Raw genomic sequence first — 56,921 nt, 5'->3', positions numbered from 1 at the left:
GGGATGAGGGAGAGCAGGGTGGTCTTGCCGCTGCCGGTGCCGCCGACCAGCGCCAGGGTCTCGCCCGGCCGGACGCGCAGGTCTATCCCGTCCAGCACGGGCGGGGCACCGGGCGGGCCGTCGGGATAGCGGAAGACGACGCGCTCGAACCGGATCCCGTCCCGGCCCGCCGCGGCGGGGACGGCAGCGGCGGCGGGCAGCGGGCGCGCGCCGTGCTCGGGTGGGACCTCGGTGTCCAGCACCTCGAAGAACCGGTCGGTCGCGGTGCTCGCCTCGTTGCACAGGGCCAGCAGGAAGCTGATCGACTCCACCGGCCAGCGCAGCGCCATCGCGGTGGTCATGAAGGCGACCAGCGTCCCGGTGGTGAGGTCGCCGTCGGCGACCTGGACGACGCCGAGCACCAGGGCGAAGCCGAGGAAGACTTCCGGGAGCGCCAGGATCACCAGCCAGATCCCGCCCATCAGACGGGCCTTGCGCAGCTCGGTGTCCCTCAGGTCCCCGGACAGGACCTGGAACGCGCGTGCCTGGCTGCGGTGGCGGCCGAAGCCCTTGATGACGCGGATGCCGAGAATGGACTCCTCGACCACGGTGGTCAGGTCGCCCATCTGGTCCTGCGCCCGCCGGGCCGCCACGGAGAACTTGGCCTCGAACACCACGCACAGCCAGATCAGCGGCGCCACGGGGACGGCCAGGATCAGGCCGAGCAGCCAGTCCTGGGAGACGAGGATGCCGAAGCCGATGACGATGGTCGCGGTGTTGACCACCAGGAAGGTCAGCCCGAAGGCGAGGAACATCCGCAGCAATTGAAGGTCGCCGGTGCCCCGGGAGAGAAGCTGGCCGGTGGCCCAGCGCTCGTGGAAGGCGACGGGGAGACGCTGCACGTGCCGGTAGAGCGCGGACCGCATGGCGGCCTCGACACCCGCCAGTGGCCGGGCCACCAGCCAGCGTCTGAGCCCGAACAGCAGGGCCTCGGCCGTGCCCACGACCAGCAGCAGGCCGCCGCCGAGCCAGACGCCCGCCGAGTCGCCGTCCGCTACGGGGCCGTCGACGATCCACTTGAGGACGAGCGGCATGAGCAGGCCCATCAGGGCCGCGACGATCGCCACCGCGGCGGCGCTGAGCATGCGGCCCCGCACCGGACGCACATAGGGCCACAGACGGAGAAGGGACCGGACGACGGAACGTTTGCGGGAGGGGGGAGCGGAGGCAGGCATCACCTTCGAGCGTACGGACGACCTCTGACAACGCCCACGGGTTTTCGTCCTAGGTCCACGGACCGAGCCGGGGGGTGTGTCGGTGGCGGGGCCTAGGCTGGCCGGCATGATTCAGCAGTCACAGCTGCGGGAGTTGCAGGCGGCCCTGCGGACCGCGTCGGACATCGCCTTCGACCACGAGACGCCGACCGGCGAGCAGGCCGAGGTGCTGGTGGACGCGCTGCGCCGGGCCCTGGTCTCGGCGCAGTCCCTGAGCACCGGCCCCGGCGACACCGGCTGCCGCGAGCATCCGCGCGGCGCGGTCGATCCGCTCTACGGCGACAAGGACGACCCGCTTCCGCCCGGCTGGGGCAGGTGCCTTCTGTGCAACGACCGCCGTCGCCGCGCCACCCGGGGCCTGGCCCGCCGGATTTGATCCCGCCGGATTTGACCCGCTGGATCTGACCCGCTGGATCTGACCCGGCGGGGGCGGCGCGCGGGCTCAGTGGCCGACGACCCGCATCTCGAACCACGTCGACTTGCCGTGCGGGAGCAGGTCGACGCCCCAGCGGTCGGAGAGGGTGTCGACCAGGAACAGGCCGCGGCCGCTGGTCACCGCCATCGCGTGGACCGGGAGCTGGCAGGGCAGGGCGCGGGAGGGGTCGCGGACCTCGACGCGGATCCAGCCCCGGCGGCGACGGATGCGGAGGCCGAAGACGTGGGCGCCCGCGTGCTGGACCGCGTTCCCCACCAGCTCCGAGACGAGCAGCACGGCGTTCTCGGTCAGCTCGTGCGGCAGCATCCAGTGGTGCTGGAGCTGGCGCTGGGTGAGCCGCCTGGCGATCGCCGCCGACCTCGGCCGGGAGACGAGGCGGACCTCACCGGCCGACGGATCGGCGGTGAGGTCCCAGGCCGCGTCGGTCAGTCCGTCGTCTTCCATGACGTCCCGCATGGCCCCATCATGGCGCGCATATGCCGCGCGCGTGAGCCCTTCCCCGGGAAGTACCCCTCCACGGGTGACGGGCCGGTCAGTCGCGGGGCCAGAACGTCGCCTTGCCCGGCCCCTCCTCGACGAAGCTCCGCATGCCGTACGCGCGGTCCTCGGTGGCGAACAGCCCGGCGAACCAGCCGCGTTCGATCGTCAGGCCGGTGTCCAGGTCGGTCTCCAGACCGTCGTCCACCGCCTCCTTGGCCGCGCGCAGCGCGATCGCCGGGCCGGCCGCGAGCCGGGCCGCCCAGGCGTGGGCCTCGGCGTGCACCTCGGCGGCCGGGACCACCCGGTCGACCAGGCCGATGGCGAGCGCCTCGGCGGCCTTGACCTGACGGCCGGTGAAGATCAGGTCCTTGGCCCGGGAGGGGCCGATCAGCCGGGGCAGGCGCTGGGTCCCGCCCGCGCCGGGGATGAGACCGAGCAGGATCTCCGGCTGGCCCAGCCGCGCGTCGTCGGCGGCGAACCGGACATCCGCGCAGAGCGCCAGCTCGCAGCCGCCGCCCAGCGCGTAGCCGGTGATGGCCGCGACGACCGGCTTGGGGATGCGGGCGATGGCGGTGAAGGCGTCCTGGAGGCCCCGGGCCCTGGCGATCATCGCCGCGTGGTCCATGGCGCGCATTTCCTTGATGTCCGCGCCCGCCGCGAACATCTTCTCGCTGCCCCGGATCACCACGGCCCGCACGTCATCCCGGTCGGTGACCTCGGCGGCGAGCGCGCGCAGCCGGTCCTGCGTGGCGATGTCCAGCGCGTTCATCGGCGGACGGTCGAGCCGGAGAGTGCCGACGCCGTCCGCGACCTCCACATGCACAGTCATGCCGGAAGGCTAGCCGCCGTTCACCGGCGGCCTCTCACTGGCCCGCGCCCCACTGGCTCCACTCCATGTTCCAGCCGCTGAGCCCGTTGTCGGGAGCGATGATCTCCTCGTCGGAGTTGACGACCTCGACCACGTCGCCGATCAGCGAGTTCTCGTAGAACCAGGCCGCCGGGGTCGACGGGTCACCCGCGCCCTGGACGTCCGCCAGCCCGACGCAGCCGTGGCTGGCGTTCTCCGAGCCGAACACGCCCGATCCCGCCCAGTAGTTGCCGTGGATGAACGTGCCGGACGTGCTCAGCCGCAGGGCGTGCGGCACATCGCGGATGTCGTACTCGCCGCCGTAGCCCACCGTCGCCCCGTTCATGCGGGTCTCGGCGAACTTCTCGGTGACGACCATCCTGCCGTTCCAGGTCGGGGTCGCGGCGGCGCCCGTCGTCACGGGGAGGGTCCGGATCGTCTCGCCGTCGCGCACCACCCGCATGTCCTTGGCCTCGGCGTCCACGGTGGAGATCTGGGCGCGGCCCACGGTGAAGCTCAGGTCCTCGTGGAGCGTGCCGTAGACGCCGGGCGCGCCCTCCACACCGCGGATCCGGAACCGCACGGTCACCTCGGTGCCGGGCTCCCAGTACTCCTCGGGCCGGAAGTCCAGCCGCTGGAGGCCGAACCAGTGCCCCCGCACGTCGACCGGCGGCTCGGTGGTGATCTCGACCGCGTCGCGCACGTCCCCGATCTCCTCGATCGGGGTGTCGAAGGTCATCGAGAGGACCATCCCGACGCCCACGGTCGCGCCGTCCGGGATGTTCCAGCCGCTGTGGAACGTGGCGTCGGCCGCGACGGTGGTGAACGTGGAGGTCTCGGCCGTCGCGACGCCGTCCGCGTTCTCGCCGACCGCCGTCACGGTGTACTCGGTGGCGTTGGCCAGGTGTTCGGCCGGCTCCCAGCTCGTCCCGTCGTCGGCCAGCTCGCCGGGCACCTCGGCGCCGTCCGGGGCGGTCACGGTGACCTCCGTCAGCGTGCCGTCCTCGGCGCTGACCCGGAGCTCGCGCGCAGTGGCCACGCCGGTCGCGCCGTTGCCCGGGGCGATGGCGATCCGGACCTCGGGCGCCGTGGCCGTCGGGGTGTCGCGCCCGCCGTTCTCCGGGGCGTCCGAGCCGCCCCCGCCGCCGTCGCCCGAACTGCACGCCGTGACGAGGAGCGTGAGCAGCAGCCCCAGTACCGTCGCGACGACTCCCGGAATCCGTCCGCCCCTCGGTCGAGTGCGCACCTTCGTTCTTTCCCCCTCCAACGGCCGATCGTAGAGCAGGTAATCACACTGTGTGGGGTGGGGACATGGGCCTGACCGTCACCGTTTCGTCGCGGTTCAGCGCCGACCCGATAGGGGGCCGGCGGGGCGGCCATGGCAAAATGCCTCATTCGTGGCCTAGATGATCGATTGGCATGAAGGTATGGGCTCACACGTGAGGGTGGCCCGCCACCGGGAATCATTCAGAGATCGAGACATGGGAGGGCACACGTGTCCCAGGCACCCGAGCGCGTGCAGACCGACGTATGGCCCGGCGGGCCACAGCCGCTCGGGGCCCGGTTCGGCGCGGGCGCCGACGGCACCGAGGGCACCAACTTCGCCCTCTGGGCGGGCGGCGCCGAGGCGGTCGAAGTCTGCCTCTTCGACGACGAGGGGCGCGAGACACGCTGCCTGCTCGAAGAGCTCACCCATGAGATCTGGCACGGCTTCCTGCCGGGCGTCCGCCCCGGCCAGCGGTACGGATACCGCGTCCACGGCCGCTGGGACCCCCCTACCGGCGCCCGCTGGAACGCGGCCAAGCTGCTCCTGGATCCCTACGCCCGGGCCGTGGACGGCGAGTTCTCGCTGCCGCCCGAGGCGTATGGGCACGATCGGGACCACCCGCGCCAGGAGATCGCCGACACCGTCCGCGACGACCGGGACTCCGCGCCGTTCGTCCCCAAGGGCATCGTCGTGCACGACACCGAGACCTGGGCGGACGACATCCGCCCCAAGACGCCCTGGCCGGACTCGGTCATCTACGAGCTGCACGTGCGCGGCTTCACCATGCGCCACCCCGGCATCCCGCCCGAGCTGCGCGGCACATACGCCGGGTTGGGCCACCCCGCCGCCATCGAGCACCTCACGCGGCTGGGCGTGACCGCCGTCGAGCTGCTGCCGGTCCACCAGTTCGCGCACGAGGACCACCTGCTCCGGCGCGGCCTGCGCAACTACTGGGGCTACAACTCCATCGGGTACTTCGCGCCGCACGCCGCCTACAGCGCCTCCGGCAGCCGCGGCCAGCAGGTCGGCGAGTTCAAGTCGATGGTCCGCGCGCTGCACCAGGCCGGCATCGAGGTCATCCTCGACGTCGTCTACAACCACACCGCCGAGGCCAACGAGCGGGGCCCCACCCTCTCCCTGCGCGGCATCGCCAACCCCGGCTACTACCGGCTGGCCGAGGACGCCCGCCACTACACCGACTACACCGGCTGCGGCAACACCCTGCACGTCGTCCAGCCCCAGGTGCTGCGCCTGATCACCGACTCGCTGCGGTACTGGGTGCAGGAGATGGGCGTCGACGGCTTCCGCTTCGACCTGGCCGCCGCGCTCGCCCGCTCGTTCCACGATGTCGACATGCTCTCGCCGTTCCTCGCCGTCATCGCCCAGGACCCGGTGCTGCGCGGGGTCAAGCTCATCGCCGAGCCGTGGGACATCGGCAGCGGCGGATACCAGGTGGGCTCGTTCCCGCCGCTGTGGACCGAGTGGAACGACCGCTACCGCGACACCGTCCGCGACTACTGGCGCGGCGCGCTGCCCGACGTGCGGGACCTCGGATACCGGCTGTCCGGATCGAGCGACCTCTACGCCTGGGGCGGACGCCGCCCGTACGCCTCGGTCAACTTCATCACCGCGCACGACGGGTTCACCCTCCGCGACCTGGTCAGCTACGAGACGAAGCACAACGAGGCGAACGGCGAGGAGAACCGCGACGGCAGCAACGACAACCGCTCGTGGAACTGCGGGACCGAGGGCGAGACCGACGACCCGGCCGTGACCGCCCTGCGCCGCCGCCAGCTGCGCAACCTCCTCACCACCCTCCTGCTGTCCACGGGCGTGCCGATGCTCGTCGCGGGCGACGAGATGGGCCGCACGCAGCGGGGCAACAACAACGCCTACTGCCAGGACAACGAGATCAGCTGGATCGACTGGTTCCTGCTCGCCGACCCGGAATGGCGGCCCCTGCTCGATCTGACCCGCCGCCTGATCCGGATGCGCCGCGACCACCCCGTGCTGCGCCGCCGTGCCTTCTTCTCCGGCCGCCGCCAGGGTCCCGAGGGCATAAGGGACCTGGGCTGGTTCACCATCGAGGGCAAGGAGATGACCGAGGAGGACTGGTACGCGCCGAGCGAGACGCTGGGGATGTTCCTGTCCGGCCGGGACATCCCGCAGCGCGACGCCAAGGGCCACCCGGTGGTGGACGACAGCTTCCTGGTGATCCTGCACGCCGGGCCGGAGCCCGTGGACTTCCCGCTGCCGGGACCGCCCTGGGCGGAGGGCTACGAGCTGCTGGTCGACACCACCCGCGAGGACCAGGAGACCGCGCCGGGCACGGTGCACGACGCGGGCGCCACGCTCACCGTGCCCGAGCGCTCGGTGCTGATGCTGCGCGCGCTGCCGCTGGCGGAGGGCACCGGGAGCGACACACCGTCGAACGGCTGACGGCGCCCGGTCGGCGGCGCTCCCCACGCACCGGCTCTCCCAACGCACCCGCTTCCTCAACGCATCGGCGCTCCAGGCGCCTTGGCGTGCCCCGTACGGTAGGGCCGCGGTGCGGTCAACCGGGAAGCGGCAGACAACCGGGAAGCGGCAGAGGGGAGACGGCCGACGCGGCTCAGAAAGGTGCTCGTGGGCGTGCTCGCGGCGGGGGCGCTCGCGGTCCGCGCGGGCGGGTCGGACGGTGAACGACGTGGCGGGACCGGCCGGGAAGCCCGGCGGCCGGCCACGGTGGGGGCGGTGCCGCACAGCGTGACCGGCGCGACGCGGGCCACGGCCCGTGCCCCGGCGGCGCGCATCCCGGCACCCCGCCCGGTCGCCCGGCGCGTGGGCCCGTGCGAGGCTGGGGACATGCGTGCCGTCACCGTCCGCCCGCCCCGCCCGGACTCCCTGGAACTGCGCGAGCTGCCGGAACCCGAGCCGGGGGCCGGAGAGTTGCTCGTCGACGGGCTCGCCGTCGGGGTGTGCGGGACGGACCGCGAGATCATCGCCGGGGAGTACGGCTGGGCACCGGAGGGCCACGAGCGGCTGGTGCTCGGCCACGAGTCGCTCGGCCGCGTCCGCCGGGCCCCGCCGGACAGCGGCTTCGCCGCCGGGGACTTGGTGGTGGGCGTCGTCCGGCGGCCCGACCCGGAGCCGTGCGGGGCGTGCGCGCACGGGGAGTTCGACATGTGCCGCAACGACGGGTACACCGAGCGCGGCATCCGGCAGCGCGACGGCTACGCGGCCGAGGTATGGACCCTGGAGACCGGCTACGCGGTCCCGCTGGCGCCCGGCCTGGAGCGGGTCGGCGTGCTGATGGAGCCGGCCAGTGTGGTGGCCAAGGCGTGGGAGCAGGTCGAACGGGTCGGCGCCCGCGCCTGGTTCGAGCCGCACCGGGTGCTGGTCACCGGGGCGGGCCCGATCGGCCTGCTGGCCGCGCTGCTCGGCGCCCAGCGCGGGCTGGACGTCCATGTCCTGGACCGGGTCACGGACGGCCCGAAGCCCGCCCTGGTCGCGGACCTCGGCGCGGCCTACCACACGGAGGAGCTGGACAAGGTCACCGCGGCGCTCCAGCCGGACATCGTGATCGAGGCGACCGGGGTCGGCCGGCTCGTGGTGGACGCCATGGCGGGGACCGCGCCGTACGGCGTCATCTGCCTGACCGGCGTCTCGCCGTCCGGGCGCCACCTCACCGTGGACGCCGGCTGCCTGAACCGTGAGCTGGTCCTGGAGAACAACGCGGTGGTGGGCTCCGTCAACGCCAACCTCCGCCACTACCGGCAGGCCGCCGAGGCCCTGACGCGGGCCGACGCCGCCTGGCTGGAGCGGCTGATCACCCGCCGGGTGCCGCTGGAGCGCTTCGCGGAGGCGTACGCCCCGGCCCCCGAGGACATCAAGGTGGTGCTCACGCTGGGCGAGTGAGGAACGTTCCCCGCATTCCTCCCGTTGTGCTCCATTTGCGCGGTTCGCCGAACCGGCGCAGGCTGGAGGGCGAGGAAGGGAGCCTCGCGATGACGCAACACGCGCACGCCGCCGCCCCGGAGGCCGACCGCCCGGTGGTCGGCTCGTATCCGACCTACGAGGGGGCCCAGCGCGCGGTCGACTTCTTGTCCGACAGCCACTTCCCGGTGGAGCGCACCGCGATCGTCGGCTCGGACCTGCGCATGGTCGAAACGGTCCTCGGCCGGCTCACCCGCGGCAAGGCCGCGCTGGCGGGCGCGGGCACGGGCGCCTGGTTCGGACTCCTGATCGGCCTGTTGCTGTCCGTGTTCGCCGCGGGCGGACACGCCGTCCTGATCCTGATGCTGAGCGGCCTGGTCTACGGCGCGCTCTTCGGCGCCGTCTTCGGCTTCGCGAGCCACGCGTTCAGCGGCGGAGGCCGGGACTTCTCCTCGCGCAGCCGGATCGTGGCCGCCCGTTATGACGTGGTGGCCGATACCGAGGTCTCCGAGGACGCCAGGAATCAGCTCATCAAGCTCGGCTGGCGCGAGAGCTGAGCGCCGCGAGGAGCCCCGTACGGACCCCGGCCCGGCCGGGAACGGATTCTCGGTCGGGCCGGACGGAAACGGGTCACTGGGGAGAACGCGGGAGGTGGCCCCGCGGTTCCCACTTCGCGAAAATCGTTTCGAGCCAGTCGGTCAGATCCGCGACGACCTCGACGCGGTGGGTCTCGTTGACAGCTCGTGGGCGGGCACCGGCGCAGGTGGTGGGCCCGGTGGGTCAGGTCCTCGACGCCGGCCGTGCGGTAGCGCTCGACCAGCGGTCACTGAGGCCGGATCCCGGTGGAGCGGGTCCCGGTCGCCGACCAGCACGTGGACCGGCAGGCCGGCGGGCGCCGGAAAGTCCCGCCGGGCGCCGGAAAGTCCCGCCGGGCGCCGGAAAGTCCCGCCGGGCCCGGGTCAAGGGGTGCCGATCCGGCGGACCTCGGCCAGCGCGTCGGTGAGCCAGGCGATCCAGCCGGCCTCGAAGCCGATGCCGGCCCGCAGCACGAGAAGCCGCAGCCGGTCCTCGGGGGCGTCGCGCTCCGGCGGGAAATCCCGCTTCTCGATCGCCTCGTACTCCGCCAACTGCCTCCGATGCTCGGCCAGATGACGGTTCAGCTCGGCCTCGATACCCGCGCTGCCGACCACGGCCGCCGCACGCACCCGCACCAGCAGCGGATCGCGCATCGGCCGGGGCGGCTGGCTCGCGGACGCCCAGGCCGCCAGCTCCTCCTGGCCCGCGGGCAGCACCTCGTACTCCTTGCGCCGGCCGCGCGCCGCCTGTGCGGACGGCAGCGCGCGGATGAGACCTGACTCCTCCAGCCTGCCCAGCTCCCGGTAGATCTGCTGGTGCGTCGCCGGCCAGAAGTAGCCGATCGACCGGTCGAAGCGGCGGGTCAGCTCAAGGCCGGAGGACGGCTTTTCGAGCAGGGCGGTGAGGATGGCGTGCGGGAGGGACATGTCACGCATCCTAGGGAGTGGTGGTGGCCCCGGTCCGGGCCCGGTTCAGAGGGTCGCGGCCAGCTCCGTGCCCTGCCTGATGGCGCGCTTGGCGTCCAGCTCGGCCGCCACGTCGGCGCCCCCGATCAGGTGCGCGCCGCGCCCGGCGGCGAGCAGCGCCTCGTACAGGTCCCGGCGCGGCTCCTGCCCGGCGCACAGCACGACCGTGTCGACGGGCAGCACGTGCGCCGTTCCGTCCACGGTGACGTGCAGCCCGGCGTCGTCGATCCGGTCGTACGCGGCGCCCGGGACCATGGTGGCGCCGCGGGCACGCAGCTCCGTGCGGTGGATCCAGCCCGTGGTCCGGCCCAGGCCCGCGCCGACCTTGGAGGTCTTGCGCTGGAGCAGGTGCACGGATCGCGGCGACGTGGCGCGTTCGGCCGCGCGCAGGCCGCCGCGCGCCTCGTAGCCGGTGTCCACCCCCCACTGCCGGAAGTACGTCTCCGGGTCCAGGCTCGCCTTCTCGCCGCCGTCGGTGAGGAACTCGGCGATGTCGAAGCCGATGCCGCCCGCGCCGACGATCGCGACCCGTTTGCCGACCTCGGCGCCGCCGCGCAGCACGTCGACGTAGCTGACGACCATCGGGTGATCGACGCCGGGGATGTCGGGGACGCGCGGGGTGACGCCGGTGGCGACGACGATCTCGTCGAAGCCGAAGCCGTCGAGCAGCTCCGGGGTGGCGGTGGTGCGGAGGCGGACGTCCACGCCGCGGGCGGCGAGCTGGACCCGGTAGTACCGCAGGGTCTCGTCGAACTCCTCCTTGCCGGGCACCTTCCTGGCCAGGGTGAGCTGGCCGCCGATCTCGTCGTCGGCGTCGAAGAGAGTGACCTCGTGCCCGCGCTCGGCGGCGGAGACGGCGAACGACAGCCCGGCCGGGCCGGCGCCGACGACGCCGACGCGCTTGCGGCGTCGGGTCGGGGCGAGGACCAGCTCGGTCTCGTGCCCGGCGCGCGGATTCACCAGGCAGGAGGCGATCTGGAGACTGAAGGTGTGGTCCAGACACGCCTGGTTGCACCCGATGCAGGTGTTGATCTCCTCGGCGCGGCCGGCGGCGGACTTGGCGACGAAGTCGGGGTCGGCGAGGAACGGCCGGGCCAACGACACCATGTCGGCGTAGCCCTCGGCGAGCAACTGTTCGGCCTTCTCAGGGGTGTTGATCCGGTTGCTGGTGATCAGCGGGATCGAGACCGAGCCCATCAGTTTCTTGGTGACCCAGGCGTAGGCGCCGCGCGGCACCGAGGTGGCGATGGTCGGGATGCGGGCCTCGTGCCAGCCGACGCCGGTGTTGATGATCGTGGCGCCGGCCGCCTCGATCTCCTTCGCCAGCGCCGTGACCTCCGCCAGCGAGGAGCCGCCGGGGACGAGGTCGAGCATGGAGAGCCGGTAGACGATGATGAAGGCCGGGCCGACCCGCTCGCGGGTGCGGCGGACGATCTCGACGGGGAACCGGACGCGGTTCTCGTAGGAGCCGCCCCAGCGGTCGGTGCGGTGGTTGGTCGCCGCGGCGATGAACTCGTTGATCAGGTAGCCCTCGGAGCCCATGATCTCCACGCCGTCGTACCCGGCGAGCTTCGCCAACTCGGCCGCCCGGACGAACTCCTCGATCGTCTCCTCGACCTCGTCCCCGGTGAGCGCGCGCGGGGTGTGCGTGCTGATGGGCGCCTTGATCGCGCTGGGCGCCACCAGGTCGTCGTGGTAGGCGTACCGGCCGAAGTGCAGGATCTGCATCGCGATCCGCCCGCCCTCGCGGTGCACGGCGTCGGTGACGACGGTGTGCCGTTCGGCCTCGTCCTGGGTGATCAGCATGGCGCCGCCCTCCCAGGGCCGGCCGCGCTCACCGGGCGCGATGCCGCCGGTGACGATCAGGCCGACCCCGCCCCGGGCGCGGGCGGCGTAGAACGCGGCCATCCGCGCGAAGCCGCCCTCGGCCTCTTCGAGCCCGAGGTGCATCGAGCCCATGACCATCCGGTTGGGCAGCGTCGTGAAGCCCAGGTCGAGCGGGTTCAGCAGGTGCGGGTACGGAGTCATCGGTGCCTCCTCGGGCGTGCGTTCGGAACACCGCCATTATGCAACAAGTTGCAAAATGGGCCAGGGGTCCCGCCGCCACCGTGACCAACGCCTCAGCGTCGCCGCCCGGCATCGCCGCGGTCGTCGCACGGCGCGGTCGTGGTACGGCGCGGTCGTGGTACGGCGCGGTCGTCGTACGGCGTGGCCCAAGGTTTGCGAACTCCCCTCGTTCGCACCGCACTTCGTGACACGATACGTGCAGTGCCCGCACACCGAGCGTGTCCGTGCGGGGGTCACAGGGGGTGGAAGATGGTCACGCGGCCGGAGTACCCGCGGGGGATCAGAGAGATAGAGCTCCTCTTCGACCAGTGCCGGGGGCGTCCGGCCGGGAGCCGGGCGGAGCGGCGGCGGGGCCGCGAGCTGCCCGTCATCCTGCTCCTCGGCCGCCGCGGCAGCGGCAAGACGGCCACGCTGAACTGGCTCGGCTGGATCGCCTCCACCCGCCCCCGCGCGCCGTACGACTTCGCCTCGGACGCGCCCCGCAGACCGCATGAGGTGGCGGCCCGTCTCGCCTTCGGCCTGTCCTACCGGCACCCCAACCAGCCGGCGATCCGCTTCCCGCGGCTCACGCTCGGGCTGCTGGTGATGGACATGCGGCTCAGCTCCGATCTGAGCGGGCCGAGCCCGCGGGAGGAGCTGAAGGGGAGGCTGCGCCAGATCAAGGAGGACGGCGCCGGTGACACGGCGCCGGTCCTGCCCGAGTTCATGGCCCTCCTCCAGGACCTCAACCTCTTACAGTTCCCCGGGGCGAGCCTGCTGGTGAATCTCATCCAGCGCGGCCTGCCCCGGCTGCCGGTCCGCCTGCTGTGGCACACCGGCCTCGCCTGGTACCAGGCCCGGCAGGAGTACGCCGGGCTGGACGCGCTCGTCGCCCTCAACCAGCTCGCCCAGAGCGACGCCGACGCCGACCGCGAGGCCGTCGACCGCACCCTGTGCGAGGCGTTCGTCGCGGACCTGAAGGCCCATTACGCGCGGCACGACCGCGACCGCGCGTGCGTCCTCCTGCTGGACAACGTCGACCGGAACGGGGGCCGGGCCTTCCTCGACCTCCTCATCGACATCCGCGCCCACACCGACACCGCGGGCCCGGGTACGTCGTTCGACCCGCTGCTGGTGGTCGCCACCGCCGGCGACGCCGGGCAGATCCCCGGGCCGTTCGCTCCCGGCCCCAGCGGCCTGCGGGTCACCGCGCCCAAGGACGCCTCGTACGCCGCCTGGCGGCGGGCCAGGCCCCACCCCGCCGTCGACTCGGCCTGGCACTGGTACCCCGTCGGCCTGCAGGACCTGACGGCCGACGAGGTGGAGAGGCTCGCCGAGGGCGTGCCCCGGCTGGCGGAGGCCACCCCCCTCGTCCACCGCCTCACCTACGGACACCCGTGGAGTGTGCGGCAGCTGCACGGCGTCGTCCGGCAGGCCCTCGCCCGGCCGGACACCGGCGCCGACCTGCGCGCGGTCCTGGAGACGCCCGTGCCCCCGCCCGGGGCCGCCGGGCCGCCGGTACCGCTGGCCGAGGCCGCCGTGCGCCACCTGCTCAAGGACTTCACCGAGGAGCAGCGCGTCGCGCTCGCCACCTGCGCGGCGGCCCGCGAGTTCGACTCCGCCGTCGACGCCGGCCTGCTCGACGGGACCGGGGACCCCACGCTGCTCGGGGATGTCGGCGCCCGGCTGTGGCTGATCGCCCCGGTGGCCGAGGACGCCTCGACCCGGGGCGGCCACGGCAGCGGATATCTGCCCCCGGACTGCCACCCCGTCCCCCTGCCGGGACGGCCCGTGCTTCAGCCCTGGTTACGGCTTCTGCTGCTCCAGGAGCTCGCCGGCCGCCCGGCCGGTGAACGACCGGAGTGGTCGGCCGTCCACACCGGGCTGCGCGACTGGTGCGAGGACCACGCCCGGCCGCTCGACGCCTTCTACCATCGGCTGGCGCTGGGGGAGCTGGAGGCCGTCGTCGGCCGGCTGAACAACAGCCTTCGCACCCTGCCCGACATCGACGCCTGGCTGTACGAGCTCTACGCCATCACCGCCGCGCCGCTGCGCCGGCCCGTGGACACGGGCGGATCGGCGGCGCGCCGGGCCTTCCGGCTCGCCGAGGAGCTGGCACCCGCCGCGTTCCGCGACCACCGGGCCCTCACCGTCCTGGTGACGTCGCTCTGGCTGGCCACCGACCCGCGCAACCGGCTGCCGAGTCCGGCCCGCTCGCTCAACCCCACGATCAACTCGATGTTCCGCGAGCTGGGCGCCCACGCCGACGTGAAGGCGGCGGGACTCATGCACGAGGCCCACCGGTACCAGGAGCGCCCGTGACCGGTACGACCGCCCGGCACCGACAGGAGGGAGCGGCGCCATGACAGTGCCCCCGGAACCGGACCCGCCGATCCGCTGGTACCGCACACGGTGGGGGAGGGGCCTCGTCCTGGCCGCCGTCCTCGCCGTCCTCGGCGCGGGCTCCATCCTGGTGTTCGGGCCCGAGGACACGAGCTGCGCGGACGGCGTCGAGGAGATCGGCGAGGGCGACGAGCGCGAGTGCGTGGGGCTGACCGACGGCGGCTTCCGCTTCAGCGAGGAGCTCGGCGACGTCTTCGAGCTGATCCGGGCCGAGAACGACGCCGTGCTGGAGGAGGCCGACGGCTCCGAGGGCGTCCCGTACGTCAGCGTCGTGTACCTGCTGCCGATGACCCCCGACCCCGGGTACAGCAACACCCGGGACTCGGTGCGGCACGAGCTGGAAGGCGCGTACGCCGCGCAGTTCGAGGCGAACAACCGGCTGGGGCACGGCGAGTCCCCGCACATCCGGCTCCTGCTCGCCCACCCCGGACGGACGGACGCGCAGCGGCGGTTCACCGTCGGCGAGATCACCGGTCGCCGGGCGGACGACCGGATCGTGGCCGTGGCCGGCCTGGGCACCAGCCTGCGGGCCACCCAGAAGACGGTGGCCGACCTGGCTGAGGCCGACATCGCCTCGTTCGGCACCGTGCTGACTTCCGACCGGCTCGCCGAGGTCCGCGGCCTGGTGCGGGTGGCTCCGCCCAACGCCGACCAGGCAGCCGCCGCGGTCCAGTACCTGTCGGAGGACGGGCGCGAGGACGACCGGGTGCTGCTCGTGCGCGACGCCAACGAGGAGGACCAGTACACCGCCACGCTCGCCGAGGAGTTCGCCCGGCAGCTTCCCGAGGACCGGTTCGTGCCGGGACAGCCCATGCAGTTCGACTCCTCGCAGAGCGGGCTGGCCACCTACTTCGACAACGAGATGGCGAACCTCTGTCTCCAGCGACCCGATGTCGTGTACTTCGCCGGGCGCAGCCGTGACCTGGTCGCCTTCCTCGGACCGCTGGCCCACCGCCAGTGCCAGGACGCCCCGCTCACCGTGCTGTCCGGCGACGACGCCTCGCAGACGGTGGAGCAGGACACGTTCGAGGACGTCCGCCAGGCCGTGGAGCTGGGACGGATCGAGCTGGCCTACACGAGCCTGGCCCACCCCGGCGCCTGGGAGGAGGCGACCACCGTGTTCAGCCCGACCGCCGTCAGCGTCTTCCGGCCGGGCGGCACGTACACCACCACGTTCCCCGACAGCGCCCTCGACGACGGTCAGGCGATCATGGCCCACGACGCCGTGCTGACGGCCGTGGAGGCGATCAGGAGCGTCGCCACCCCGGAGTACACGGACATCACCAGCAGCGACGTCTTCCAGCAGATCACCACCCTGCACGACGCGAACGCCGTCGCGGGCGCGAGCGGCTGGATCTCGATCGGACCCGACGGCAGCCCGGAGAACAAGGCGATCCCCGTCGTCCGCATCCACCCGGACGGCGGACGCGCCACGGTGGACGTCACCTCGGCGGACGGCGCCCCGTACACGCCGCCCCGGCGCTAACGGCTCCCGGTGTCGATCCGCCACACGCGCAGGTCGAAGGCGAAGGAGGTCGAGCAGGACAGAGGCACGGTGGTGCCGAGCACGTCCACGCCGACGTCCGCCGCGAGCGGGGTGTTGGTGCCGTGCGTGACCACGTAGGTCCCCGCCGGATCCTCGATGACCTCATGCACCCGCTCCGGCGCCCCCGCGGTGGCGTAGACCCCGGTGACGACGGCACTCCCGGCCGCCTCCCCACTCTCGTCCAGCCGCCGCACGGGCACCGAGGCGTCGACCCGCCCCCCGTCGAAGACGAGGAACTCCTCCGGCCCGTACCCCCCGCCGTACTCCATCCCATCCGCCGCGGTCACCGACACACCGGCGTGGGTCCCGTAGGCGGAGTTCTGATACAGATCAACCACGACGGAGACGCCACCCGCCTCCCCGACACAGGAAACGGCATACCCCCGCTCGACCGCCCGCGAGGCCCCACTCCCGTCGGCAGCAGCCGCCGCCTGCCCGGCTCCGACCCCGGCGCCCGCGACGGCAACCAGCCCGGCCACGACAGCTCTTGTCAGGTGTCTCAACGTCAACTCTCCTCGTCCGGATGAATGATCGCGAGGAGAGACCACCGAGACGGCAGCGAGGTTGTATCCCTGGAGATCACCCCATGCCGCGTACCGGCTGTCGCACCTGGACGGGAGCGGCTGCCGCCGAGGCTTCGCAACCCTGTAGGAGTACGGGATGCCTCAAGGCTGTCCCGTCATCTCGGTCCCGTCCCGCCGACACCCGTCCTGCCCCCATGTGCGGCTTCCGCCTTCAACCGGCAAACCTGTGTGCATCGGGTCGCATTGATCGCTGAGGCGGGGCCAAGGAGCCTTAGGAGACTGCGAGGATCTTCTGCTTTTCGGTTTCGTAGGCCGCCACCGCCCATTGTTCTCGATCGTAAAAGGCTTCCCAGAAGCCCTGATCGCTCCACGGCTCCGGGCACAGCGAAAACGACCCGCTCGCCAGTTGAAAGAAGATCCAGGACGGCGGCATTTTCGCGGACGTGATAGTGAATAGTCGACTGTCGAATACCGCACATGATTCGCGAGGAGAGTACTCCATGCGGAAGGAGGTATCTTTGCCGTGCTGAGAAAACACTTCGAGGACGACATATTCTTCGCCTGGTTTCAGTGCGCCTGCTCCTTGTAGTGCGCCTGGTTCCAACCCCTCGCTCCTGGTGAATCTAACTTTCATACCCGTCACCTTCTGTTCATGACTATCTTGTAGTCGTAATCGTAGGCCACTTGCCCGGATTCCGGATTGTAGTAGTAGTGCACCTGGAAGTCCCCATAGGGACTTTGATGCGTTCCCGTCGAGTACTTGCCCCAGTCGCTGATGTCGCTGCCATCGGCAGTCAGGTGTGCCCGGAGGTGAGGGTTACCCAACCGTTCGCCCGGGATAATTCGCACTGACTCGTCAATGGCCTGCGGAGTAAGCCTCCCGTCCGGCGCGAAGATGGATGCGGCCGACTCGCGGCGCAACTGCTCGGCAAGCCTCTGTCCATCACCAGAACCGGACAGAAAGTTCTGGTTGGCGTCCCTTCCCTCTCTTCCGGTCTCGTTGAGACACTCCGGCGCGAGCCCCAATGGGTCAGTCCAGGTGTGGGGGTTGTGGACGTAGGTGGTGGGGTTGGGGGCGGGGGTGAGGCCGAGGGGGTCGGGGGTGGTGTAGCGGGCTGTTTGGGGGTCGTAGTGGCGGTGGTGGTTGTAGTGGAGGCCGGTTTCGGGGTCGTAGTACTGGCCGGGGAAGCGGAGGGGGGTGTAGGCGGTGGCGTTGGTGTTCCAGGTGGTGGTGCCCCAGAGGGTGGTTTGGGTGTGCCAGGCGGTGGTGCCGTTCTGGTCGATGAGGTGGGTGGGGGTGCCGATGAGGTCGGTGATGATGGCGAAGAAGCGGCGGTCGATTTCGGTCTGGGGTGTGTCGGCGGCGGTGATGCGTTCGGTCTGGGCGATGGGGTGCGGGCCGTCGTGGTCCCAGGTGAGGGTGACCGGGTGGGGGAGGGCCGGGGTGGTGGTGGTCTGTTCGATCAGGGTGGTGGCGTCCCAGGTGAAGTCGACCTGTTCCACCACTGTTTCGCAGTCGGCGGCGAGGCGTTGTTTGGCGGTGCGGCGGCTGAGGGGGTCGTAGTGGTAGCGCCAGTGGGTGCCGTCCGGGGTGGTGACGGCGGTCAGGCGGTCCTCGGCGTCCCACTCGTACCGCCAGGTGTCCGGTTTCTTCGACAGCCGGGTTTTCTGGCGCAGGACGACCCGGCCGGCCGCGTCGTATGCGTAGCGCATCCGGCCGGCGCGTAGCAGGCGGGTGCCGGTGTAGGTGCGGGGGCCGGTGGCGGCGGTGCCGGGGTGGCCGGTGGGCCAGGTGGCGTGGGTCTGGTTGCCGGCCGTGTCGTAGGCGTAGGTCTCGCTCCAGCCCTGGGCGTGGACGCCGGTGACCCGGCCCATCGGGTCGAGGTCGAAGGTGCGGTCGTCGATGCCGGTGAGGTGGCCGTCGGCGCGGTAGGTGTAGGTGTGGTGGTGCAGCGGCCCGCCGGGGGTGGTGAGGGTTTGGGTGGTGAGGCGGCCCGCCGGGTCAAAGGTGCGGGTCAGTTGGAGGGTGTCGCTGATGTGGCGGGCGGTTTCGCGGCCGGCGGCGTCGCGTTCGAAGGCGAGGGTGTGGCCGGAGGCGTTCAGGGCGGTGGAGCGGCCGGCCTGGTCGTAGGTGAATGTGGAGACGGCGCCGGCGGGTGTGGTGCGGCGGGTGCGGCGGCCGGCCGCGTTGTAAGTGTGGGTGAGGACATGGCCGTTGACCATCTCGGTTTTGACGCGGCCGAGGCGGTCGCGCTGGTAGACGATCTCCGCGTCCGGTCCGGCGGCGGAGGTCAGCCGTCCGGCGGGGTCGTACGTGTAAGTGGTGATCTGCCCGGCGGCGTCCTTGCGGGTGATCCGGCCGGCCGGGTCGCGTTCGAAGGCGATGGTCTGGCCCAGGGGGTTGGTGCGGGAGTGCGGGCGGCCGGTGGGGTCGTAGGTGTAGGTGAGGGTGCGGCCGTCGAAGTCTGTCTCGGCGGTCAGGTGTCCGGCCGGGTCGTAGGTGTACTCCCAGGTCAGGCCCTGGGGGTTGGTGACGCGGGTGAGGCGCAGCTGGGTGTCGTGGGTGAATGCGTAGCGGGCACCGTCGGGGTCGGTGCGGGCGGTGAGCACGTCGAAGGGGCCGTACTCGTAGCGGGTGACCTGACCGAGGGCGTCGGTGTGGCGGACGCAGTTGCCCTCGCCGTCGTAAGCCCAGGTCTCTTCGGCGCCGCATGCGTCGATGCGGCGGGCGAGATGACCCTCGACCGTCCATTCCAGGCGGGTGGTGGCGCCCTGGGGGTTCCCCCGGACGGAGTCCGGGGGAGGACCGGTGATGGCGGTGGGGCGGCCGAACGGGTCGCGTTGGTATGTCGTGACGGCGCCGGTCGGGTCGGTGATCTCCAGCGGCAGTCCGGCCGCGTCGCACCGTACGCGCGTGGTGTGGCCGAGCGGGTCGGTGACCGAGGTGAGATGGCCTGAGGCGTCGTAGGTGTAGTGGGTGGTGTGGCCGGCCGGGTCGGTCACCGCGGTCCGGTTGCCCCGCGCGTCGAACTCCTGCTCCCACACCGCCCCGTCCGGGTCGGTGATCTCCACCGGCAGGCCCAGGTCGTTGTAGGCGGCGAACGTCTCCGTCCCGTCGGGCCGGTGAACGGCCACCAGGTTGCCGCGCTCGTCGTAGTGGAAACCCGTGGTGTGGCCCAGCGCGTCGGTGCGGGCGGTGACGCGGCCCTCGCCGTCGTAACCGGTGCGGACCGTGTGGCCTTGGGGGTCGGTCTCCGCGATGACCCGGCAGGCGGCGTCGACGAGGTAGCGGCTCGCCTGGCCTTCCGGCGTGGTGACGGTCGTGACCCGGTGGCCGGTGGCCGGGTCGGGGTCGCCGTAGGCGATCCGCACGGCGAGGTGGCCCTCGGTGCCGCCCTCGGCCACGCACCGGTCCCAGGTGTCGTAGACGTAGTCGTAGCGGCGGTCGTTGGTGTCGGTCCAGGCGATGACCCGGTGCTCGTCATCGTAGGCGAACCGCAGGGGCAGGCCGGAGGAGTTGACCACCTCGGTCAGGTCGCCGTCGGTGTAGCCGTAGCTGACCACCTCTTGGTCCGCGCCGGCCAACCGGAGCGCGGTGATCCGGCCGGCCTCGCAGGTGAGCGTCAGGTGGTAGCCGCCGGAGTGGACGATGCCGGCCGGGGCGCCATGCTCGTCGTACTCGAACGTCAGCCGGTGTCCGACGCGGTCGCTGATCTCCGCCAGCGGCGCCTCGCCGTCACCGCCCGGCTCCGTACCGGGCGGCCCGGCGAAGTGCCACGTCCGGCCGGTGTCGGGGTCGGTGAGCAGGTAGTCGCCGTCGGCCGTGCGCTCCAGCGGGCGGCGCGGCCCGGACGCGGGCAAGGTGGGCACGCCCGGCGCGGGATGCGGATACGCCAGCACGAGGCCGTCCTCGGAGAGGAACACCACGCCCTCGGCGTCGATCTGGAGCCGCTGGTCGACGGTGCTCGTCCAGGACGGGCCGAACCAGCGGCCGCGCGGTACCCGGACTCGACGTGACGGCGGAAGACCAGCGGCAGCAGGCCCGGCAGCGCGATGTCCGTCTGCTCCAGCCACATCCGCCCAGTGGCCAGGTTCACCGGGTCCGTGCTGCCGGTGGTGACTTCCCCGGGCGGCGTGCTGTGCGTGTCGGGGCCGTCCTCCCGTAGCTGCGTGCGCCCCGGGGACCGGGGCTCGGGCAGGTGCCGGGCAGCGTTGGCGCCGGCCCGGGCGCCGCCCACGCCCCGGGTGCCGATCAGCTCCGGCACCAGCCTGCCCGTGCCCTCCGCCGGGTCCTCGGAGAAGGAGTTCCCCATGGTCCCGGCCGTGCCGACCGGGTCGTTGCTCATCCGGACCAGGCCGGTCGCGGTGCTGTTGAGCGCGGTGAGATACTCCGCCGGATGCGTCAGGTTGTACGGGTCGATGGGGTTCACGCTCCGCGCGAAGTTGACCACCCCGGCCGTTCCCCGCACGACCCCGCCCATGAAGTGCGAGGCGTTCAACCGCACGCCTGTATAGGCGTCGCCCGCCTGCTCGCCGTACGACGGCTTCGGCGGAGCCGCGTCGCGCGCCGTCTCCACCGCCGCCCTGGCCCGGTCGTGGGCCTCGTTGCGCTGCTGGCGCGCCTCGGCCAGGATCTCCGCGGCCTCCTCCACCATCGCCACACCCGGATCACGGAACGCGGTCGGACACGGCGGGAGAACGCCGCCGCCGCGCTCCTCCGGCGGCGTGGCGTTGCAGACGTCCACCGCCGTGTTGTACGCCTCCACGTCCGCGTTGTACGCCGAACGCGCCTCCTCGGAGGCCCGCTCGGCCGCCCGGTACCTGTCGATCGCCTCCTGCGCTTGCCCCTGCGCCCACTCCACCGTGTCCGCGAAATCGTTCAGCGCGCGGGACGCCCGCTCACATGCCTCCGCCGCCGTGAACCACTTCTCCGGCTCGACCGACATCCGCTCCCGGAACGCGTCCGCCGTCTGCCCGTTCAGCGCGTCCCCGTCAACGCCCCGCAGCCCATTGCCGACATTGTTGAACGCGCCCTGGAAGTCGGTCAGATGAGCGGCGGTCGAGCGCAGTTTCCCCACACTGCCATGAATCAGCTTCGTCGGGTCCTCGGTCTGGTCGAGCTGTAACTCGTCGACATCCGCGCCCAGTCGGTTCGCCACGGAGTCGCCGGTCTCCCGGACGAAGCTCGCCGCGCTTTCCAGGCCGGTGTCGTCCAGCCGGTCCGCGGTCCAGTCGCTCGCCGCGTCGACACCGTCGCCGACCGCCTCGACGCCCTCTTCGACGGCGTCCTCGATCACATCCGGGGTGAGATCACCGATGATTCCCATGGACCGTCAGCGCTCCTCCCCGGGCGTCAGGTCGATGCCGAGCAGCCCCTCGGTCGCGTCGGTGCGCGTCCCGCCCGTCCCCTCGGTCAGGAGGCTGTGCCCGGTGTCCTGCCACGCCCCCGTGATGTCCTCCCCGGCCTGCTGGAGGGACTCCCCGCTGTAGTCCGGCGCGTCCGGCGTCAGGATGTCACCGATGCTCTGGCGGCCGATCTCCTCCTCGGTGGCGTGCGGATTGCCGGTCGGGGACACGGCGTTGAGGGACACCGCGAAGGTGTCCGCCCAGTACTGGTCCTCCTCGTACATCATCCCGGCCGCCAGCCCCAGCCGGTTCGCGATCTCGTTCGCGTCCTGGACCAGCCCGCGCACGCCCCACTCCCAGCGCTCGCAGAAGTCCTCGAAGGCGTCGGCCAGTCCGCCGCCGCCTGCCTCCATCTTGGTCAGCGACATGTCGTCGAAACCGCTGCCCATCAGGGCCCCGGTCTCGTTTCCCACGACCCCCAACTCGTCTATCGCCGCCCGCAGTCCGCGCGTGATCAGGTCGACGGTCTCCTGGCTGATGCTCAGGTCGCCCGCACCGCTCACCGTTCCCCCTCCCTGTCCGTGACGTTCGTGGCGTCCACCGCCACCGCGACCGGCACGATCCCCTTCACCGGCGGGAACAGCATCGAGCCGTCCTCGTCCGCCACATCCACCGCCACCCCGGCCGGGCCGTTCCACTCCGGTACGACGGCGTCGAGAAGCCGCGCGCCCAGCACCGCGGCGTACTCCCACTCCCGCGCCGCCTCCCCGCGCGCCGCCGCGAACCGCGTCAGCGCTGCCTCGTCCGTGAAGGCGTACACCCAGCGGATGCCACCGGACACCGCCGACATGAACTCCCCGCCCACCACCGGCACCAGCACTGCCGACCGTCGGAACTCCCCCAGCATCGCGGCCGGATCACCCACCCCGGCGCGCACCGCGGCGATGCGGTCCCCCAACTCCATATCCGTATGGTCCACCGCGTCGTTCACCGCCGCAACATCCCCCGCCGCACCCAGAGGAACGTCGGTTCGCTCCGCACTCGACGATGTTCACCCTCGCGCGGCGAGCACGCAGTCACCGCAGACCGGACCGGCGGGGCCCGGCGCGGTGCGGTAGATCAGACAGCAGCTCCGCCGCTGGAAACGGCCCTCGGCCGTGGTCCGGGCCGTGTCCCGCAGGGGCGGACGGGCCAGCAGCGCGGCGGTCAGCGCGCGGACCCCGGCCGCCAGGTCGGGGCGGGCCGAGGCGGTCAGCACCGCCGAACTGTGGAGGGCCGAGGCCACGTTGCCCCACAGGACACGTGGTGAGATCCGCAATGCCCGGAAAGCGCTGGTCAGTTCACCGACCGGGCCGTCGGTGAGGCAGTCGTGCAGCAGATCGGCGGGCCCGGAGGCCGGGGCGGGGGCGAGGACCGGCTCGGCGGGCGCCGACAACGGGACGGGACCGCCGAGCACCGGCTGCCACCACAACGCGCCCAGCGAGGAGGCCAGATGACGGCGCTGGAGAACGGCCAGGACGAGGGCGGGTGACAACAGCCGGGCCACGAGTCCGAGATGGGCGATAGAGGCCGCCACCCGGAGCTCGATGCCGTCCGGCTCCCGGCCGTTGAGAGCGGCCAGCCCGCCGCGGACCGCCTCGACACGGTCGCGCAGCGCCGTCGGCTCCCGCGCCAGCTCCCCCATGGGCCGCCACGGCGGCACGGGCGTCGCATGTGCCGGATGCGTCCGCAGGGCGAAGAACGCTCCGAACGCGGCGAGGCCGTCCGTCATCCTGCTCCGTTCCCGCGGAGGCCGTCAGCGCCCCCATGATGCGCCACCACCCGGCGGCCGGACCAAACGCCAGGAAGAGACCCTTACCGACCTCATCGCCGCCGCCGCGGGAATCATCCTCGGCCAACGCGGCCGTGGCGCCCCCGTCGCCGTACTTCGCGGTATGACCTACACGCCCAGCGACGACGGCGTGGCCGCCATGCTCCACCACGCCCGCGCTCGCACGTGACCCACCTCCCCGCACACCACAGTCACACCTTGGTACTCCGCGGGGGTGCCTGTCGTCCGGTTCCTCTGCGGCGGAGGCGTGCGGTGAGGTGTCGTGTCGCGCGTGACGCGGCGGCTGTGCAGGCGGTGCCGAAGGCGAGGGAGGCGGCCAGTCCCAGGAGGGGGGAGAACTCAAAGCGGGGATAGACCTGGTAGTGGGTGAGATAGATGTAGAGGGAGGCTGCTGCCAGCGTGCCGGCGATGCGGTTGAGCGGCGCGGGGCACGGCAGGCTGGGCACCCAGATCAGCAGGAGGAGGCCGGCCATCACGATGGGGCCGCGTTCGGGTTGGGGGAAGAAGCCGGGCACGGTGGCGAGCAGGGTGGCGGATACCAGGAGGCGTTGGGGAACGGTCCGGGCCTTGGCGGCGGCCCAGCCGAGGGCGAACAGCCAGAAGACCATGATCGGCGTCAGGGTGCGGATGTGGATGTCGAGGCCGATCAGGTCGTAGCGGGTCACCAGGCCGAGGGTGACCAGTGCCATGGGGAAGCCGAAGGGGAACCGGCGTTCGGCCCGGTCGAGTGCGGGGACCGCGAGCAGGGTGGTCGCGGCGACGAGGAAGTAGACGAGGGTCTCGATGAACCAGTACTGCCATTCCGCCGTGCCCTCGCGTTCGCCCACGACACTGTTGAGCAGGAAGACGTTGGCCAGGTCGTATGCGCCGGTGACGAGCAGGGCGAAGGTGATCCAGAGCACGCTCGGCACGGCCAGGCGCGCGACGGCGCCCCACGCGTTCCGCACGCGCTGGCGGCGTCCGGCGGGGGTGAGGTGGAAGCGGGCGAAGTTGTAACCGGCCACGCCGAGCAGGACGTGGGCGCCGCCCAGGATCGTGAACAGGGGGATGTGCGAGCCGACGATGAGGACGATCGACACCGCGCGCAGGGCCACGCTGGTGTCCAGGTCGCGCAGGTGGGGGGAGGCGGCGGGTCGTGTACCGGCCGGGCGCAGGTCGTGTATCGGCCGGGTGTGCCAGTCGGTCGGCAGTTTCCCGAGTATCGCCTCCAGTCGGACGGACATCTCGACGTAGGTGAGCGAGTCGCCGCCCAGACCGACGAAGCTGCTGTCCTCGGTGACGTCGGCGCGGTCGAGGATGTCCGCGTACAGGCGGCACAGGCTTTCGGGGCCGTCCGCGCGGTCGGTCGTGGTCTTCCCGCCCTGGGCCTGGGAGGCGGCGCGGGCCAGGCGGCGGACGGCGCCGTAGTCGGGCTTCCCGGTGGCCAGGCGGGGCAGTTCCGCCAGGACGGCGACGCGGACGACCCGCACCGGGAGGCCGCACTCGCCCGCCACCAGGCGCCGGACGGTGCGCGCGTCGGTGGTGTCGTCACCGGCGACGGCGACGAGCAGTTCGTCGTCGTCGCCCAGGCAGTCCGCGGCGATGCCGTGTCTTTCGAGCATGGTCTCGACCTGTCGCGGATCGATCCGCAGGCCGAGGATCTTGGCGAACCGGCTTTGCCGTCCCACCAGTTCGTACAGCCCGTCCGGGGCACGGCGGGCGATGTCACCGGTACGCAGCTCGGTGACGGTGCGGCCCAGGGCTAGGTCGGCGGGGGTCTCGGCGTAGCCCAGCATGACGTTGGGGCCGGAATAGACCAGCTCCCCGGTGTCCTGCCCGGGCTGGTCGGGAAGCGGCTCGATCCGGAAGGAGCCACCCGGTACCGGTATGCCGATCGCCTGGGGCCGGGAGAGCGCCAGGTGCGGGGGCAGGTAGGCCATGCGGGCTGTCGCCTCGGTCTGGCCGTACATCACGAACAGCTCCCAGCCGTCGCGCCGGCCCAGCGCGGCGTAGCGGGTCACCTGCTCCGGTGCCAGCCGCCCTCCCGCCTGGGTGATATACCGCAGGTGCGGCAGCCGCATGGCGGGGAATCCGATCTGGTCGAGCAGGTCGAAGGTGTAGGGCACGCCGGCGAACGTCGTGCCCCGGCCGTCGCGGAACCGGTTCCAGAAGCAGGGGTCGGAGACCGACAGTTCGGTGAGGATGACCCCGGCGCCGCGCAGGAGGTGGCTGTTGATGACGGACAGGCCGTAGCAGTAGTGCATGGGCAGGGTCGTGGCGGCGCGATCGCTGTCACGGATGTCCAGGTACCGGGCGATGGACTCCGCGTTGGCCTGGAGGCCCTGGAACGACAGCCGGACGAGCTTGGGCGACCCGGTGGAGCCCGAGGTGCTCAGCAGCAGCGCCAGGTCGGGGTGGAGCGTGTGTGCGGAAACGGGCCGGCGCTCGTCGAGCACGTACTCCCCGTCGACGGACGTGGCAACGATGTCCGGGTCGTAGCGGCCGGTCAGCGCTGTCGTGCTCTCGGCGTTGCCGTGGGGCACGAGCAGGACGGGATGGCCGCCGGCCAGCGCCGCGAGGTAGACCACGAGGGCGTCGGCCGTGTTCGCGCCCTCAAGCAGCACCAGCCGCCGCTCGTGGCCGAGGCGGGCGGCGAGGTCGGTCACGCGCCGGGCCAGCTCCCGGTAGGAGATCTCGCCGCTGGGGGTGATGAATGCCGTCCGGTCGCCATGGGCCGCCAGGTCACGGGCGAAGGGAACGGCCGGGGTGCTGGGGAGCAGCTCGGAAGGCGCAGTCACGAGCGCATCTTAGGTAAGGCAAACCTAAAATGAACAGTCACGATCCGATCACATATGTCTGCGGATCCGCGTTCCACGAGTGCGTCTCGGGCACACCTTCTCAACTTTTCCTTGACTATTAGGTAAGCCTCCCCTAAGCATGGGACAGCTCTCCGGTGGAGGGCCGTCCCCGCCTGACCGCGTGTCGCTCGCCGCATTCCCCGTCCCCGAAGGGCTCGTCATGTCTTCCGCGCTCCCCGAAGCCACTCCCGTCACCAGCAGACACCGGCCCGTGCGGCGGGCGGCGTTCGCCGTGGCCGCGGCCCTCCTGCTGCCCGCGGTCGCCGCCTGCGGAAGCGACGACGGGGGTTCGGACGGCGGCGGCTCGGGTGAGGAACTGGTCATCTACTCCGGCCGCAATGAGGAGTTGGTGGCCCCGCTGCTGGAGCGGCTGGAGGAAGCCACCGGCACGGACGTCACGGTCCGGTACGGGGACAGTGCCGAACTCGCCGCCCAGATCCTTGAGGAGGGTGAACGCACCAACGCCAGCCTCTTCTTCTCGCAGGATGCCGGTGCCCTCGGTGCGCTGGCCAACGAAGGGGTCCTGACCGAGCTGCCGCAGGCCACCCTCGACCGGGTCGACCCCGCGTTCCGCGCCGAGGACGGCACCTGGGTCGGCCTCTCGGGGCGCGTACGGGTGGTGGTCTACAACCCCGACCAGGTCAGCGAGGAGGAACTCCCCTCGGATCTGGACGAGTTGACCGAGTCCCGGTGGAACGGCCAGGTGGGCTACGCCCCGACCAACGCTTCGTTCCAGACGTTCGTCACCGCGATGCGCCTCATCGACGGAGAGGACGCCACACGCGCCTGGCTGGAAGGTATCCAGGACAACGGCGCCCAGGCGTACGAGAACAACATCACGATCATGGACGCGGTCGACAACGGCGAGATCGCGCTGGGCCTGGTCAACCACTACTACTGGTTCGAGCGCGTCGCCGAGGAAGGCGAGGACCAGGTGACCGCCCAGCTGCACCACCTTCCCGGAGACGGCCCCGGCTCCCTCGTCAACGCGGCCGGCGTCGGCATCCTGGCGCACGGCGGCCAGGGCGAGGCGGCGCAGGAGGCGGTCGACTTCCTGCTCTCCGAGGAGGCCCAGACCTACTTCGCCGAGGAGACCAAGGAGTACCCGCTCGCCGCGGGCGTCACCAGCCCGGTTGAGGGGCTGCCTCCCCTGGAGTCGCTGGAGACCCCCGAGATCGACCTCGGTGATCTCGACTCGCTCCAGGAGACCCTGGCTCTCCTCCAGGACGTCGGGATGCTGTGACCGAACGCGCCGACATGAGCGTTCCGGCCCGGGCGCCCTCCGGCGGCCCGGCCGGCCGGGGCGGCTCCGGCCTCCCGGGTGCCGCCCGGCCCCCGGGAGGCAAGCGCGCGGCCACGGCCGGTGCCGCGCGCCGGACGGGCCGACTGCGGGCCGCCCGCAGCGGGGCCCGGACGCCGGCGCTGCTCGCCGTCCCGGCGGCCGTCACCGCCCTGTTCGCCCTGCTGCCCATGGTCTATCTCGCCGTGCGCGCTCTGGAACACGGCCCCGGCCATGCCTGGGACATCGTCGCCGCCGACCGCACGGCCCAACTCCTCGTGCGCAGCCTGAACCTCGCCGGAACCGTCGTCTGCGGCAGCCTGCTGCTCGGCGTCTCCCTGGCCTGGCTGACCGAACGCACCGCGCTGCCGGCTCCCCGCCTGTGGTCGGTGGTCGCCACCCTGCCCCTGGCCGTTCCCAGCTACGTGATGGCCTTCAGTTGGCTGTCGGCCTTCCCCGACCTGGCCGGCTTCCGGGGCGCCGCCATCGCGCTGACCCTGTCCTGCTTCCCCTACGTCTATCTCCCGGTGGCCGCCGTCCTGCGCGGCATCGACCCCGCCCAGGAGGAAGCCGCCCGCTCCCTGGGCCACAACGCCCTGAGCGTCTTCTTGCGCGTGACCCTTCCGCAACTGCGCCCCGCGGCGGCCGGCGGCGCACTCCTGGTGGCGCTCTACGTCGTCTCCGACTACGGCGCGGTGTCCCTGATGCGCTACGACACCTTCACCCGCGCCATCCACACCTCCTACCGGGGCAGCTTCGACCGTACTCCCGCGGCGGCCCTGAGCTGTGTCCTGGTGCTGATCACCGTCCTGCTGGTGCTCGCCGAACGCCGCACCCGCGGCCGGACCCGGCTGGACAGACCGGGCCGCGGCACCGCCCGGCCCGCCGAACGCCTCCCGCTGGGCAGACTGCGCCTGCCCGCCGTCGGCTGGTGCGCGCTCGTCGCCGCCATCGCGGTCGCCTTCCCCGTAGGGACCCTCGCCTACTGGATCGCCAGGGGGAACTCCGGCACCTGGCAGCCGGGGGAGCTGATCGGCACCGCCTGGACCACCATCGGCCTCGCCGCCGCCGGCGCGGCACTGACCGTCCTCCTCGCCCTGCCGGTCGGCGTCATCGCCGCACGCCACCGCACCCGCACGGCACACCTGCTCGAACAGGCGTCCTTCGCCGGTCACGCCCTCCCGGGCATCACCGTCGCCCTGGCCATGGTGTTCCTCTCCGTGCGCTACGCCTACCCCCTCTACCAGCAGTGGCCGCTGCTCGTCATGGCCTACGCCGTGCTGTTCCTGCCACTCGCCGTCACCGCGGTCCGGGCCGCCGTCGCCCAGGCCGCCCCCGAACTGGAGGACATGGCCCGCTCGCTGGGCCGGGGCCCGCTCGGCGCCCTTAGGGACGTCACCCTCCCTCTCGCGGCCCCCGGCGTCGCCGCCGGAGCAGCCCTGACCTTCGTCGTCATCATGAAGGAACTGCCCGCCACCCTGTTGCTGCGGCCGACCGGCGCGGACACCCTGGCCACCCGGCTGTGGACACACACGGGAGTCGCCGCGTACGCCGCCGCCGCACCGTACGCACTGCTCCTCATCCTCATCGCCGCCGTCCCCGCGTATCTCCTCGGAAGGCACCGCTCATGACCGACCTGCGCATCACAGGACTCACCAAGTCCTACGGCGGCCCCGGCGCCGACGAGCCGGTCCTGCGCGGCCTCGACCTCGACGTCACCAGCGGTGACCTCACCGCCGTGCTCGGACCCTCCGGCTGCGGCAAGACCACCCTCCTGCGCGTCGTGGCCGGCTTCCTGCGCCCCGACCACGGCACCGTCACCCTCGGCGGACGCGCCGTAACCGGGACCGGCGTGCACATACCCCCCGAAAAGCGGGCCATCGGCATCGTCGCCCAGGAAGGCGCCCTCTTCCCGCACCTGAGCGTGGCCCGCAACGTGGCCTTCGGCCTGACCGCCCTCCCGCGCCGCCAACGGCAGGCCCGGGCAGAAGAATTCCTGGAACTCGTGGGCCTGGCGGGCCTCGGCAGCCGTATGCCGCACGAACTCTCCGGCGGCCAGCAGCAACGTGTCTCCCTCGCCAGGGCCCTGGCCCCGCGCCCCACCCTCGTCCTGCTGGACGAACCGTTCAACGCCCTGGACAGCGCCCTGCGCGCCGGGCTCCGCGACGAAGTCCGCGCGGTCCTTCGCACCACCGGCGCCACCGCCGTCCTGGTCACCCACGACCAGCAGGAAGCCCTGTCGGTCGCCGACCGCGTCGCCGTGCTGCGCGACGGCAAGGTCGCCCAGCACGGAACACCCCAGGAGATCTACCGGCGCCCCGCCGACCCCTGGGTAGCCTCGTTCATCGGCGACGCCGTTCTCCTGCCCGGCCAGGCCGCCGGCCGCACCGCCCGCACACCGCTGGGCGACATCCCCCTGACCACGGCCACCGACGGCACCGGATCCGTCCTGCTGCGCCCCGAACAACTCCTCCTGAGCGATCCCACCACGACCACCACGCTCGGCACCGTCGCGGGAATCCGCTACTACGGACACGACGCCCTCGTCTCGGTCACCGTCCGCGGACTCGACGAAACCATCACGGTCCGCCACACCGGCCCCCTCACCCTCGGCCCCGGCGACCCCACCGGACTGACCGTCACCGGAAACGCCACCCTCTACCCGCAGCCGCTGCCCGCCGCACTCTGAGCCCACCCCGGAGTCGTGCGGCCAACGACCGCGGGGTTCGCACCGTACCCACCCGTGCGCTACCACCCAGCGGCGGAGCCCTGATCGCTACCGGATGGTGCACTCGCCCGTGAGGGCCACGGAAAAGCCGTCAGGAACCTCTCGCCTGCCTGCCGAACCCGGCCACGACCGGATGGCCGGAACTCTGACCGCCCCTGATCCGTCGACACCCCCGATCAGCGCACCCGCCGCACTCCCCGCCACGCAGGACCCGCGATCGAGCCGACGACGCGCCACGGCCAACCACGCGCGAGGTCGCTGGCGGTGACGCACCAGGGCGCGCTCAGTGATGGCGTCGCGGGACGCGATCGACGAGTGGCCGCGTCCGCGCCGGCCAAGGGCACTCGTGAACACCCCCGGCTGGTGAGGGCCTCTTACGGAAGGGGACCGGGTGCCTGTCGCCGATCTCGGTGGCGAGCAGCCGCAGTTGGCCGGCGGCCCGGATCCGTGTCACCTCGTCGTCGGCCCGGTCGGGGTCGACGGTGTCGGGGGCGTGGCCCTCCAGGCCGAGCGGGACCGCCTTCAGGGTGCCGTGCCCGTGCGCGTGCCCGTGCGCGTGCCCGTGCCGTGCCCGTGCCCCGTCGCGCCGAGCGAGCCGAACAACTCGGCGCGCACGGCGGCGGTAGGGGCGAGCGGGCCCTCGGTCTTCAGCCGCCGCGCGAACATCCCGGCGGCGCGCGTCGGGCCGACCGGGTGCGAGTTGGAGGGGCCGATACCGATGGCGAACAGATCGAAGACGGAGAGGGCGACGGCGCGCTCACTCGCTGGTGAACGCGGTGTACTCGTCGGCGGTCAGCAGGTCCGTCGGCTCACCCGCGGCGTCGTCGAGGCGCACCCGGAACAGCCAGCCGGCCTCGAAGGGCGCGGAGTTCACCAGGGCGGGGTCGTCCACCACGTCCTGGTTGACCTCGGTGATCTCGCCCGAGACCGGCGCGTACAGGTCGCTGACCGACTTGGTCGACTCCAACTCGCCGCACGGCTCGCCGCCGGTGACGGTGGAGCCCACCGCGGGCAGCTCGACGTAGACGACGTCGCCCAGCGCGTCGGCGGCGTAGGCGGTGATGCCGACCGTCGCCACGCCGTTGTCGGCGGTCGACAGCCACTCGTGCTCCTTGCTGTAGCGCAGGTGCTCCGGGTTGCTCATTGAGATTCTCCTGAGAGGTGGCGGTGAGGGGGTGGGAGAGGAAGGGCCGAGGAAGGGGCGGGCGGAGAACGGGCGGAGAACGGGCGGAGAGGGAAACGGGGGGCGCGTCACTTCTGGCGTGTGTAGAACGGCGGCGCGACCACGTCGAACGGTTCGTGAGTGCCCCGGATGTCCACGGCCACGCCCTCGGTGCCGGGCGCCGCGTGTGCCGGGTCGACGTACGCGAGGGCGATCGGCTTGCCCAGGGTCGGGGACGGCGCCCCCGAGGTGACCTGGCCGATGACGGCGCCCCCGGCGTCCACCACCGCGAACCCGGCGCGCGGGACGCGGCGCCCGCGCGCGACCAAGCCGACGAGCGCTCGCGGCGGGGCGCTCGCGGCGCGTTCGGCGGCGGCGGCCAGGCGCTCGCGCCCGACGAAGTCGCCCGGCTTGTCGAAGCGCACCACCCGTCCGAGTCCGGCGTCGAACGGGGTGGTGGCGGTGGTGAGTTCGTGTCCGTACAGCGGCATGCCCGCCTCCAGCCGCAGCGTGTCGCGGCAGGCGAGCCCGCACGGCACCAGCCCTTCGGGCTTTCCGGCCTCGGTGATCGCCCGCCACAGCGGCTCGGCGTCGGCGGGGGCGCAGAACAGCTCGAAGCCGTCCTCGCCGGTGTACCCGGTGCGGGCGATCAGCGCGCGGCGGCCGGCGACGGTCCCGGGCAGGCCCGCGTAGTACTTCAGCCCGGCCAGGTCGGCGTCGGTCAACCGGCCGAGGATGCCGGGGGACTCGGGGCCCTGGACGGCGATCAGCGCGTACGCGTCGCGGTCGTCGCGCACGGCGGCGTCGAACCCGGCGGCCCGGTCGGTCAGGGCGTCGAGCACCGTCCCGGCGTTGGAGGCGTTGGCGACGACGAGGTACTCGTGCGTGTCGAGCCGGTAGACGATCAGGTCGTCCAGGATGCCGCCGGCCGCGTCGCAGATCATCGTGTAACGGGCCCGGCCCACCGGCAGCGCCGAGAGCAGGCCGACCAGCGCGTGGTCGAGCAACGCGCCCGCGCCGGGCCCGGTGACGGTGATCTCGCCCATGTGGGAGAGGTCGAAGAGCCCGGCGGAGGTGCGCACCGCCTGGTGCTCGGCCCGCTCGCTGCCATAGCGCAGCGGCATGGACCAGCCGGCGAAGTCGGTCAGCGTGGCGCCGAGGGCACGGTGCACGGCGTCGAGGGCGGTGGGGCGGGGGGAGCGGGCGGTGTGGTCGCCCGTCATGGGCGTGGTGGGCGTCATGAGCTGGCTCCAGGGCTGCGGCGGGGAGGGCAGGGGTCGGCGCGTCCCCTCCCCATCTGTCATCGGCACCTGAGAGGTTCGCCGCGACCCTGTCGGGCGGCGCGGCTTGCACCGTGGGTGGGGTCCGTGCCCGGCGCCGAGGATTCGGCGGCGGACGGCCCGCTTTCCAGATTCGCCTTCCGCGCGCGGTATCAGGGGCCTGAGAGATTCAAGGGAGGACTTGCTCCTTCGGCGCCCCGGCGGACCGGGGACTCTCCCGCGCATGGTCGAACGGCCGGTATGTGATTGTGCTTCTGGACTGCTCGCACATCATCGCATGAGCGCTCGTGAGGTCGTCGCTGGGCCACCCGGCCCGACGGATTCAGCCGTTAGGGTGGTGGGCAAGGACCGAACGGGGGAGATGGGGGTCGAGCGGGATGAGCGTGCCCAGGCCGGGGCCCGGCTACGGCGGCGGTGGCTGGCCGAGCAACGAGCTGGAGGAGGCCCTCGCCACCGCGCTCGGCGCCCGGGACGCGGGCCCCCGGCTGCTCCGGGTGCTCTCCCGCAGCTCCGTGTGGATTCCGCTGCCGGAGGGCGGCGGCCGGGAGAGCCGGACCCTCGATCTGCCCACCATCGACCTGAACGGCGGAGTCTTCGTTCCCGTCTTCAGCTCGGCCGAGCAGCTCCACCTCGGCGGCGCCTCGCACCTGTCGTTCGCCGTGGCGCCCGCCTGGGAGTTCGCGCGCGGGCTGCCGCCGCAGGTGGGCATCGCGGTCAACCCCGGGGGCACGGTCGGCATCCCGGTGCCGCCCTCGGCCGTCGCCGAGCTGTGCCGCGCCACGCCGGGCGAGCGCACCCCCGGGGTGCCGTCCGGCGCGCGGATGCGGCTGTTCCAGCCGGACTGGCAGGAGGAGCCGGTCGACTTCCTCGGCGCGGCGTCGGCGGAGCTGTCCGCGCTGCCGTTCGTGCGGACCGCGCGCCGCGGGTTGGCCAGCGCCGAGGGCGGCCCGCCGTCCCTGTTCATCGGCATCGAGCTGGAGCAGCTGGACGAGGAGTTCCGCACGGCCGTGGGCGAGGCGCTCGGCCGCGCGCTGGCCGGCCGGCCCGTCGTCTGGCCGGTGCAGCTGGTTCTCCTGGATGCCGTCGATGACCCTGTGGTGGACTGGTTGCGGGAGTGCGTCACGCCCTTCTACACACGGAACGGGTGAGCGGCTGACACCTCGTCCGCGTGGTCCCTGGCTTTCGATGCCGCTGTGACGGGCATGTGAGGGGTGGCTGACGGGCACAGGTGCATCCGAGGTGCGAGGAGGTCCGCCCCCTGTGAGTGCGGGACGAAGCGTCGAGGAGCTGCTGCCCCTGATCACCGCCGACCGGCTGGACACCTATGAGGAGCTGCTGGCCGCGCTGGCCGGGAGCGAGGTGTGGATGCTGCTGTGGCACGGCGGCCCCGGGGAGCCCGAGTCCCAGTACGGCAGCGTGGAGGTCGCGGGCCACGGCTACGCGCCGGGCGTCTCCTCCGAGCGGGAGCTCGCCGCCAGCGGCTGGACGCGCCGGCACGAGGTCGTCAGCGGCCGGGACATCGCCGCCGCGCTCTATCCCGAGCACTGGGGCCTGTGGCTCAACCCGCACGCGCCGGGCGGCGGCCTGGGCATCCCGTGGCTGGACCTGCGCCGGATCGCGGGCGGTCTCGACCGGCTGCCCGCCGGGCCGCTGCGGATCACCGAGCCGAGCATCCGGGCGGACGCCTTCTACGAACGGCTCGTCGCGCTCGCCCGCCGCACGCCGGTGCTGCGCAGCCTGCGCCGGGCCTGGGTGCGGCCGGCGCGCGGCCCGGCGTATCTGGTGATCGGGCTGGACGTGGACGATCCGGGGGAGCGGACCGCGACAGCGGTGCGGTGGATGATGAGCCAGGCCATCGTGGCGGTGCCCGCCGGGCTCCCGGTGGGCACGGTGGCCATGGCCGACGCCTACGACCCGGTGGCGATGTGGCTGCGCGCCCACGCCCGTCCGTTCTACGACCGCGACGCTCCCGGCCCCGCGCCCCAGGGGCAGGACCCGGCCGGGCTCCGCCGGCACGGCTACGGCTACCCGCGCCCGTACTGAACGGCGGCCGTGTCGATCGGTGCGCGGCGGCGGTTTCGGGCGCGCCCCCTGGGTACTCGGGGGCGCGCCCCCTGGGTACTCGTCGCGATGCCGCCCCGGGCCCCCGGAGGTAACCTGGCGCTCAGATTCCACGAAAAGGACGAAAGCTCCGAAAGGGGACCCTGTATGTATGCCATCAAGAGCACGCTGCCGGATGCCACCCTCAAGATCGTCGGGGAGGCACTCCAGGGCGCGCTGGTGGATCTCATCGATCTCTCGCTGGTCGCCAAGCAGACCCACTGGAACATCATCGGCCCCCGGTTCCGCTCCGTTCATCTCCAGCTCGACGAGGTCGTGGAGACCGCGCGCGTCCAGTCCGACACGGTCGCGGAACGCGCCGCCGCGCTCGGCCTGTCACCGGACGGGCGCGCCTCGACGGTGACGTCCGCGACGGGCATCGCGAAGGTCGCCGACGGCTGGCAGCAGGACACCCAGGCGATCCGCACGATGGTCGACGCCCTCGGCGCGGTGATCGTCCGGATGCGCGAACGCCTCGACGACGTCGGCCCGGTGGACACGGTCACGCAGGACGTGATCATCCAGCTCACGAAGGAGCTGGAGAAGCACCACTGGATGTTCCAGGCGGAGAACGGCAGCGCCTGACGGGCGTGCGGCGGTCGACCGCCGCACGTGACGCGCCACGGCGCGAAGACCCCGGCTCTCGCGGGACGCGAGGGGCCGGGGTCTTCGCGCGTTCGGCCCCCCGGGGCTGCGGCGCCGCGCGCGGGGGCGCATGCTGGGCGCATGGTCCGAGCGCGCGTCGTCGTCTATCCGCCCACGGCGGGGGGTGGCCGGCGCGTGCGCGTCGGGGAGGAGATCCTCGGGCGGGCGCGCTCGGCCGGCGAACTGCTGGAGTTCCTCCGCCGGGCCGGGCTCGATCCCGACGCGGTGGATCTCCACGATCCGGACCTCATCGAGTGGCGCGGCGGCGGGCCCGGCGTGTGGGAGTGAGCGGCGGGCTCAGGCCGCGTCCGCGTGCCGAGCCGTGCCGTGCCGCCCAGTCCAGGGCGTGGTCCGCGATCTCTTCCCAGCCCTCGTGGGCGGCGGTCAGCCGGTCGCGGCCGGAGAGCTCCTCGTACTCCGTGACGGCGGCCGACGTCGCGTACCGGCGGAAGGTCTCCCGGACGACCGAGGTGGGGCCGCGTCCGCCGTGCCCCCGGCGAGCGGCGGCGGCGCACGGCCACCGTTGCGGTAGGAAGCGCGCTTTCACGCGACCGACCCGGGGATTGGCTCAACGCATGGTGAACGAAGCGGTGGTTTGACGGATGTTCAACGACCGACACGGTCGGTCGCGCTCCTCTCCCCTTGTGTGACCAAGGGCACGGACCGTACAGCTGGTACTACTGAATGTGCGCGATATCCCGTCGCGGGGGGACGATTTCATGGCCACACCACTGTCCGCCGACCAGCTGCTCAAGGCTCTGAAGGACGAGGGCGTCAAGGTCGTCGAGTACCGGTCCTGAAGCACCAACAACCGTGACAGCGTGGGTGCTTGGGGTCCAGTGCACGGGGTGATGCTCCATCACACCGCCACCTCGGGCACCGACACCACAGTCGAGCTGTGCTACGAGGGACGGGCGGACCTGCCCGGGCCGCTGTGTCACGGCGTCATCGCCACGGACGGCACGCTCCACCTCGTGGGTCACGGCCGTGCCCACCACGCCGGCCCCGGCGACGGCGATGTGCTCGACGCCGTCAGCGCCGAGACCTCCCTGCCCGAGTGCGACCAGAGCGGCACCGACGGCAACCCGCACTTCTACGGCTGGGAGTGCGTCACTCGGTGACGGCGAGGACTCCTGGCCCGGCGAACAGGTCGAGGCCATCGTCCGCGCCTCGGCCGCCCTCTGCCGCGCGCACGGCTGGGGCAAGAAGGGCGACACCTCGGTCATCGGCCACCTGGAGTGGCAGCCCGGCACGGTGGACCCGCGCGGCCCCGGACTGTCGCTGGGCGACGTCCGCGCGCGGGTCCGGGAGCGGCTCGGGCACGACGCGGACTGGAGCCCGGGCGGGGGCTGACCGCCCCCGCGGTACGAAGCACGGCACAGCGAGACGCGCGGCTGGTACGTCGTCTCCGAGGAGGGGCATCTCACCCATGTGCCCGACCCCGACACGCGTCACCTGCGGGCGGCGGTCTTCGAGCGCGAGGAGGACGCCCAGCGCTGCGCTTCCGAACTGACCCGGCTCGGCACGCTCAACTGACGGCCCCGGCGGCCCGGCGCACCAGCTCGATATAGCGGTCCCAGTCCCAGTGCGGCCCCGGGCAGATCCGCACCACGTCCGGCACCTCGTTGTGCCCGACGATGTGCTCCCGGTCGACCGGGATGCCGTACCGCTCGCAGATGCCCGCCACCAGCGCGGCCGACGACTCGTACAGCGCGTCCGTCAGATACGACGGGTCGTCCGCCCAGCCCTCGTGCTCGATGCCGACGCTCCGCTCGTTGAAGCCCCGGTGCCCCGCGTGGAACGCGACGTCCAGCTCCCGCGCGAGCTGCGCTATGTGCCCGTCGGTCGACCGCACCACGTAGTGCGTGCACGCGCCGTGCTCCGGGTCCTGGAAGACCCGCAGCGTGATCGGGTACGTCGCCTCCGGCATGTGGACGACCACGCGGTCGATCGGGTAGTCCCGGGGCCGGTTCGCCCGCCGGTAGTTCGCCGAGGAGGCCGGGACCCACTCCGCGCCGGGGTGGTCCACCTCGCCCGTCACGCGCGGCGCCTCGACCCCCGAGTGCCGCCACCACAGCCGGGAGAGCGTGTCCCGCGCGGCGAGTCCGCCCACGCCGACCACTCCCGTGGCCCCGGCCACCAACAGCGCGCGGCGGCCCGGCCGTCCGGTGGCCCGGGTGGTGGATCGCCCACCGGAATGCTCGCCCATCAGTCCCTCGACCCCCCTCGCCCCGCATCCCACTCAACGCCCGCGCCGCGCGGGCGGTTCCGCACCGGCTCGTAGAATCGGCCTCACCATGCCGTATCTCGACCACGCCGCGACCACGCCGATGCTCCCCGAGGCCATCGCGGCGATGACCGCCCACCTCCCCGCCACCGGGAACGCCTCGGCCCTGCACGGCTCCGGACGGCGGGCCAGACGCGCCGTGGAGGAGGGGCGCGAGACGCTGGCCGCGGCCCTGGGCGCGCGGCCCAGCGAGGTGGTCTTCACAGCCGGCGGTACCGAGGCGGACAACCTGGCGGTCAAGGGCCTGTTCTGGGCCCGCCGGGACGCCGACCCGCGCCGCGTCCGGGTGCTGGCCAGCCCGGTGGAGCATCACGCGGTGCTGGACGCCGTGCGGTGGCTGGCCGACCACGAGGGCGCCCGGGTGGAGTGGCTGCCGGTGGACCGATACGGCCGGGTGCCCCCCAGCGCGTTGCGCGAGGCGCTGGCGCGCGACCCGGACGACGTCGCCCTGGTCACCGTGATGTGGGCCAACAACGAGATCGGCACCGTCCAGCCGGTCGCCGAGCTGGCCGCCGTCGCCCGCGAGCACGGCATCCCGATGCACGCCGACGCGGTGCAGGCCGTCGGCCAGCTCACCGTCGACTTCGCCGCCTCCGGCCTGGCCGCCGTCACCGTCTCGGGGCACAAGATCGGCGGCCCGTACGGCATCGGGGCCCTGCTGCTCGGCCGGGACTGGGCCCCGACCCCCGTGCTGCACGGTGGTGGCCAGGAGCGCGAGGTCCGTTCCGGCACCCTGGACGTGCCCGCCATCGCGGGCTTCGCCGTCGCCGCCGAGCTGGCCGCCGCTCGGCGCGAGGACTTCGCCCGCGAGATCGGCGCGCTGCGCGACGAGCTGGTCGCGGCCGTCACCGCCGCCGTGCCGGACGCGGTGCTCGGCGGCGACCCGGACCCGGCCGGACGGCTGCCGGGCAACGCCCACTTCGCTTTCCCCGGCTGCGAGGGCGACTCCCTGCTGCTGCTCCTCGACGCGCGGGGCATCGAGTGCTCCACCGGCTCGGCCTGCACCGCGGGCGTCGCCCAGCCCAGCCACGTGCTGCTGGCCGCCGGGGCCGACCCGGACCTGGCGCGTGGCACGCTGCGCTTCAGCCTGGGCCACACCTCGACCAAGGAGGACGTGACCGCCGTGGCGGAGGCGATCGGCCCGGCGGTCGAACGGGCCCGCACGGCGGGGCTCACCTGACGCGGCCCTTACTCTGGAAGGGTTATGACTGACACCTTTCCCAGGCGCCGCTCGCGCGTGCTGGCCGCGATGTCCGGCGGCGTGGACTCCGCCGTCGCCGCGGCGCGCGCCGCCGAGGCAGGACACGAGGTGACCGGCGTCCATCTCGCGCTCTCGGCGAACCCCGCCTCGTTCCGCACCGGCGCCCGCGGCTGCTGCACCATCGAGGACTCCCGCGACGCGCGCCGCGCCGCCGACGTCATCGGCATCCCGTTCTACGTGTGGGACCTCGCCGAACGCTTCCGGCAGGACGTGGTCGAGGACTTCATCGAGGAGTACCGCGCGGGCCGCACGCCCAACCCGTGTCTGCGCTGCAACGAGAAGATCAAGTTCGCCGCGCTGCTCGACAAGTCGCTGGCCCTGGGCTTCGACGCCGTCTGCACCGGCCACTACGCCACCGTCGTCCGCTCCGGGGACGGGCAGCGGGAGCTGCACCGCGCCGCCGACCTCGCCAAGGACCAGAGCTATGTGCTCGGCGTGCTGGACGACCGGCAGCTCGCCCACGCCATGTTCCCGCTGGGCGACACCCGCTCCACCAAGGACGAGATCCGCGCCGAGGCCGAACGGCGCGGGCTCGCCGTCGCCAGGAAGCCGGACAGCCACGACATCTGCTTCATCGCGGACGGCGACACGCAGGGCTTCCTGGCCGGCCACCTGGGCTCGGCCGAGGGCGACGTCCTCGACGAGCGGGGGCGCCGGATCGGCACCCACCAGGGAGCGCACGGCTTCACCATCGGCCAGCGCCGCGGCCTGCGGATCGGTCACCCGGCTGCGGACGGCAAGCCGCGCTACGTGCTGGACATCTCGCCGGTGGACAACACGGTGACGGTCGGTCCCGCCGAGGCGCTGGACATCGTGGCCCTGACCGCGATCCGGCCTCGCTGGTGCGGCGCGCCGCCCGCCGGGCCCGGCGCGTACACCGCGCAGCTGCGGGCACACGGCGGCGAGACCCCGGTGACGGCCGAGACCGTGGGGGAGGAGCTGCGGGTGCGGTTCGACCGGCCGGTGCGCGGGGTGGCCCCGGGGCAGGCGATCGTGCTGTACGACGGGACGCGGGTGGTCGGCTCGGCGACGATCGCGACGACCCAGCGGCCGGTCGGGGCCGTCGGCTGAGGCGCGCCGCGCGGACCGGGGCCGAGGAGCGGACGGGCCTCAGGAGATGTCGCGGCGGCGGTTGGCCAGGACCGGGATCGCCCGCCGGGCGTGGTCCGTCTCGGCCGGGTCCAGGTCCGTGACGAGCAGGCCCGGTTCGGCGCCGAGCCGGGCACGTACCTCGCCCAGCGGGGAGACCACCATGCTGTGGCCGATGCCGGTCGGGGCCGTGGTCGCGGGTGGCGTGCCGACCGTGGCCGGGTCAGCCTGCCCGGTCGCGACCACCCAGCTCGTGCTGTCCAGCGCCCGGGCACGGACCAGCAGCTCCCACTGCTCGCGCTTGCCCGGGCCCGCTCCCCACGAGGCGGACAGCAGGATCACCCGCGCGCCCTCCTCGGCCAGCCGGGTGAACAGGCCGGGGAACCGCACGTCGTAGCAGGTGGCGAAGCCGATGGTCACGCCGTCGAGCACGGCGGTGACGGCTCGTTCGCCGGGCGCGACGGTGGCCGACTCCGCGAAGCCGTAGGCGTCGTACAGGTGCAGCTTGTCGTAGTGCGTGTCCACGCCCCGGCCCGTGATCAGCAGGGTGTTCCGCACCCGACCGTCGTCCGCCGGGGTGAACATCCCCGCCACCACCAGCACTCCGGCGCTGTCCGCGAGGGCGCGCACCCGCGTCGCCCACGGCCCGTCCAGCGGCTCGGCGACCGGTCCGAGCGGGATACCGAACCGCGCCATGGCGGCCTCGGGGAAGACCACGGCGTCGGCCCCCTCGGCCGCCGCGCGCGTGACCTGCTCGGCGATGACCGCCAGGTTCTCCGAGGGTGAGACCCCGGCCGCCAGTTGGCTCGCTGCGATGCGCACGGGTTGTTCTCCTTCGCTGCCGCGTCGTAGGTCACCATGGTCGTATGGCGACACATGTGATCACGGGTGCGGGGTCGGGAATCGGCGCGGCGCTCGCGCGACGGCTCGCGGAGCGCGGCGACGCGCTGTGGCTGTGGGCGCGCGACGCGGGGCGCGCGAAGGAGCTCGCGGGGCGTTTTCCCGGCGCGCGCACGCTCGTCGGGGATCTGGCCGAGCCGGAGCGCCTGTCCTGGGCGCTCGGCCACCAGTCGCCGCCCGACCGGATCGACTCGCTGCTGCACGTCGCCGGCGTCGTGGACCTCGGGGAGATCGGCGAGCTGACGCCGAAGATCTGGCAGGCCACCCTCGCCGCCAATCTGGTGGCCCCGGCCGAGCTGACCCGGCTGCTGCTGCCGCAGCTGAGGGCGGCCCGGGGCCATGTCCTCTTCGTGAACTCGGGCGCCGGGCTGCGCGCCCACCCGGGGTGGGCCGCGTACGCCGCGAGCAAGCACGGCCTGAAGGCCCTCGCCGACGCGCTGCGCGGCGAGGAGGCGGCCAACGGGGTGCGGGTCACCAGCGTCTACCCGGGCCGCACCGCGACACCGATGCAGGAGAAGGTGCACCGGCAGGAGGGCGCGGAGTACGACGCGGACCGCTGGATGACGGCCGACTCGGTGGCCACCACCGTCCTGACCGCCCTCGACCTGCCGCGCGGCTCGGAGATCACCGATCTGAGCGTGCGCCCGGCCGGGTGACCGGGCCGGGAGTGGACGCGGTGACCTACGTTGAGACCGTGACCGACGTGACTGAGAAGTGGAAGTTCCCCTGGGGCCCGGCCGCCGCGACCGGGATCGGCTCGATGCCGGGCGAGGACGCCCGGGAGGCGGTCAGGACCGCCACCGGAGCGCTGGAGGCGTTCCCGTTCCTGCCGGAGCTGCCCGCGCGCGGGCCGGGCGCCGACATGACCGGGCGCACCGCCGGGCTGCTGGCCGAGCTGTACGCGCACGTCGAACCCAGCGGCTGGCGGATCAGCGACCGGCCGGGCCGGGACACCCGGCGGGCGCGGGCCTGGCTGCGCGAGGACCTGGACGCGCTGGAGGAGTTCACGCAGGGGTTCGAGGGCGCGCTGAAGGTCTCGGCGGTCGGCCCGTGGAGCCTGGCGGCGGCGCTGGAGCGGCGCAACGGCGAGGCGATGCTGGGCGACGCCGGGGCCTGCCGCGACCTCGCCGGCTCGCTGGCCGAGGGGCTGCGCGAGCATCTCGCCGACGTGCGGCGCCGGGTGCCGGGTGCCCGCCTCGTCCTCCAGCTGGACGAGCCGTCGCTGCCGGCCGTGCTGACCGGCCGGGTGCCCACCGCCAGCGGATACCGCAGCCACCGGGCCGTGGACCGGGCGGTGGCCGAGGAGACGCTGCGCGGCCTGGTCGCGGTGGCCGGTGACGATCCGGTGGTGGTGCACTGCTGCGCGCCCGGGGCGCCGCTCGGGCTGCTGCGGCGGGCCGGGGCGCGGGCGATCTCGGTGGACTTCTCGCTGATCACCGAGCGTGATGACGAGGAGATCGGTGAAGCGGTGGAGGATGGCGTCGCGCTGTTCGCGGGCGTCGTCCCGGGGACCGGCGTCACGGCGGAGGCGTTGTCAGACCCGGCCGGTACTGTCGGGGGAGTCAGGTCGCTTTGGCGCAGGCTGGGGCTGCCCCCGGCATCCCTCGCGGAGTCGGTGGCCGTCACTCCGGCCTGCGGGCTCGCGGGTGCCTCACCGGCGTACGCGCGTGCCGCGCTGAGCCATTGCGTCCGGGCGGCGAGGTCCCTCGCCAACGACCCTGAGTGATGAGGGAGACGAGACAGTGGCTGGCGAACCGTCTGTCGAGCAGCAGTCAGTCGTGCCCGCCGAGGCGCGGGAGCGGCACGCGCGGCTCGCCGAGCAGGTCGAGGAGCACCGCTTCCGGTATTACGTGAAGACGCCCGTCATCAGCGACGCCGTGTTCGACGCGCTGCTGCGGGAGCTGACGGTCCTGGAGGAGGAGCATCCGGAGCTGCGCACGCCCGACTCGCCGACGCAGAAGGTCGCCGGGGCATATGAGACGGAGTTCACCTCGGTCGCCCACCGGGAGCGGATGCTCTCGCTGGACAACGCGTTCGCCGACGAGGAGCTGGCCGCGTGGGCCGAGCGCGTCGCCGAGGAGCTGCGCGGCATTCCGTATCACTTCCTGTGCGAGCTCAAGGTCGACGGCCTGGCGGTCAATCTGACGTACGAGCACGGCAGGCTGACCCGGGCCGCGACCCGCGGCGACGGGCGTACCGGCGAGGACATCACGCCCAACGTGCGCACGATCGAGGAGGTGCCGGACCGGCTGACCGGGGACGACGTGCCGGAGCTGGTGGAGATCCGCGGGGAGGTCTTCTTCCCGATGGAGCGCTTCGCCGAGCTGAACGCCCGGCTGGTCGAGGCGGGCGAGAAGCCCTTCGCGAACCCGCGGAACGCGGCGGCGGGCTCCCTGCGGCAGAAGGACCCGAAGATCACCGCGACCCGGCCGCTGCGGATGGTGGTGCACGGGATCGGGGCCCGCGAGGGCTTCGGCATCGACCGGCTGTCCCAGGCGTACGACCTGCTCAAGGGGTGGGGACTGCCGACGGCGCGGGCCGCCGAGGTGGTCGACTCCCTGGACGGCGTGCGGGGGTTCGTCGCGTATTACGGGGAGCACCGGCACGCGGTGGAGCACGAGATCGACGGCGTGGTGGTGAAGCTCGACGAGATCCCGCTCCAGGGCCGTCTCGGCAGCACCTCGCGCGCCCCGCGCTGGGCCATCGCCTGGAAGTATCCGCCGGAGGAGGTCAACACCAGGCTGCTGGACATCCGGGTCGGTGTGGGCCGCACCGGGCGCGTCACGCCGTACGCGGTGGTCGAGCCGGTCACGGTGGCCGGCTCGGAGGTGGAGTTCGCCACGCTGCACAACCAGCAGGTGGTGAAGGCCAAGGGCGTGCTGATCGGGGACACCGTCGCGCTGCGGAAGGCGGGCGACGTCATCCCGGAGATCCTGGGCCCGGTCGCGGATTTGCGGGACGGCACCGAGCGGGAGTTCGTGATGCCCGCCGAGTGCCCCGAGTGCGGCACGGGGCTGATGCCCATGAAGGAGGGGGACATCGACCTGCGCTGCCCCAACGCGCGGTCGTGCCCCGCCCAGTTGAGGGAGCGGCTCTTCTACCTCGCGGGTCGCAAATGCCTGGACATCGACCACTTCGGCTATGTGACCGCCACCGCGCTCACCCAGCCGCTGGAGCCGGCCGATCCGCCGCTGCGGGACGAGGGGAGGCTGTTCGAGCTGACCGTCGAGGAGCTGCTGCCGATCAGGGCGTATGTGCTGGACCAGGACACCGGCCTGCCCAAGCGGGACCCGGAGACCGGCGAGCCGAAGATCGCGTCCGTCTTCGCGAATGCGCAGGGCGCCCCCAAGAAGAACACGCTGGCGATGCTGGCGGGCGTCCAGGAGGCCAAGCGGCGTCCGCTGGCCCGGATCATCGCCGGCCTGTCGATCCGGCACGTGGGCCCGGTGGCGGCCGAGGCGCTGGCCCGCGAGTTCCGGTCGCTGGACCGCATCGCGGAGGCGAGCGAGGAGGAGCTGGCCGCGACCGAGGGGGTCGGGCCGACCATCGCGGCCTCACTGAAGGACTGGTTCGCCGAGCCGTGGCACCGGGAGATCATCGAGCGGTGGCGGGCGGCCGGGGTGCGGCTGGCCGAGGAGGAGCGGGCGGACGCCGGACCGCGCCCGCTGGCGGGCGTGACCGCCGTGGTCACCGGCACGCTGCGGGACTTCACCCGGGACGTGGCCAAGGAGGCGTTGCAGAGCCGGGGGGCGAAGGTCACCGGCGCGGTGTCCAAGAAGACGGACTTCGTGATCGTCGGGGACAGCCCCGGCTCCAAGTACGACAAGGCCGTGCAGCTGAAGGTGCCGGTGCTGGACGAGGCGGGGTTCGCGGTCCTGCTGGAGCAAGGGCCGGACGCCGCACGGGAGGTGGCGCTTGTGCCGCAGGAGCCGGGGGAGGAGCCGAAGGAGAAGGCGAAGGAGAAGGCGGCCTCCTGACGGACCGTCGGCGGGCCCGGGAGGGCGTGTGACCGAAGGCATATGCCAGAAGAATATGAAGATATGAAAGGGTGTCAGTGGCCGGGAAGGTTCCCTGCCGCACACGGCCTCCGGCAGCCTAGGGTGGGGTGATGCGCCCGCTTCGGGCGCGGGCGAAGCCAGCCGTGAGAGGGACCTCCGCATGCAGTCAGCCCGCCCAGGGAGACCGACCACCCAGCGTGGTCCCGGCGGCCTGTACCGGTATCTCGGACCCGCCGTCCTCGCCGGAGCCGGGATCGCGTTCCTCATCGGCGTGATCCGGGTGCTCGCCGAAGGGCGCGCGCTCTTCCCCGGCGAGCACGCCGGCTGGGGCTTCGCGCTCCTCACCGGGCTCGTCGTCGCCCACCTGGTCGCCGTCGGCCGCGACCGTTGGTGGGGCGGCAGCGGCTCGGGAGCCGCGCTCGCCCTGGCGATGCTGCTGCTCTACGGCTGGGTGCCGGCCGCGCTGGTCAGCCTCTCCGTCGTCACCCTGGTCGGCGCCGCCCGCCGCGACCGCTGGCCGGACGCGCTGCTGCACGGCGCCATCGACATGCTCGGCGTCGGCGCCGCCGCGCTGGCGCTGGCCGCCTGGGGCACCCGGCCCAGCGTCGAGCACCCCTGGGAGCCCGCCGACTGGCAGACTTCGACGCTGCCCCAGCTCCTGCTGGGCGCCTGCGCGTATCTGCTGATATCCCGCTCGCTGCTGTGGCTGAGCACGACCCCGCCCGGCGGCCTGCCCTCGCTGGCCGCCGCCGCCCTCCTCCGGCAGGGCCTGGTCGCCATAGCGCTGCTGTGCATAGCCCCCCTCATCGTCGTGGTGGCCGTGGACAAGCCGGTGGTGCTGCCGCTGTTCGCCGTGCCGTTGATAGCCCTCGACTCCTCGTTCTGGATGGCCCGCGCCCGCGACGAGGATCAGCTCCTCGACCCGCTGACCGGACTGCCCAACCGGCAGTGGCTGCTGGAGCGGACCCGTACCGCGCTGACCGAGGCCGCCCGGTCCGGCGACCGCGCCGCCCTCGTCCTCATCGACCTGGACAGCTTCCGCTCCGTCAACGACACCCTCGGCCATCTCACCGGCGACCGGCTGCTGCTCCAGATCGCCGACCGCATCCAGCGCGACCTGCCGCGCGACGCGGAGGTAGCCCGCCTCGGCGGTGACGAGTTCGCCGTGCTGCTCCCCCGCGTCGCCTCCGCCACCAGCGCCCAGCGCGCCGCGCGCGCCATCATCGGCTCCCTCAGCGCCCCCCTCGACCTGGACGGGCTGACGCTCGTCGTCGAGGCCAGCGCGGGCGTCGCGGTCTTCCCCGAGCACGCCCCCGAGGGCGAGGGCCTGCTGCGCCGCGCCGACGTCGCCATGTACGCCGCCAAGCGCGACCGCAGCGGCGTCGAGGTCTACGACGCCAGCCGCGACGGCAACACCCCCGACCGGCTGGCCCTCCTCGGCGACCTGCGCCGCGCCCTGGACACCGGCCAGGTCGAGCTGCACTACCAGCCCAAGGTCGGCTTCGACGGCGTGGTCGTCGGCCTGGAGGCCCTGGTCCGCTGGGAGCACCCCGACCGCGGCCGGGTCCCCCCGGACGAGTTCATCGCCATCGCCGAGACCTCGGGGCTGATGCCCCGCCTGACCGAATACGTGCTGGAGACGGCGCTCGGCCAGGTCGCCCGCTGGCGCGCCGTCGGCCTCACCGTCCCGGTCGCGGTCAACGTGTCGCCGCGCGACGTCTACACCCCCGGCTTCGCCGGCGCGGTGGCCGCCCGGCTGGCCCGGCACGGCGTGCCCGCCGGCTCGCTCCAGCTGGAGATCACCGAGCACGTGATGCTGGAGGACCCGCAGCAGGCCGCCGACACGCTGGCCGGGCTCACCGGCCACGGCGTGCGGATGTCCCTGGACGACTTCGGCACCGGGTACTCCTCGCTGGTCCACCTCCGCCGCCTGCCGGTGAGCGAGCTGAAGATCGACCGCTCCTTCGTCGCCCGCCTCACCATCGACAGCGAGGACGCCGAGATCGTCCGCTGCACGGTCGAGCTCGCGCACTCCCTCGGCCTCGTCGTCGTGGCCGAGGGCGTCGAGGACGACGAGACCTGGGAGCGACTGCGCGCCATGGGCTGCGACGCGGTGCAGGGCTGGCTGGTGGCCGCCGCCATGCCGCCGGCCGAGACCACCGCCTGGCTCCGCGCCCGCGACAGCGCCCTGCCCCACCGCGAGGCGGTCGGCGCGACGGACCCGTCCGCCCCGGCGGACCCGGCCGAGGACACCACCCCCAGCGACGTCCCCGCCGACCGCGCGCCCGTCCGCTGAGGCGGCCCCGGCGGAATCCTGGCGCGGGCGGTGGCGGGGTCCCCCTAGGATTGGGCTCGCACCGGTGACACCGGCACGGTGTCCCGTGCGACTTCCGAACCAGCCCGCGACGAGCAAGAGGATCGCCCCATGCCTGGCATCACGCGCGAGGAGGTCGCCCACCTCGCCCGGCTGGCGCGTCTGGAGCTGACGGCCGAGGAGCTCGACCACTTCGCCGGACAGCTCGACGACATCATCGGCGCGGTCGCCCGCGTCGCCGATGTCGCCGCCGAGGACGTACCGCCGACCTCCCACCCGCTGCCCCTGACCAACGTCATGCGCCCCGACGAGGTCCGGCCGTCCCTGAGCGCGCGGCAGGCGCTGTCGGGCGCCCCGGCGCAGGAGCAGCGGCGTTTCAAGGTGCCGCAGATCCTGGGGGAGGAGTGACCGACATGGCAGATCTGATCCGGCTCACCGCCGCCGAGCTCGCCGCCCGCGTCGCCGCCGGTGACGTCAGCGCCGTCGAGGTCGCCGAGGCGCACCTCGCGCGCATCGACGCCATCGACGAGAAGGTGCACGCCTTCCTGCACGTGGACCGCGAGGGCGCCCTCGCCCAGGCCCGCGCCGTGGACGACAAGCGCGCCAAGGGCGAGCCGCTCGGCCCGCTGGCCGGTGTGCCGCTGGCGCTCAAGGACATCTTCACCACCGAGGGCGTGCCGACCACTGTCGGCTCCAAGATTCTCGAAGGCTGGATGCCGCCCTACGACGCCACGGTGACCAAGCGCCTCAAGGACGCCGGCATCGTGATCCTGGGCAAGACCAACATGGACGAGTTCGCGATGGGCTCCTCCACCGAGAACAGCGCGTTCGGCCCCACGGGCAACCCCTGGGACCTCACCCGCATCCCCGGCGGCTCGGGCGGCGGCTCCGCCGCGTCCCTCGCCTCCTTCCAGGCGCCGCTGGCCATCGGCACCGACACCGGCGGCTCCATCCGGCAGCCCGCCGCCGTTACCGGCACGGTCGGCGTCAAGCCCACCTACGGCGGCGTCTCCCGGTACGGCATGGTCGCGTTCTCCTCGTCCCTGGACCAGGGCGGCCCCTGCGCCCGCACCGTGCTGGACGCGGCGCTGCTGCACGCGGTGATCGCCGGGCACGACCCGATGGACTCCACGTCCATCGACGCCCCCGTGCCGCCCGTCGTCGAGGCGGCCAGGGCCGGTTCGGTCGAGGGGCTGCGGGTCGGCGTGGTCAAGGAGTTCCGCGGCGAGGGCTTCCAGACCGGCGTGCTGCGGCGCTTCGACGAGGCCGTCGAGCTGCTGCGCGAGCTGGGCGCCGAGGTCGTGGAGCTGTCCTGTCCGTCCTTCGAGGCCGCCCTCGCCGCGTATTACCTGATCGCGCCCTCCGAGTGCTCCTCGAACCTGGCCCGCTTCGACGCCATGCGCTATGGCCTGCGCGTCGGAGACGACGGCACCCGTTCCGCCGAGGACGTCACCTCGCTCACCCGCGAGGCGGGCTTCGGCCCCGAGGTCAAGCGCCGCATCATCCTGGGCACCTACGCCCTCTCGTCCGGGTACTACGACGCCTACTACGGCAGCGCGCAGAAGGCCCGCACGCTCGTCGTCCGCGACTTCGCGCGGGCCTTCGAGCGGGTGGACGTCGTCGTCGCGCCGACCACCCCGACCACCGCCTTCCCGATCGGCGAGCGCGCCGACGACCCGATGGCGATGTACCGAGCCGATCTGTGCACCATCCCCGTGAACCTGGCGGGCAACGCCGCGATGTCCCTCCCCTGCGGCCTGGCCCCCGAGGACGGACTCCCGGTGGGCCTGCAGATCATCGCCCCCGCCATGGCCGACGACCGGCTGTACCGTGTGGGTGCGGCGGTCGAGGCCGCCTTCCGGGCACGCTGGGGACACCCGATTCTGGAGGAGGCGCCCGCGCTATGAGCAAGAAGCAGAAGTCCAAGGCGAGCATGTACCTGTCCCTCGGCACCACGCTGTTCGGGACCTTCAGCGTCGCCAGGCGCCTGAAGGAGGCCCGCAGCGAGGGCGACCGACTCCAGCTCGCGGACGCGATCGTCTCGGCCGCCGCCATCGTCACCAGCGTCGCCCTGCTGGCGCGCGAGCTGCGCCGGGTCGCCGAGGACGACTCCGGCATCCTCAGCGACTGAACGCGGCACCGAGCATCCGAGAGGTAGTACCCCAGTGACGACCGTTACAGAGCTGGTGTCGTACGAGGACGCGCTGACGTCCTACGACCCCGTCATGGGCCTGGAAGTCCATGTGGAGCTCGGCACCAGGACCAAGATGTTCTGCGGCTGCGCCACCACCCTGGGCGCGGAGCCCAACTCGCAGACCTGCCCCACCTGCCTCGGCCTGCCCGGGGCGCTGCCGGTGGTCAACGCCGTCGGCGTGGAGTCCGCCGTCCGTATCGGCCTCGCCCTCAACTGCGAGATCGCGGAGTGGTGCCGCTTCGCCCGGAAGAACTACTTCTATCCGGACATGCCGAAGAACTTCCAGACGTCGCAGTACGACGAGCCCATCGCGTTCGACGGCTACCTGGACGTCCAGCTGGCGGACGGCGAGGTCTTCCGCGTCGGTGTCGAGCGCGCCCACATGGAGGAGGACACCGGCAAGTCCACCCACATCGGCGGCGCGACCGGCCGCATCCACGGCGCCTCGCACTCCCTGCTCGACTACAACCGGGCCGGCATCCCGCTGATCGAGATCGTCACCAGGCCGATCACCGGCGCCGGCGAGCGCGCCCCGGAGATCGCCCGCGCCTACGTGGCCGAGTTGCGCGAGGTCATCCGGGGCCTCGGCGTCTCCGAGGCCCGGATGGAGATGGGCCAGCTCCGCTGCGACGTCAACCTCAGCCTGCGCCCGCACGGCCGGGAGACGTTCGGCACCCGCAGCGAGACCAAGAACGTGAACTCGCTGCGCAGCGTGGAGCGGGCCGTCCGGTTCGAGATCCAGCGGCACGCCGCCGTGCTGAACGCCGGCGGGAGCATCGTCCAGGAGACCCGGCACTTCCACGAGGAGAACGGCAGCACCACCGCCGGCCGCGTCAAGGAGGAGGCCGAGGACTACCGGTACTTCCCGGAGCCCGACCTGGTGCCGATCGCCCCCGCCCGGGAGTGGGTGGACGAGCTGCGGGCCACGCTGCCCGAGCTGCCGCGGCTGCGCCGCAACCGGCTCCGCGAGGAGTGGGGCCTCACGGCCCACGAGATGCAGTCCGTCCTCAACGCGGGCGCCATCGCCCCGATCGTGGCCACCATCGAGGCGGGCGCCGACACCGCCGCGGCCCGCAAGTGGTGGATGGGCGAGCTGGCCCGCCGGGCCAACGAGCAGGGCGTGGAGCTCTCCGCGCTGCCCATCACCCCGGCCCAGGTCGCCCGCGTGGCCGCCCTGGTCACCGAGGGCGCGCTCAATGACAAGCTGGCGCGGCAGGCCATCGAGGGCGTGCTGGCCGGCGAGGGCGAGCCGGACGAGGTGGTCGAGAAGCGCGGGCTGCGGATCGTCTCCGACACCGGGGCCCTGGGCCAGGCCGTCGACGAGGCCATCGCCGCCAACCAGGCCATCGCCGAGAAGGTGCGGGCCGGCAAGGTCGCGGCGGCCGGCGCCCTGGTCGGCGCGGTCATGAAGGCCACCCGCGGCCAGGCGGACGCGGCCATGGCGCGGCAGATGATCCTGGAGCGCCTCGGCGTGACGGAGTGAGGCCCCGCCGCCCCCGGTGGCCGCCCGCCCGGCCGACCCGTTCGGGTTGACGTGGCGGGAGCGGGACAGTGTTGTCGTTGGTGGCGGCGGGGCGGAGTAATCGGCGGATAGCGCGTGAGTTGTTCATCTCGCCGACGACGGCGAGTGCGCATGTGTCGAACATGCTGGCGAAGCTGGAGGTGCCGGGCCGGGGGAGGCCGCCGCCCTCGCCCACCGGCTGGGTCTCACCCGGCCGCCGGCGGTCACCGGCTGAGGGGGCGGTCAGTGGAGCTGGTCGAGGAGCGCCAGCGCGACCCGCGTCTGGTATTCGGCCTGGTCCTCCACGGGCACCGGGCGGGGCGTGAAGTCCCGCTCCAGCCGGGCGCACCACTGGCGCAGCAGCCGCTCCAGCGTGCCCCGCACGCCGGCGGTCGCGGCGGCGGCCGGGCCGGTGCCCGGCGCGGGCAGGGTGCGCAGCAGCATCGCGGCCGACCGCATCACCAGCCGCCGGGCCGCGATGTCCAGCCCGGCGACGCGCCCGGTGTTCAGCCGCGGCCCGGTCTCCCGCAGTAGCACCGAAGGCTCCCAGTCCCGGGCCAGCCCCGGCGCGTTCGCGAGGAACTCCTCGATGGCCGGCACCATCGGCTCGGGCCGCTCCAGGTGCGGCCGGGCCGCGTCGAGCTGCTCCAGGATCAGCCGCGCGTCGTGCCGCAGTGCCTCCCCGATCTCCCGCAGCGCCTCGCCGGGCGCCGGATGCGGCGCCGGGTCGGTCGTGGTGTCCGAAGCCCACTGCGGAGCCTCGATCACGGCGGAGACGGTGCCGTAGCGGAACGGATAGAGCCAGGTGGACCTGGCGGTGCTGTCGGGCAGCGACTCGAACTGGTCGATCCCGCCCGGCGGCGGCATCGTGTAGACGCCGGGGGCCGGACTGGGCCAGTGGAAGGCGTCGAACGGGCCGGGGTCGAGCGGGATGTCCAGCTCGGCGGCGGCCCGTTGCAGCGGTGCCACCACGGTGGGCAGGTCGTGGGTGAGCTGCACCCAGCCGCCGCCCACCTCGGAGCCGTGCAGCGAGCACTGGAGCACGGGCCGCAGCTCGTCCAGGAGCTGGACGATGGTCCGGGTCTCGGGCAGCGGCGGCTCACCCCGGGCCGGCAGCCACTCGGGCTGCTCGGCGAAGGCCGGCCGGAAGAAGTGCCGGTAGTACCGGGTGAGGGAGGCGGGCGTCCGCAGCCAACCCTCGTTGTGGCGGGCGCCGTCCGGGTCGGCGCAGAGCAGGAAGTGCCATGAGGTCCCGTGGAGCCCCGCCACCCGGTCGGCGAGCCTGAGCGCGGTCATCCCGCCGATCGGCTCGTTGGCGTGGGCGCCCGCGACGACCAGTACGTTCGCCGGGCCGGTGCCGGCCGACAGCAGCAGCAGCGGGTGGCCGAGGCGGGACTTGCCGACCTGGCGCAGGAGGAACAGGTCGGGGTCACGGTCGACCAGTGACTCGGCCGCGGCGGCGAGCTGGTCGACGGTCTTGTAGGCCATGACTCAGCCGCCGGTCGGGCCCGAGTGCGCTGGCCGAGCCTGCTGAGCCATGGAGCACCTCCGGGAGTGGCGGTCGCGTCACGTGGAGTCAGTACACCCACGGCCCAGTCGGCCGTCAAGGGCAACTCCCCCGCATCGGACGCACATTGACGCCACCCGTATGCGGAGGCGAACGGTCCTGGCGGTGCCTGAGCACCCCTGGTGAGGAGGGCTGAGGACCCCGCGTACGGCGAAGTTCCGGATGTTGCCCGATGTGGCGGACCCCCCTGGGAGAGGAGTGTTACCAGTAGCCCGGGAACACCGGGTGACCAGCCAGGACGAGGGAAGCGGATCATGTTCCAGGACTTCGGGAGCGTCGAGGCCCGCATGGAGATCCTCCGCCGGGAGGCCGAGCGGGAGCGGCTGGCGGCCGAGGTGCGCGCGGCGCGCCGCGATTCCGCCGCCACGAAGCCCGAGGGGCGGGTGAGAACGGAACGGGAGGCGGACGTATCGCCCGGAGGAAGGATTCGCGGCGGACGGCGGTGGGTCCTGCGCTGGGGCGCGGGCGCCTGACAGCGGTCGGACGGGTTGTCAGACGTGTGGGCGATGCTGCCGGGCATGCGGAACAGAACGGTCAGCCCCGTCTTCATCGGCCGCGGTCCCGAGCGGGCCGCGCTGTCCGAGGGCTCGCCCGGGCGGGGGGGGGCGCTGCTCGTCCTGGCGCACGCGGTGGCGGCGGAGCTCGGTGCCCGCCCGCTGACGGCGGAGATCGAGCGGCTGGCCCAGCGGGCGCGGCTGTCGCGGGTGGCCCAGGACCCGGAGGGCGTGGAGCCCGACGGGCCGGAGCGGTTCGGGTTGACGTGGCGGGAGCGGGATGTGTTGTCGTTGGTGGCGGCGGGGCGGAGTAATCGGCGGATAGCGCGGGAGTTGTTCATCTCGCCGACGACGGCGAGTGCGCATGTGTCGAACATGCTGGCGAAGCTGGAGGTGTCGGGCCGGGGGAGGCCGCCGCCCTCGCCCACCGGCTGGGCATCGTGGGCGCGGACCGGACCGCCGCGGCGGGGTAGCCCCCGCTCACCCCCGTCCCGTCCCATCCCGTCCCATCCCGTCCCGTCCCTCCCCGCCCGAACCGGCCGCGCGCGGGCCCCGCCTAGCCTGACGGCATGACCACAACCGCCGACATCTGGCTGCCGTACCCCGCCGCCGAGCTCGGGCCGCTCCCCGAGTCGCTGACCTATCTGCACTGGGACGGGAGGGGCGATTTCCCCGCCGACCCGGCCCGCTGCGCCTTCTACACCGTTCCCTATCTCCAGGGCACGGAGGCCGCCTGCCGCCCGCTGGAGCGGATGACGCGGGTCCGCGTCGTGCAGACCCTCACCGCGGGCGTCGACCACATGCTGCCCGCCCTGCCCCTGCTGCCGCCCGGCGCGCTGCTGTGCAACGCGGGTGAGCTGCACAACACCAGCACCGCCGAGCTGGCCCTCGCGTTGATCCTCGCCGCCCAGCGCGGCATCCCGGACGCGGTGCGCGCCCAGCCCGCCGAGCGCTGGGCGCCCGCGTTCCGCCCGTCGCTCGCCGACCGGCGGGTGCTCATCGTCGGGTTCGGGGGGATCGGCGCCGCGATCGAGGACCGGCTGCTCCCGTTCGAGGTCGCCGAGGTGATCCGGGTCGCCTCCCGCGCCAGAACGACCGCGCGCGGCCCCGTGCACGGCGTCGACGAGCTGCCCGGCCTGCTGCCGCGCGCCGAGATCGTCGTGCTGGCCACCCCGCTCACCGAGACGACCCGGGGCCTGGCCGGCGCCGACTTCCTCGCCCGGATGCCGGACGGTGCCCTGCTGGTCAACGTGGCGCGCGGCCCGGTGGTGGACACCAAGGCGCTCCTCGCCGAGCTGGATTCGGGCCGCCTGCGCGCCGCGCTCGACGTCACCGACCCCGAACCGCTGCCCGCGGGGCACCCGCTCTGGCACGCCCCCGGCACGCTGATCACCCCGCACGTGGGCGGGCCCTCGACGGCGTTCCTGCCCCGGGCCGCCCGGCTCCTGCGCGGACAACTGGCGCGCTTCGCGGCGGGTGAGCCCCCTCAGTACGTCGTCGCGACCGGTGGTGCGCCCCTGGCTTAGGCCACAGCTTCCCCTTTGCTGTCACTCTGGGTAAGATTGATATGCCACTGAGTGACGCTTCTGGTGTATCGTCCGTCGCGGGCGAGCCCGGAACGAGAGGGGGGCGACAGGCGCATGCACCACCCATGGACCCACCGGCGATCCGCCGAGGAGCACGTGGCCGGACCGCTCGGCGGCCCGATCCCGAGGCTGGCGCTCGGCGCCGTCTGCACCGGCTACGCGGTGGGCGCCGCGCTCGGCTGGGGTTCTCCGTATGTCGCGCTGGTGATGGGCGACGTCGGGCTGAGCGCCGCCGCTCTCCTCGCCGCCGGCTCCTGCCTGTGGTATGCCCACACGCGAGCCGGCGAATTCCGCGCCGCCTGGGTCCTGTTCGGCGTCTCCTCGCTGATGATGGCCCTGGGGAACGCGGTCTGGGGGTGGTACGAGGTCGTGCTGCGGGAGCCCGTTCCCCGCGTCTCGTTCGCCGACGTCTGCTTCCTGCTCTTCGCGCCGCTGGCCATCGTCGGGCTGCTCATGCTCGCCAAGCGGCCCGTCACCTTGGGCGGCTGGGTCTGCCTCGTCCTGGACGCCTGGCTGATCGGCGGCTCCCTGATGACGCTCTCCTGGAGCGTCGCGCTGGCCCAGACCGCCCACCGGCAGGCCGAGAGCGTGCCCTGCGCCGCCCTCGCCCTGGCCTATCCGCTGCTGGACATCGCGCTGGTCAGCGTGGTCCTGGTGCTGCACTTCCGGCGGACCGCCGCGCACCGCAGGGCGATCGACACGGCGATCGGCGCCCTGGCGCTGACCGTGCTGTGCGACGCGCTGTTCACCTCGCCCGTGCTGCGCGAGCAGTACAGCTCGGGGCGGCTGCTCGACGCGGGCTGGTTCGCCGGTTCGCTGATGCTGGCCTGCGCGCCCTGGATGGCCGGCCGCGCGGGGCCGGCGGAGCCCGCCGGGGAGGAGGTCGCCGAGCACTCGTTCTGCACCGCGCGCTCCGCCCGCCCGCTGGCCGGGACGCTCGCCGCCCTCGCCCCCTATCTCACCGCCGCCGTCTGCGTCCTGAGCCTGCTGTTCACGTTCATCGGCGGGCGCCGCGTGGACCGGGCGGTCGTCGTCATCGCCTGCGCCGTCGTCCTCGCCCTCCTCGTGCGCCAGGGCATCACCCTGATGGACAACGTCTCGCTGACCAGGGAGCTGGCTCACCGGGAGAGCTATTTCCGGTCCCTGGTGCAGGGATCGAGCGACGTGATCATGATCTCCGACCCGGACGGCAGGCTGCGGTACGTCAGCCCGGCCGCCACCGGGGTGTACGGCCAGGACGCCGACCGGCTGATGGGCAGCCACCTGGCCGACCACATCCACCCCGACGACCTCGGCCGCGTGCTGCACGAGCTGCGCCGCTTCTCCACCGTCCCGGCCGCCCGCGAGCACGCCACCCGCGTCGAGTGCCGGGTCCGGCACGGCGCCGGCCACTGGCTCAATGTCGAATCCGGCGTCAAGCGCCACGATGGCGGCCTGATCTTCAACAGCAGAGACGTCACCGAGCGGGTCCGGCTTCAGGCCCAGCTCCAGCACAGCGCCTCCCACGACGCGCTGACCGACCTGCCCAACCGCGCCCTTTTCGTCGAGCGGCTGCGGCTGGCCCTCAGCGGCACGCACGGTGGCGACCCGGACGCCGCCGTGCTCTACATCGACCTCGACGGTTTCAAGGCTGTCAACGACTCCGTGGGCCACCAGGCCGGCGACGAGCTGCTGATCCAGGCCGCCCAGCGGCTGCGCGAGTCCGTGCGGATGGGCGACACCACCGCGCGGCTCGGCGGCGACGAGTTCGCCGCGCTCATCACCGGGGACAGCGGCGGTGAGCCCCGGTCCCGGGAGCACCGCATCCTGGAGATCGCCGAGCGGGTGCGCGCCGCGCTCTCCCGGCCCTACGTGGCGGACGGCCGGGAGGCGCGCGTCGCGGCCAGCATCGGCGTCGCCTTCGCTGAGCCGGGCGTCACCCCGGCCGCCCTGATGCGCAACGCCGACCTGGCGATGTACCGGGCCAAGCAGTCGGGCAAGGGCCGAGTCGAGCTGTACGCCCCGCAGCTCCAGTCCGACGCCGTGCGCCGCACCGAGGTGGCCGACCGGCTCCGGAGCGCCCCGCACGCCGAGGAGCTGGCGCTGCTCCACCAGCCCGTCGTCGCGCTGTCCGACGGCCGGATCCTCGCCGTCTCCGCCCAGGCCCGCTGGCGCTCCGCGCACGGCCTGCTGTCCACCCCGCTGGAGCTCCTGCGCGGCGCCCGCCGGGAGCCGTTCGCCCCCGGCGTGGCCCCGGACGACGACCGCCTCGCCGAGCTGACGGG

45 protein-coding genes, 4 pseudogenes and 1 riboswitch (2 of these 50 only partly in view) are annotated in these 56,921 nt (G+C 73.0%); of the genes and pseudogenes, 29 read left to right on the top strand and 20 right to left on the bottom strand.

What is annotated here, in order from left to right; all coding sequences use genetic code 11:
- Nucleotides 1–1,322, bottom strand: the 5' portion of a protein-coding gene (locus OIE51_RS07685) for an ABC transporter ATP-binding protein (protein WP_442811880.1). 589 nt of this gene lie to the left of the window's left edge; only the first 1,322 of its 1,911 coding nucleotides appear in the window; the start codon lies at nucleotides 1,320–1,322; the stop codon falls past the left edge of the window.
- Between the two features lies 1 nt (nucleotide 1,323).
- On the opposite strand from OIE51_RS07685, the gene OIE51_RS07680 reads away from it, so the two are divergent.
- The gene (locus OIE51_RS07680) at nucleotides 1,324–1,629 is read left to right on the top strand and encodes a hypothetical protein (RefSeq protein ID WP_326600536.1); all 306 of its coding nucleotides are present in this window, start codon (nucleotides 1,324–1,326) and stop codon (nucleotides 1,627–1,629) included.
- Nucleotides 1,630–1,695: 66 nt separating this feature from the next.
- Here the strand turns inward: OIE51_RS07680 and OIE51_RS07675 are convergent, their stop codons facing one another.
- From OIE51_RS07675 to OIE51_RS07665, 3 genes are all read right to left on the bottom strand, one after another.
- Nucleotides 1,696–2,145: an ATP-binding protein gene (locus tag OIE51_RS07675; protein WP_326596440.1), complete on the bottom strand. Its 450-nt coding sequence runs from the start codon at nucleotides 2,143–2,145 to the stop codon at nucleotides 1,696–1,698.
- Nucleotides 2,146–2,221: 76 nt separating this feature from the next.
- On the bottom strand, nucleotides 2,222–2,998 hold the full coding sequence (locus OIE51_RS07670; RefSeq protein ID WP_326596439.1) for an enoyl-CoA hydratase/isomerase family protein: 777 nt from the start codon (nucleotides 2,996–2,998) through the stop codon (nucleotides 2,222–2,224).
- Nucleotides 2,999–3,032: 34 nt separating this feature from the next.
- Complete coding sequence (locus OIE51_RS07665) at nucleotides 3,033–4,262, bottom strand: L,D-transpeptidase (RefSeq protein ID WP_326596438.1); 1,230 nt, start codon at nucleotides 4,260–4,262, stop codon at nucleotides 3,033–3,035.
- Nucleotides 4,263–4,511: 249 nt separating this feature from the next.
- On the opposite strand from OIE51_RS07665, the gene glgX reads away from it, so the two are divergent.
- From glgX to OIE51_RS07650, 3 genes are all read left to right on the top strand, one after another.
- Entirely contained in the window at nucleotides 4,512–6,722 is a 2,211-nt protein-coding gene (glgX, locus tag OIE51_RS07660; RefSeq protein WP_326596437.1) for a glycogen debranching protein GlgX, read from the top strand.
- 405 nt (nucleotides 6,723–7,127) lie between these two features.
- Complete coding sequence (locus OIE51_RS07655; protein WP_326596436.1) at nucleotides 7,128–8,180, top strand: glucose 1-dehydrogenase; 1,053 nt, start codon at nucleotides 7,128–7,130, stop codon at nucleotides 8,178–8,180.
- An 89-nt stretch (nucleotides 8,181–8,269) separates the two neighbouring features.
- Complete coding sequence (locus OIE51_RS07650; RefSeq protein WP_326596435.1) at nucleotides 8,270–8,755, top strand: general stress protein; 486 nt, start codon at nucleotides 8,270–8,272, stop codon at nucleotides 8,753–8,755.
- Nucleotides 8,756–9,157: 402 nt separating this feature from the next.
- Here the strand turns inward: OIE51_RS07650 and OIE51_RS07645 are convergent, their stop codons facing one another.
- Together OIE51_RS07645 and OIE51_RS07640 are read right to left on the bottom strand one after the other, a co-directional pair.
- Complete coding sequence (locus OIE51_RS07645) at nucleotides 9,158–9,700, bottom strand: PadR family transcriptional regulator (RefSeq protein ID WP_326596434.1); 543 nt, start codon at nucleotides 9,698–9,700, stop codon at nucleotides 9,158–9,160.
- Between the two features lie 45 nt (nucleotides 9,701–9,745).
- Nucleotides 9,746–11,767: an NADPH-dependent 2,4-dienoyl-CoA reductase gene (locus OIE51_RS07640; protein WP_326596433.1), complete on the bottom strand. Its 2,022-nt coding sequence runs from the start codon at nucleotides 11,765–11,767 to the stop codon at nucleotides 9,746–9,748.
- 288 nt (nucleotides 11,768–12,055) lie between these two features.
- Here OIE51_RS07640 and OIE51_RS07635 point away from each other — a divergent pair, with 288 nt between their 5' ends.
- Nucleotides 12,056–14,107, top strand: coding sequence for a hypothetical protein (locus OIE51_RS07635; protein ID WP_326596432.1), 2,052 nt, complete (start codon nucleotides 12,056–12,058; stop codon nucleotides 14,105–14,107).
- 40 nt (nucleotides 14,108–14,147) lie between these two features.
- On the top strand, nucleotides 14,148–15,674 hold the full coding sequence (locus OIE51_RS07630; protein WP_326596431.1) for an ABC transporter substrate-binding protein: 1,527 nt from the start codon (nucleotides 14,148–14,150) through the stop codon (nucleotides 15,672–15,674).
- Here the strand turns inward: OIE51_RS07630 and OIE51_RS07625 are convergent.
- The 7 genes and pseudogenes from OIE51_RS07625 to OIE51_RS07590 form a co-directional block, all read right to left on the bottom strand.
- On the bottom strand, nucleotides 15,671–16,072 hold the full coding sequence (locus OIE51_RS07625) for a hypothetical protein (protein WP_326596430.1): 402 nt from the start codon (nucleotides 16,070–16,072) through the stop codon (nucleotides 15,671–15,673). The genes OIE51_RS07630 and OIE51_RS07625 overlap by 4 nt on opposite strands.
- Before the next feature lie 457 nt (nucleotides 16,073–16,529).
- Entirely contained in the window at nucleotides 16,530–16,892 is a 363-nt protein-coding gene (locus OIE51_RS07620; RefSeq protein WP_326596429.1) for a hypothetical protein, read from the bottom strand.
- A gap of 359 nt (nucleotides 16,893–17,251) precedes the next feature.
- Nucleotides 17,252–21,585 (bottom strand): annotated as a pseudogene (locus OIE51_RS26900) (putative T7SS-secreted protein); the annotation flags it as partial.
- Nucleotides 21,586–21,591: 6 nt separating this feature from the next.
- Nucleotides 21,592–22,167, bottom strand: a complete 576-nt coding sequence (locus OIE51_RS07605; RefSeq protein WP_326596427.1) for a hypothetical protein — start codon at nucleotides 22,165–22,167, stop codon at nucleotides 21,592–21,594.
- A complete protein-coding gene (locus OIE51_RS07600) occupies nucleotides 22,164–22,568 on the bottom strand; it encodes an SseB family protein (protein ID WP_326596426.1) in 405 nt (134 codons plus the stop codon). Before OIE51_RS07600 ends, OIE51_RS07605 begins: the two co-directional genes overlap by 4 nt.
- An 87-nt stretch (nucleotides 22,569–22,655) precedes the next feature.
- On the bottom strand, nucleotides 22,656–23,375 hold the full coding sequence (locus OIE51_RS07595; RefSeq protein ID WP_326596425.1) for a (2Fe-2S)-binding protein: 720 nt from the start codon (nucleotides 23,373–23,375) through the stop codon (nucleotides 22,656–22,658).
- Nucleotides 23,376–23,626: 251 nt separating this feature from the next.
- Nucleotides 23,627–26,212, bottom strand: coding sequence for an AMP-binding protein (locus OIE51_RS07590; protein ID WP_326596424.1), 2,586 nt, complete (start codon nucleotides 26,210–26,212; stop codon nucleotides 23,627–23,629).
- Nucleotides 26,213–26,432: 220 nt separating this feature from the next.
- Between OIE51_RS07590 and OIE51_RS07585 the strand changes: the two genes are divergently transcribed.
- The 3 genes from OIE51_RS07585 to OIE51_RS07575 are packed head-to-tail and all read left to right on the top strand — an operon-like array spanning nucleotide 26,433 to nucleotide 30,240.
- A complete protein-coding gene (locus OIE51_RS07585; RefSeq protein WP_326596423.1) occupies nucleotides 26,433–27,515 on the top strand; it encodes an iron ABC transporter substrate-binding protein in 1,083 nt (360 codons plus the stop codon).
- Between the two features lie 14 nt (nucleotides 27,516–27,529).
- Nucleotides 27,530–29,182 (top strand): ABC transporter permease, encoded by a 1,653-nt coding sequence (locus OIE51_RS07580; protein WP_442812043.1) that lies wholly within the window; start codon nucleotides 27,530–27,532, stop codon nucleotides 29,180–29,182.
- Nucleotides 29,179–30,240: an ABC transporter ATP-binding protein gene (locus OIE51_RS07575; protein ID WP_326596421.1), complete on the top strand. Its 1,062-nt coding sequence runs from the start codon at nucleotides 29,179–29,181 to the stop codon at nucleotides 30,238–30,240. Before OIE51_RS07580 ends, OIE51_RS07575 begins: the two co-directional genes overlap by 4 nt.
- 439 nt (nucleotides 30,241–30,679) lie before the next feature.
- Here the strand turns inward: OIE51_RS07575 and OIE51_RS07570 are convergent.
- From OIE51_RS07570 to gcvT, 3 genes and pseudogenes are all read right to left on the bottom strand, one after another.
- Nucleotides 30,680–31,008: pseudogene (locus tag OIE51_RS07570) on the bottom strand (serine dehydratase beta chain); the annotation flags it as partial.
- Between the two features lie 28 nt (nucleotides 31,009–31,036).
- Nucleotides 31,037–31,423: a glycine cleavage system protein GcvH gene (gene gcvH / locus OIE51_RS07565; RefSeq protein WP_326596420.1), complete on the bottom strand. Its 387-nt coding sequence runs from the start codon at nucleotides 31,421–31,423 to the stop codon at nucleotides 31,037–31,039.
- Nucleotides 31,424–31,530: 107 nt separating this feature from the next.
- On the bottom strand, nucleotides 31,531–32,682 hold the full coding sequence (gcvT, locus tag OIE51_RS07560) for a glycine cleavage system aminomethyltransferase GcvT (RefSeq protein ID WP_326596419.1): 1,152 nt from the start codon (nucleotides 32,680–32,682) through the stop codon (nucleotides 31,531–31,533).
- A gap of 176 nt (nucleotides 32,683–32,858) precedes the next feature.
- A riboswitch (glycine riboswitch) is annotated at nucleotides 32,859–32,951 on the bottom strand.
- Nucleotides 32,952–33,098: 147 nt separating this feature from the next.
- Here gcvT and OIE51_RS07555 point away from each other — a divergent pair.
- The 4 genes from OIE51_RS07555 to OIE51_RS07540 all read left to right on the top strand — a co-directional run bounded on the left by OIE51_RS07555 (nucleotide 33,099) and on the right by OIE51_RS07540 (nucleotide 35,754).
- Complete coding sequence (locus OIE51_RS07555) at nucleotides 33,099–33,869, top strand: enhanced serine sensitivity protein SseB (RefSeq protein WP_326596418.1); 771 nt, start codon at nucleotides 33,099–33,101, stop codon at nucleotides 33,867–33,869.
- Between the two features lie 112 nt (nucleotides 33,870–33,981).
- Nucleotides 33,982–34,764, top strand: a complete 783-nt coding sequence (locus OIE51_RS07550) for an enhanced serine sensitivity protein SseB C-terminal domain-containing protein (RefSeq protein WP_326596417.1) — start codon at nucleotides 33,982–33,984, stop codon at nucleotides 34,762–34,764.
- Between the two features lie 165 nt (nucleotides 34,765–34,929).
- The gene (locus OIE51_RS07545; RefSeq protein WP_326596416.1) at nucleotides 34,930–35,406 is read left to right on the top strand and encodes a Dps family protein; all 477 of its coding nucleotides are present in this window, start codon (nucleotides 34,930–34,932) and stop codon (nucleotides 35,404–35,406) included.
- 141 nt (nucleotides 35,407–35,547) lie between these two features.
- Nucleotides 35,548–35,754, top strand: coding sequence for a hypothetical protein (locus OIE51_RS07540; RefSeq protein WP_326596415.1), 207 nt, complete (start codon nucleotides 35,548–35,550; stop codon nucleotides 35,752–35,754).
- Here the strand turns inward: OIE51_RS07540 and OIE51_RS07535 are convergent.
- Nucleotides 35,714–36,013, bottom strand: coding sequence for a hypothetical protein (locus tag OIE51_RS07535; RefSeq protein WP_326596414.1), 300 nt, complete (start codon nucleotides 36,011–36,013; stop codon nucleotides 35,714–35,716). The two genes, OIE51_RS07540 and OIE51_RS07535, sit on opposite strands and share 41 nt — an antisense overlap.
- 172 nt (nucleotides 36,014–36,185) lie before the next feature.
- On the opposite strand from OIE51_RS07535, the pseudogene OIE51_RS07530 reads away from it, so the two are divergent.
- Nucleotides 36,186–36,798: pseudogene (locus OIE51_RS07530) on the top strand (peptidoglycan recognition protein family protein); the annotation flags it as partial.
- A gap of 196 nt (nucleotides 36,799–36,994) precedes the next feature.
- On the opposite strand, the gene OIE51_RS07525 reads toward OIE51_RS07530, so the two are convergent.
- Nucleotides 36,995–37,675 (bottom strand): N-acetylmuramoyl-L-alanine amidase, encoded by a 681-nt coding sequence (locus OIE51_RS07525; RefSeq protein WP_326596413.1) that lies wholly within the window; start codon nucleotides 37,673–37,675, stop codon nucleotides 36,995–36,997.
- A gap of 88 nt (nucleotides 37,676–37,763) precedes the next feature.
- Between OIE51_RS07525 and OIE51_RS07520 the strand changes: the two genes are divergently transcribed.
- Nucleotides 37,764–38,933 (top strand): cysteine desulfurase family protein, encoded by a 1,170-nt coding sequence (locus OIE51_RS07520; protein ID WP_326596411.1) that lies wholly within the window; start codon nucleotides 37,764–37,766, stop codon nucleotides 38,931–38,933.
- Nucleotides 38,934–38,957: 24 nt separating this feature from the next.
- The gene (mnmA, locus tag OIE51_RS07515) at nucleotides 38,958–40,085 is read left to right on the top strand and encodes a tRNA 2-thiouridine(34) synthase MnmA (protein WP_326596409.1); all 1,128 of its coding nucleotides are present in this window, start codon (nucleotides 38,958–38,960) and stop codon (nucleotides 40,083–40,085) included.
- Nucleotides 40,086–40,124: 39 nt separating this feature from the next.
- On the opposite strand, the gene OIE51_RS07510 is transcribed toward mnmA, so the two are convergent.
- A complete protein-coding gene (locus OIE51_RS07510) occupies nucleotides 40,125–40,925 on the bottom strand; it encodes a carbon-nitrogen hydrolase family protein (protein ID WP_326596407.1) in 801 nt (266 codons plus the stop codon).
- A 44-nt stretch (nucleotides 40,926–40,969) separates the two neighbouring features.
- On the opposite strand from OIE51_RS07510, the gene OIE51_RS07505 reads away from it, so the two are divergent.
- The 9 genes and pseudogenes from OIE51_RS07505 to OIE51_RS07465 form a co-directional block, all read left to right on the top strand.
- Nucleotides 40,970–41,659, top strand: coding sequence for an SDR family oxidoreductase (locus OIE51_RS07505; protein ID WP_326596406.1), 690 nt, complete (start codon nucleotides 40,970–40,972; stop codon nucleotides 41,657–41,659).
- A 47-nt stretch (nucleotides 41,660–41,706) separates the two neighbouring features.
- Nucleotides 41,707–42,729, top strand: a complete 1,023-nt coding sequence (locus OIE51_RS07500) for a methionine synthase (protein WP_326600533.1) — start codon at nucleotides 41,707–41,709, stop codon at nucleotides 42,727–42,729.
- Nucleotides 42,730–42,745: 16 nt separating this feature from the next.
- Complete coding sequence (ligA, locus tag OIE51_RS07495; RefSeq protein ID WP_326596405.1) at nucleotides 42,746–44,980, top strand: NAD-dependent DNA ligase LigA; 2,235 nt, start codon at nucleotides 42,746–42,748, stop codon at nucleotides 44,978–44,980.
- A gap of 181 nt (nucleotides 44,981–45,161) precedes the next feature.
- Nucleotides 45,162–47,297, top strand: coding sequence for a putative bifunctional diguanylate cyclase/phosphodiesterase (locus OIE51_RS07490; RefSeq protein ID WP_326596403.1), 2,136 nt, complete (start codon nucleotides 45,162–45,164; stop codon nucleotides 47,295–47,297).
- A 129-nt stretch (nucleotides 47,298–47,426) separates the two neighbouring features.
- Nucleotides 47,427–47,723, top strand: a complete 297-nt coding sequence (gene gatC / locus OIE51_RS07485; protein ID WP_326596402.1) for an Asp-tRNA(Asn)/Glu-tRNA(Gln) amidotransferase subunit GatC — start codon at nucleotides 47,427–47,429, stop codon at nucleotides 47,721–47,723.
- A gap of 5 nt (nucleotides 47,724–47,728) precedes the next feature.
- The gene (gene gatA / locus OIE51_RS07480; protein ID WP_442811879.1) at nucleotides 47,729–49,222 is read left to right on the top strand and encodes an Asp-tRNA(Asn)/Glu-tRNA(Gln) amidotransferase subunit GatA; all 1,494 of its coding nucleotides are present in this window, start codon (nucleotides 47,729–47,731) and stop codon (nucleotides 49,220–49,222) included.
- Nucleotides 49,219–49,446, top strand: coding sequence for a hypothetical protein (locus OIE51_RS07475; protein ID WP_326596399.1), 228 nt, complete (start codon nucleotides 49,219–49,221; stop codon nucleotides 49,444–49,446). Before gatA ends, OIE51_RS07475 begins: the two co-directional genes overlap by 4 nt.
- A 34-nt stretch (nucleotides 49,447–49,480) precedes the next feature.
- Entirely contained in the window at nucleotides 49,481–50,992 is a 1,512-nt protein-coding gene (gatB, locus tag OIE51_RS07470) for an Asp-tRNA(Asn)/Glu-tRNA(Gln) amidotransferase subunit GatB (protein WP_326596397.1), read from the top strand.
- Nucleotides 50,993–51,026: 34 nt separating this feature from the next.
- A pseudogene (locus OIE51_RS07465) lies at nucleotides 51,027–51,245 on the top strand (response regulator transcription factor); the annotation flags it as partial.
- Between the two features lie 8 nt (nucleotides 51,246–51,253).
- Here the strand turns inward: OIE51_RS07465 and OIE51_RS07460 are convergent.
- A complete protein-coding gene (locus OIE51_RS07460; protein WP_326596395.1) occupies nucleotides 51,254–52,498 on the bottom strand; it encodes a M14 family zinc carboxypeptidase in 1,245 nt (414 codons plus the stop codon).
- Nucleotides 52,499–52,831: 333 nt separating this feature from the next.
- Here OIE51_RS07460 and OIE51_RS07455 point away from each other — a divergent pair, with 333 nt between their 5' ends.
- The 4 genes from OIE51_RS07455 to OIE51_RS07440 all read left to right on the top strand — a co-directional run.
- Nucleotides 52,832–53,050, top strand: coding sequence for a hypothetical protein (locus OIE51_RS07455; RefSeq protein WP_326596394.1), 219 nt, complete (start codon nucleotides 52,832–52,834; stop codon nucleotides 53,048–53,050).
- A 45-nt stretch (nucleotides 53,051–53,095) separates the two neighbouring features.
- The gene (locus OIE51_RS07450) at nucleotides 53,096–53,644 is read left to right on the top strand and encodes a response regulator transcription factor (protein ID WP_442811878.1); all 549 of its coding nucleotides are present in this window, start codon (nucleotides 53,096–53,098) and stop codon (nucleotides 53,642–53,644) included.
- On the top strand, nucleotides 53,641–54,597 hold the full coding sequence (locus OIE51_RS07445; protein ID WP_326596393.1) for a 2-hydroxyacid dehydrogenase: 957 nt from the start codon (nucleotides 53,641–53,643) through the stop codon (nucleotides 54,595–54,597). Before OIE51_RS07450 ends, OIE51_RS07445 begins: the two co-directional genes overlap by 4 nt.
- 114 nt (nucleotides 54,598–54,711) lie before the next feature.
- Nucleotides 54,712–56,921, top strand: partial view of a putative bifunctional diguanylate cyclase/phosphodiesterase gene (locus OIE51_RS07440; protein ID WP_442811877.1) — the 5' portion only. 709 nt of this gene lie beyond the right edge of the window; only the first 2,210 of its 2,919 coding nucleotides appear in the window; its start codon is at nucleotides 54,712–54,714; its stop codon lies beyond the right edge, outside the window.

Origin of the sequence: Streptomyces sp. NBC_01803, from assembly GCF_035917415.1 — a bacterium.
In the GTDB taxonomy this organism is placed as follows: Bacteria; Actinomycetota; Actinomycetes; order Streptomycetales; family Streptomycetaceae; genus Streptomyces.
The sequence above is the reverse complement of the archived record's forward strand: the minus strand, read 5'-3'. Positions and strand labels throughout refer to the sequence as shown.

Excerpts from the sequence above, each read along its gene's own strand:
- OIE51_RS07675 (WP_326596440.1), bottom strand. The coding sequence starts at position 2,145 with ATGCGGGACGTCATGGAAGACGACGGACTGACCGACGCGGCCTGGGAC.
- OIE51_RS07670 (WP_326596439.1), bottom strand. The coding sequence starts at position 2,998 with ATGACTGTGCATGTGGAGGTCGCGGACGGCGTCGGCACTCTCCGGCTC.
- OIE51_RS07655 (WP_326596436.1), top strand. The coding sequence starts at position 7,128 with ATGCGTGCCGTCACCGTCCGCCCGCCCCGCCCGGACTCCCTGGAACTG.
- OIE51_RS07650 (WP_326596435.1), top strand. The coding sequence starts at position 8,270 with ATGACGCAACACGCGCACGCCGCCGCCCCGGAGGCCGACCGCCCGGTG.
- OIE51_RS07645 (WP_326596434.1), bottom strand. The coding sequence starts at position 9,700 with ATGTCCCTCCCGCACGCCATCCTCACCGCCCTGCTCGAAAAGCCGTCC.
- OIE51_RS07640 (WP_326596433.1), bottom strand. The coding sequence starts at position 11,767 with ATGACTCCGTACCCGCACCTGCTGAACCCGCTCGACCTGGGCTTCACG.
- OIE51_RS07635 (WP_326596432.1), top strand. The coding sequence starts at position 12,056 with ATGGTCACGCGGCCGGAGTACCCGCGGGGGATCAGAGAGATAGAGCTC.
- OIE51_RS07630 (WP_326596431.1), top strand. The coding sequence starts at position 14,148 with ATGACAGTGCCCCCGGAACCGGACCCGCCGATCCGCTGGTACCGCACA.
- OIE51_RS07620 (WP_326596429.1), bottom strand. The coding sequence starts at position 16,892 with ATGAAAGTTAGATTCACCAGGAGCGAGGGGTTGGAACCAGGCGCACTA.
- OIE51_RS07600 (WP_326596426.1), bottom strand. The coding sequence starts at position 22,568 with ATGGAGTTGGGGGACCGCATCGCCGCGGTGCGCGCCGGGGTGGGTGAT.
- OIE51_RS07595 (WP_326596425.1), bottom strand. The coding sequence starts at position 23,375 with ATGACGGACGGCCTCGCCGCGTTCGGAGCGTTCTTCGCCCTGCGGACG.
- OIE51_RS07585 (WP_326596423.1), top strand. The coding sequence starts at position 26,433 with ATGTCTTCCGCGCTCCCCGAAGCCACTCCCGTCACCAGCAGACACCGG.
- OIE51_RS07580 (WP_442812043.1), top strand. The coding sequence starts at position 27,530 with ATGAGCGTTCCGGCCCGGGCGCCCTCCGGCGGCCCGGCCGGCCGGGGC.
- OIE51_RS07575 (WP_326596421.1), top strand. The coding sequence starts at position 29,179 with ATGACCGACCTGCGCATCACAGGACTCACCAAGTCCTACGGCGGCCCC.
- gcvH (WP_326596420.1), bottom strand. The coding sequence starts at position 31,423 with ATGAGCAACCCGGAGCACCTGCGCTACAGCAAGGAGCACGAGTGGCTG.
- gcvT (WP_326596419.1), bottom strand. The coding sequence starts at position 32,682 with ATGACGCCCACCACGCCCATGACGGGCGACCACACCGCCCGCTCCCCC.
- OIE51_RS07555 (WP_326596418.1), top strand. The coding sequence starts at position 33,099 with ATGAGCGTGCCCAGGCCGGGGCCCGGCTACGGCGGCGGTGGCTGGCCG.
- OIE51_RS07545 (WP_326596416.1), top strand. The coding sequence starts at position 34,930 with ATGTATGCCATCAAGAGCACGCTGCCGGATGCCACCCTCAAGATCGTC.
- OIE51_RS07540 (WP_326596415.1), top strand. The coding sequence starts at position 35,548 with ATGGTCCGAGCGCGCGTCGTCGTCTATCCGCCCACGGCGGGGGGTGGC.
- OIE51_RS07525 (WP_326596413.1), bottom strand. The coding sequence starts at position 37,675 with ATGGGCGAGCATTCCGGTGGGCGATCCACCACCCGGGCCACCGGACGG.
- OIE51_RS07520 (WP_326596411.1), top strand. The coding sequence starts at position 37,764 with ATGCCGTATCTCGACCACGCCGCGACCACGCCGATGCTCCCCGAGGCC.
- mnmA (WP_326596409.1), top strand. The coding sequence starts at position 38,958 with ATGACTGACACCTTTCCCAGGCGCCGCTCGCGCGTGCTGGCCGCGATG.
- OIE51_RS07505 (WP_326596406.1), top strand. The coding sequence starts at position 40,970 with ATGGCGACACATGTGATCACGGGTGCGGGGTCGGGAATCGGCGCGGCG.
- OIE51_RS07490 (WP_326596403.1), top strand. The coding sequence starts at position 45,162 with ATGCAGTCAGCCCGCCCAGGGAGACCGACCACCCAGCGTGGTCCCGGC.
- gatC (WP_326596402.1), top strand. The coding sequence starts at position 47,427 with ATGCCTGGCATCACGCGCGAGGAGGTCGCCCACCTCGCCCGGCTGGCG.
- gatA (WP_442811879.1), top strand. The coding sequence starts at position 47,729 with ATGGCAGATCTGATCCGGCTCACCGCCGCCGAGCTCGCCGCCCGCGTC.
- OIE51_RS07475 (WP_326596399.1), top strand. The coding sequence starts at position 49,219 with ATGAGCAAGAAGCAGAAGTCCAAGGCGAGCATGTACCTGTCCCTCGGC.
- OIE51_RS07460 (WP_326596395.1), bottom strand. The coding sequence starts at position 52,498 with ATGGCCTACAAGACCGTCGACCAGCTCGCCGCCGCGGCCGAGTCACTG.
- OIE51_RS07455 (WP_326596394.1), top strand. The coding sequence starts at position 52,832 with ATGTTCCAGGACTTCGGGAGCGTCGAGGCCCGCATGGAGATCCTCCGC.
- OIE51_RS07450 (WP_442811878.1), top strand. The coding sequence starts at position 53,096 with ATGCGGAACAGAACGGTCAGCCCCGTCTTCATCGGCCGCGGTCCCGAG.
- OIE51_RS07445 (WP_326596393.1), top strand. The coding sequence starts at position 53,641 with ATGACCACAACCGCCGACATCTGGCTGCCGTACCCCGCCGCCGAGCTC.